Source organism: Pseudomonas sp. Y24-6 (assembly GCF_020295325.1).
Lineage (GTDB): Bacteria > Pseudomonadota > Gammaproteobacteria > Pseudomonadales > Pseudomonadaceae > Aquipseudomonas > Aquipseudomonas gregormendelii.
The window spans coordinates 1-54,971 of sequence record NZ_JACBXG010000013.1 but is presented as its reverse complement, the minus strand read 5'-3'; the positions used below and the strand labels follow the sequence as shown (position 1 = coordinate 54,971).

The 54,971-nt window shown below is 60.3% G+C and carries 57 protein-coding genes, 8 tRNA genes and 1 pseudogene (1 of these 66 running past the window's edge); 45 read left to right on the top strand and 21 right to left on the bottom strand.

The genetic code is table 11. From position 1 onward, the window contains the following. The 19 genes from folC to HYI44_RS22695 form a co-directional block, all read left to right on the top strand. Positions 1–1,011, top strand: partial view of a bifunctional tetrahydrofolate synthase/dihydrofolate synthase gene (gene folC, locus HYI44_RS22785; RefSeq protein WP_225570587.1) — the 3' portion only. The gene continues 297 nt to the left of window position 1, outside the view; 1,011 of the gene's 1,308 nt are visible here — the last part of the coding sequence; its start codon lies beyond the left edge, outside the window; its stop codon occupies positions 1,009–1,011. Continuing rightward, positions 995–1,672: an SPOR domain-containing protein gene (locus HYI44_RS22780; RefSeq protein ID WP_122838215.1), complete on the top strand. Its 678-nt coding sequence runs from the start codon at positions 995–997 to the stop codon at positions 1,670–1,672. The genes folC and HYI44_RS22780 overlap by 17 nt, the downstream gene beginning before the upstream one ends. A 98-nt stretch (positions 1,673–1,770) precedes the next feature. Beyond that, complete coding sequence (locus HYI44_RS22775) at positions 1,771–2,331, top strand: CvpA family protein (protein WP_045057940.1); 561 nt, start codon at positions 1,771–1,773, stop codon at positions 2,329–2,331. Positions 2,332–2,372: 41 nt separating this feature from the next. Beyond that, the gene (purF, locus tag HYI44_RS22770; protein ID WP_045057939.1) at positions 2,373–3,878 is read left to right on the top strand and encodes an amidophosphoribosyltransferase; all 1,506 of its coding nucleotides are present in this window, start codon (positions 2,373–2,375) and stop codon (positions 3,876–3,878) included. A gap of 125 nt (positions 3,879–4,003) precedes the next feature. After that, positions 4,004–5,215 carry an O-succinylhomoserine sulfhydrylase gene (locus HYI44_RS22765; protein WP_225570586.1) on the top strand — a complete coding sequence of 404 codons (1,212 nt, stop codon included), beginning with the start codon at positions 4,004–4,006 and terminating at the stop codon, positions 5,213–5,215. After that, positions 5,212–5,988 carry an SDR family oxidoreductase gene (locus HYI44_RS22760; RefSeq protein WP_122838218.1) on the top strand — a complete coding sequence of 259 codons (777 nt, stop codon included), beginning with the start codon at positions 5,212–5,214 and terminating at the stop codon, positions 5,986–5,988. Before HYI44_RS22765 ends, HYI44_RS22760 begins: the two co-directional genes overlap by 4 nt. A 250-nt stretch (positions 5,989–6,238) precedes the next feature. After that, positions 6,239–6,314: transfer RNA gene (locus HYI44_RS22755), tRNA-Val, on the top strand. A gap of 54 nt (positions 6,315–6,368) precedes the next feature. Further along, positions 6,369–6,445, top strand: a tRNA-Asp gene (locus HYI44_RS22750). A gap of 102 nt (positions 6,446–6,547) precedes the next feature. Then, positions 6,548–6,624, top strand: a tRNA-Asp gene (locus tag HYI44_RS22745). Between the two features lie 102 nt (positions 6,625–6,726). After that, positions 6,727–6,803: transfer RNA gene (locus tag HYI44_RS22740), tRNA-Asp, on the top strand. A gap of 102 nt (positions 6,804–6,905) precedes the next feature. Beyond that, positions 6,906–6,982 (top strand) — tRNA-Asp (locus HYI44_RS22735). A gap of 102 nt (positions 6,983–7,084) precedes the next feature. Further along, a tRNA-Asp gene (locus HYI44_RS22730) sits at positions 7,085–7,161 on the top strand. Positions 7,162–7,428: 267 nt separating this feature from the next. Continuing rightward, positions 7,429–7,938, top strand: coding sequence for a sigma-70 family RNA polymerase sigma factor (locus HYI44_RS22725; protein WP_122838219.1), 510 nt, complete (start codon positions 7,429–7,431; stop codon positions 7,936–7,938). Then, on the top strand, positions 7,935–8,879 hold the full coding sequence (locus HYI44_RS22720; protein WP_225570585.1) for a FecR domain-containing protein: 945 nt from the start codon (positions 7,935–7,937) through the stop codon (positions 8,877–8,879). Before HYI44_RS22725 ends, HYI44_RS22720 begins: the two co-directional genes overlap by 4 nt. 67 nt (positions 8,880–8,946) lie before the next feature. Then, complete coding sequence (locus HYI44_RS22715) at positions 8,947–11,349, top strand: TonB-dependent receptor (RefSeq protein WP_122838221.1); 2,403 nt, start codon at positions 8,947–8,949, stop codon at positions 11,347–11,349. Positions 11,350–11,778: 429 nt separating this feature from the next. Further along, positions 11,779–14,610 carry a xanthine dehydrogenase family protein molybdopterin-binding subunit gene (locus HYI44_RS22710; RefSeq protein ID WP_225570584.1) on the top strand — a complete coding sequence of 944 codons (2,832 nt, stop codon included), beginning with the start codon at positions 11,779–11,781 and terminating at the stop codon, positions 14,608–14,610. Continuing rightward, the gene (locus tag HYI44_RS22705) at positions 14,603–15,142 is read left to right on the top strand and encodes a (2Fe-2S)-binding protein (RefSeq protein WP_225570583.1); all 540 of its coding nucleotides are present in this window, start codon (positions 14,603–14,605) and stop codon (positions 15,140–15,142) included. The genes HYI44_RS22710 and HYI44_RS22705 overlap by 8 nt, the downstream gene beginning before the upstream one ends. A 1-nt stretch (position 15,143) precedes the next feature. Further along, the gene (locus HYI44_RS22700) at positions 15,144–16,379 is read left to right on the top strand and encodes a c-type cytochrome (RefSeq protein ID WP_225570582.1); all 1,236 of its coding nucleotides are present in this window, start codon (positions 15,144–15,146) and stop codon (positions 16,377–16,379) included. 1 nt (position 16,380) lies between these two features. After that, positions 16,381–17,352 (top strand): XdhC family protein, encoded by a 972-nt coding sequence (locus HYI44_RS22695; RefSeq protein WP_225570581.1) that lies wholly within the window; start codon positions 16,381–16,383, stop codon positions 17,350–17,352. Between the two features lie 46 nt (positions 17,353–17,398). Here the strand turns inward: HYI44_RS22695 and HYI44_RS22690 are convergent, their stop codons facing one another. Continuing rightward, a complete protein-coding gene (locus HYI44_RS22690) occupies positions 17,399–18,682 on the bottom strand; it encodes an NAD(P)/FAD-dependent oxidoreductase (RefSeq protein ID WP_122838225.1) in 1,284 nt (427 codons plus the stop codon). Positions 18,683–18,865: 183 nt separating this feature from the next. On the opposite strand from HYI44_RS22690, the gene HYI44_RS22685 reads away from it, so the two are divergent. The 3 genes from HYI44_RS22685 (at position 18,866) to HYI44_RS22675 (ending at position 20,326) form a co-directional block, all read left to right on the top strand. Then, positions 18,866–18,942 (top strand) — tRNA-Val (locus HYI44_RS22685). A 228-nt stretch (positions 18,943–19,170) separates the two neighbouring features. Next, positions 19,171–19,626, top strand: coding sequence for a hypothetical protein (locus tag HYI44_RS22680; protein WP_225570580.1), 456 nt, complete (start codon positions 19,171–19,173; stop codon positions 19,624–19,626). Positions 19,627–19,858: 232 nt separating this feature from the next. After that, positions 19,859–20,326 carry an anti-virulence regulator CigR family protein gene (locus HYI44_RS22675; protein WP_225570579.1) on the top strand — a complete coding sequence of 156 codons (468 nt, stop codon included), beginning with the start codon at positions 19,859–19,861 and terminating at the stop codon, positions 20,324–20,326. Between the two features lie 373 nt (positions 20,327–20,699). On the opposite strand, the gene HYI44_RS22670 is transcribed toward HYI44_RS22675, so the two are convergent. Genes HYI44_RS22670 through HYI44_RS22660 form a run of 3 tightly spaced genes read right to left on the bottom strand, consistent with a single transcriptional unit; the run spans position 20,700 to position 25,835 of the window. Beyond that, positions 20,700–23,081 (bottom strand): hybrid sensor histidine kinase/response regulator, encoded by a 2,382-nt coding sequence (locus tag HYI44_RS22670; RefSeq protein ID WP_225570578.1) that lies wholly within the window; start codon positions 23,079–23,081, stop codon positions 20,700–20,702. A 30-nt stretch (positions 23,082–23,111) separates the two neighbouring features. Continuing rightward, positions 23,112–23,573 carry a response regulator gene (locus tag HYI44_RS22665; RefSeq protein ID WP_122838290.1) on the bottom strand — a complete coding sequence of 154 codons (462 nt, stop codon included), beginning with the start codon at positions 23,571–23,573 and terminating at the stop codon, positions 23,112–23,114. A gap of 15 nt (positions 23,574–23,588) precedes the next feature. After that, positions 23,589–25,835, bottom strand: coding sequence for an ATP-binding protein (locus tag HYI44_RS22660; protein ID WP_374091355.1), 2,247 nt, complete (start codon positions 25,833–25,835; stop codon positions 23,589–23,591). A 209-nt stretch (positions 25,836–26,044) separates the two neighbouring features. Here HYI44_RS22660 and HYI44_RS22655 point away from each other — a divergent pair, with 209 nt between their 5' ends. After that, on the top strand, positions 26,045–26,329 hold the full coding sequence (locus tag HYI44_RS22655; protein ID WP_412548507.1) for a biliverdin-producing heme oxygenase: 285 nt from the start codon (positions 26,045–26,047) through the stop codon (positions 26,327–26,329). Between the two features lie 34 nt (positions 26,330–26,363). Beyond that, on the top strand, positions 26,364–26,819 hold the full coding sequence (locus tag HYI44_RS22650; RefSeq protein ID WP_225570577.1) for a DUF2214 family protein: 456 nt from the start codon (positions 26,364–26,366) through the stop codon (positions 26,817–26,819). Positions 26,820–26,904: 85 nt separating this feature from the next. Here HYI44_RS22650 and csrA read toward each other — a convergent pair whose 3' ends face one another. Further along, positions 26,905–27,096, bottom strand: coding sequence for a carbon storage regulator CsrA (csrA, locus tag HYI44_RS22645; RefSeq protein ID WP_045057924.1), 192 nt, complete (start codon positions 27,094–27,096; stop codon positions 26,905–26,907). A gap of 250 nt (positions 27,097–27,346) precedes the next feature. Here csrA and HYI44_RS22640 point away from each other — a divergent pair, with 250 nt between their 5' ends. Next, positions 27,347–27,712, top strand: a complete 366-nt coding sequence (locus tag HYI44_RS22640) for a hypothetical protein (protein WP_045057923.1) — start codon at positions 27,347–27,349, stop codon at positions 27,710–27,712. Positions 27,713–27,855: 143 nt separating this feature from the next. Here HYI44_RS22640 and HYI44_RS22635 read toward each other — a convergent pair whose 3' ends face one another. The 3 genes from HYI44_RS22635 to HYI44_RS22625 all read right to left on the bottom strand — a co-directional run bounded on the left by HYI44_RS22635 (position 27,856) and on the right by HYI44_RS22625 (position 30,081). Beyond that, on the bottom strand, positions 27,856–28,545 hold the full coding sequence (locus HYI44_RS22635) for an endonuclease (RefSeq protein WP_225570576.1): 690 nt from the start codon (positions 28,543–28,545) through the stop codon (positions 27,856–27,858). 4 nt (positions 28,546–28,549) lie between these two features. Beyond that, a complete protein-coding gene (locus HYI44_RS22630; RefSeq protein WP_122838295.1) occupies positions 28,550–28,819 on the bottom strand; it encodes a DUF1654 domain-containing protein in 270 nt (89 codons plus the stop codon). A gap of 167 nt (positions 28,820–28,986) precedes the next feature. After that, positions 28,987–30,081, bottom strand: coding sequence for an asparaginase (locus tag HYI44_RS22625; RefSeq protein ID WP_045057920.1), 1,095 nt, complete (start codon positions 30,079–30,081; stop codon positions 28,987–28,989). A gap of 351 nt (positions 30,082–30,432) precedes the next feature. Here HYI44_RS22625 and HYI44_RS22620 point away from each other — a divergent pair, with 351 nt between their 5' ends. From HYI44_RS22620 to HYI44_RS22585, 8 genes are all read left to right on the top strand, one after another. Beyond that, positions 30,433–30,870 (top strand): hypothetical protein, encoded by a 438-nt coding sequence (locus tag HYI44_RS22620; protein ID WP_122838296.1) that lies wholly within the window; start codon positions 30,433–30,435, stop codon positions 30,868–30,870. Between the two features lie 176 nt (positions 30,871–31,046). Further along, positions 31,047–32,003 carry a sugar ABC transporter substrate-binding protein gene (locus HYI44_RS22615; protein ID WP_122838297.1) on the top strand — a complete coding sequence of 319 codons (957 nt, stop codon included), beginning with the start codon at positions 31,047–31,049 and terminating at the stop codon, positions 32,001–32,003. Between the two features lie 56 nt (positions 32,004–32,059). After that, the gene (locus HYI44_RS22610; RefSeq protein ID WP_225570575.1) at positions 32,060–33,613 is read left to right on the top strand and encodes a sugar ABC transporter ATP-binding protein; all 1,554 of its coding nucleotides are present in this window, start codon (positions 32,060–32,062) and stop codon (positions 33,611–33,613) included. Continuing rightward, positions 33,610–34,587 (top strand): ABC transporter permease, encoded by a 978-nt coding sequence (locus HYI44_RS22605; protein WP_122838299.1) that lies wholly within the window; start codon positions 33,610–33,612, stop codon positions 34,585–34,587. Before HYI44_RS22610 ends, HYI44_RS22605 begins: the two co-directional genes overlap by 4 nt. Before the next feature lie 3 nt (positions 34,588–34,590). Beyond that, positions 34,591–35,610 (top strand): LacI family DNA-binding transcriptional regulator, encoded by a 1,020-nt coding sequence (locus HYI44_RS22600; RefSeq protein WP_225570574.1) that lies wholly within the window; start codon positions 34,591–34,593, stop codon positions 35,608–35,610. 41 nt (positions 35,611–35,651) lie between these two features. Further along, a complete protein-coding gene (gene rbsK, locus HYI44_RS22595; protein ID WP_225570573.1) occupies positions 35,652–36,569 on the top strand; it encodes a ribokinase in 918 nt (305 codons plus the stop codon). Continuing rightward, the gene (gene rbsD / locus HYI44_RS22590) at positions 36,566–36,970 is read left to right on the top strand and encodes a D-ribose pyranase (protein ID WP_225570572.1); all 405 of its coding nucleotides are present in this window, start codon (positions 36,566–36,568) and stop codon (positions 36,968–36,970) included. Before rbsK ends, rbsD begins: the two co-directional genes overlap by 4 nt. A gap of 41 nt (positions 36,971–37,011) precedes the next feature. Then, positions 37,012–38,040 carry a nucleoside hydrolase gene (locus HYI44_RS22585; RefSeq protein ID WP_045057912.1) on the top strand — a complete coding sequence of 343 codons (1,029 nt, stop codon included), beginning with the start codon at positions 37,012–37,014 and terminating at the stop codon, positions 38,038–38,040. A 37-nt stretch (positions 38,041–38,077) separates the two neighbouring features. Here HYI44_RS22585 and HYI44_RS22580 read toward each other — a convergent pair whose 3' ends face one another. Continuing rightward, complete coding sequence (locus tag HYI44_RS22580) at positions 38,078–38,290, bottom strand: hypothetical protein (RefSeq protein WP_045057911.1); 213 nt, start codon at positions 38,288–38,290, stop codon at positions 38,078–38,080. Between the two features lie 133 nt (positions 38,291–38,423). Between HYI44_RS22580 and HYI44_RS22575 the strand changes: the two genes are divergently transcribed. Then, positions 38,424–38,729, top strand: a complete 306-nt coding sequence (locus tag HYI44_RS22575) for a hypothetical protein (RefSeq protein WP_045057961.1) — start codon at positions 38,424–38,426, stop codon at positions 38,727–38,729. Between the two features lie 166 nt (positions 38,730–38,895). Continuing rightward, the gene (locus tag HYI44_RS22570) at positions 38,896–39,216 is read left to right on the top strand and encodes an I78 family peptidase inhibitor (RefSeq protein WP_122838302.1); all 321 of its coding nucleotides are present in this window, start codon (positions 38,896–38,898) and stop codon (positions 39,214–39,216) included. A gap of 72 nt (positions 39,217–39,288) precedes the next feature. Here the strand turns inward: HYI44_RS22570 and HYI44_RS22565 are convergent, their stop codons facing one another. Together HYI44_RS22565 and HYI44_RS22560 are read right to left on the bottom strand one after the other, a co-directional pair. Further along, positions 39,289–39,501, bottom strand: a complete 213-nt coding sequence (locus HYI44_RS22565) for a cold-shock protein (RefSeq protein WP_003179963.1) — start codon at positions 39,499–39,501, stop codon at positions 39,289–39,291. Positions 39,502–39,792: 291 nt separating this feature from the next. After that, a complete protein-coding gene (locus HYI44_RS22560; protein WP_122838303.1) occupies positions 39,793–40,095 on the bottom strand; it encodes a hypothetical protein in 303 nt (100 codons plus the stop codon). Positions 40,096–40,468: 373 nt separating this feature from the next. Between HYI44_RS22560 and thrS the strand changes: the two genes are divergently transcribed. The 9 genes from thrS to HYI44_RS22515 all read left to right on the top strand — a co-directional run bounded on the left by thrS (position 40,469) and on the right by HYI44_RS22515 (position 47,924). After that, positions 40,469–42,391 (top strand): threonine--tRNA ligase, encoded by a 1,923-nt coding sequence (gene thrS / locus HYI44_RS22555; RefSeq protein WP_225570571.1) that lies wholly within the window; start codon positions 40,469–40,471, stop codon positions 42,389–42,391. Next, the gene (infC, locus tag HYI44_RS22550; RefSeq protein ID WP_176469887.1) at positions 42,391–42,942 is read left to right on the top strand and encodes a translation initiation factor IF-3; all 552 of its coding nucleotides are present in this window, start codon (positions 42,391–42,393) and stop codon (positions 42,940–42,942) included. Before thrS ends, infC begins: the two co-directional genes overlap by 1 nt. A gap of 60 nt (positions 42,943–43,002) precedes the next feature. Beyond that, entirely contained in the window at positions 43,003–43,197 is a 195-nt protein-coding gene (gene rpmI, locus HYI44_RS22545) for a 50S ribosomal protein L35 (protein WP_008145659.1), read from the top strand. Between the two features lie 27 nt (positions 43,198–43,224). Beyond that, a complete protein-coding gene (rplT, locus tag HYI44_RS22540; protein ID WP_007905879.1) occupies positions 43,225–43,581 on the top strand; it encodes a 50S ribosomal protein L20 in 357 nt (118 codons plus the stop codon). A gap of 109 nt (positions 43,582–43,690) precedes the next feature. Continuing rightward, positions 43,691–44,707, top strand: coding sequence for a phenylalanine--tRNA ligase subunit alpha (gene pheS / locus HYI44_RS22535; protein ID WP_007905876.1), 1,017 nt, complete (start codon positions 43,691–43,693; stop codon positions 44,705–44,707). 26 nt (positions 44,708–44,733) lie between these two features. Then, the gene (pheT, locus tag HYI44_RS22530; protein ID WP_225570570.1) at positions 44,734–47,115 is read left to right on the top strand and encodes a phenylalanine--tRNA ligase subunit beta; all 2,382 of its coding nucleotides are present in this window, start codon (positions 44,734–44,736) and stop codon (positions 47,113–47,115) included. A gap of 3 nt (positions 47,116–47,118) precedes the next feature. Further along, positions 47,119–47,421: an integration host factor subunit alpha gene (gene ihfA, locus HYI44_RS22525; RefSeq protein WP_002553164.1), complete on the top strand. Its 303-nt coding sequence runs from the start codon at positions 47,119–47,121 to the stop codon at positions 47,419–47,421. Next, positions 47,402–47,758: a MerR family transcriptional regulator gene (locus tag HYI44_RS22520; RefSeq protein ID WP_003179985.1), complete on the top strand. Its 357-nt coding sequence runs from the start codon at positions 47,402–47,404 to the stop codon at positions 47,756–47,758. Before ihfA ends, HYI44_RS22520 begins: the two co-directional genes overlap by 20 nt. Positions 47,759–47,847: 89 nt before the next feature. Continuing rightward, positions 47,848–47,924, top strand: a tRNA-Pro gene (locus HYI44_RS22515). 78 nt (positions 47,925–48,002) lie between these two features. Here the strand turns inward: HYI44_RS22515 and HYI44_RS22510 are convergent. The 8 genes from HYI44_RS22510 to HYI44_RS22475 form a co-directional block, all read right to left on the bottom strand. Continuing rightward, positions 48,003–49,166 (bottom strand): tyrosine-type recombinase/integrase, encoded by a 1,164-nt coding sequence (locus HYI44_RS22510; protein WP_225570620.1) that lies wholly within the window; start codon positions 49,164–49,166, stop codon positions 48,003–48,005. Continuing rightward, positions 49,052–49,471 carry a hypothetical protein gene (locus HYI44_RS29450; protein WP_225570569.1) on the bottom strand — a complete coding sequence of 140 codons (420 nt, stop codon included), beginning with the start codon at positions 49,469–49,471 and terminating at the stop codon, positions 49,052–49,054. Before HYI44_RS29450 ends, HYI44_RS22510 begins: the two co-directional genes overlap by 115 nt. A gap of 43 nt (positions 49,472–49,514) precedes the next feature. Further along, positions 49,515–49,946 (bottom strand): hypothetical protein, encoded by a 432-nt coding sequence (locus tag HYI44_RS22500; RefSeq protein WP_225570568.1) that lies wholly within the window; start codon positions 49,944–49,946, stop codon positions 49,515–49,517. 196 nt (positions 49,947–50,142) lie between these two features. Next, positions 50,143–50,475 carry a hypothetical protein gene (locus HYI44_RS22495; RefSeq protein ID WP_225570567.1) on the bottom strand — a complete coding sequence of 111 codons (333 nt, stop codon included), beginning with the start codon at positions 50,473–50,475 and terminating at the stop codon, positions 50,143–50,145. A gap of 46 nt (positions 50,476–50,521) precedes the next feature. After that, on the bottom strand, positions 50,522–50,920 hold the full coding sequence (locus HYI44_RS22490; RefSeq protein WP_225570566.1) for a hypothetical protein: 399 nt from the start codon (positions 50,918–50,920) through the stop codon (positions 50,522–50,524). Beyond that, positions 50,920–51,351 (bottom strand): hypothetical protein, encoded by a 432-nt coding sequence (locus tag HYI44_RS22485; RefSeq protein WP_225570565.1) that lies wholly within the window; start codon positions 51,349–51,351, stop codon positions 50,920–50,922. Before HYI44_RS22485 ends, HYI44_RS22490 begins: the two co-directional genes overlap by 1 nt. A 137-nt stretch (positions 51,352–51,488) precedes the next feature. After that, positions 51,489–51,785: a hypothetical protein gene (locus HYI44_RS22480; RefSeq protein WP_225570564.1), complete on the bottom strand. Its 297-nt coding sequence runs from the start codon at positions 51,783–51,785 to the stop codon at positions 51,489–51,491. 251 nt (positions 51,786–52,036) lie between these two features. Further along, a complete protein-coding gene (locus HYI44_RS22475) occupies positions 52,037–53,842 on the bottom strand; it encodes a DNA cytosine methyltransferase (RefSeq protein ID WP_225570563.1) in 1,806 nt (601 codons plus the stop codon). An 83-nt stretch (positions 53,843–53,925) separates the two neighbouring features. On the opposite strand from HYI44_RS22475, the gene HYI44_RS22470 reads away from it, so the two are divergent. Next, a complete protein-coding gene (locus tag HYI44_RS22470) occupies positions 53,926–54,135 on the top strand; it encodes a hypothetical protein (RefSeq protein ID WP_225570562.1) in 210 nt (69 codons plus the stop codon). Here the strand turns inward: HYI44_RS22470 and HYI44_RS22465 are convergent. Continuing rightward, a complete protein-coding gene (locus HYI44_RS22465; protein WP_318653942.1) occupies positions 54,122–54,364 on the bottom strand; it encodes a hypothetical protein in 243 nt (80 codons plus the stop codon). The two genes, HYI44_RS22470 and HYI44_RS22465, sit on opposite strands and share 14 nt — an antisense overlap. Before the next feature lie 175 nt (positions 54,365–54,539). Beyond that, positions 54,540–54,971: pseudogene (locus tag HYI44_RS22460) on the bottom strand (hypothetical protein); the annotation flags it as partial.

The window sequence follows — 54,971 nt, the reverse complement described above, 5'->3', positions numbered from 1 at the left end:
CAGGCCTTCGCGGCAGTCGAGGCAGGCCGTGGCGATACCTCCCTGACTTATTTCGAAATGGGCACCCTGGCGGCGTTCTGGCTGTTCCAGCAGTCGGGGCTGGATGCCGTAGTGCTCGAGGTCGGCCTGGGCGGGCGCCTGGATACGGTCAACGTGGTGGACGCGGACATGGCGCTGGTCACCAGCATCGGCGTCGACCACGCCGATTACCTGGGTGATACCCGCGAGTCCGTGGCCTACGAAAAAGCCGGCATCTTCCGCCAGGGCGCCCCCGCGCTCTGTGGCGATCTGAATCCTCCGCAACCTCTGCTGGACAAAGCCCGCGAGCTGGCCTGCCCGTTTTTCCTGCGTGGGCGTGACTTCGACCTGGGTGTCACCGATCACCACTGGCAATGGCGCGGTCTTGACAGCCAGGGTCGGGTAGTCGAACTGCGGGACCTGCCCCTGCTGGACCTGCCGATGGAGAACGCCGCGCTGGCCTTGCAGGCTTATCTACTGCTGGGGCTGCCTTGGGTAGAGGCAAAGATCATTGAAGCCTTGAAGGCGACTCGTGTGGTGGGGCGCCTCGACCGTCGCGAGTTCGACTGGCAGGGCAAACGTCTGCACCTGTTGCTCGACGTGGGGCATAATCCTCATGCGGCCGAATACCTGGCTCGCCGTCTGTCCAGTCGTCCGCCAGTCGGCAAGCGTCTGGCAGTGTTCGGCTTGCTCGCGGACAAGGATCTGGACGGTGTCGTTGGCCAGTTGAATGCCAGTGTCGAGCATTGGGCGGTTGCACCGCTGGATTCGCCCCGGGCGCGCCCGGTGGCTGATTTAAAAGAGGTGCTGCAGAACCTTGGCGCTTCAGTAACGTCCTATGCCAGCGTGGCCGCCGCCCTGGAAGGGCAGTGCGCACGAGCGACGAGCGACGACGAAATTCTGTTGTTCGGATCATTTTATTGTGTCGCCGAGGCCCTTGAGTGGTTGGCCCGGCGCTCCACGGAGGAAGCGGCAAATGGCATTGCTGGATAAGGCTTACAAACAACGCATGGTCGGCGCCCTGGTGCTGGTCGCGCTGGCAGTGATTTTCCTGCCGATGCTGTTTTCCCGTCAGGATGAGCAGCGCCAGGTGACTGTCGAGGCGCCTGCTGCCCCGCAAGCGCCTTCGGTGCCCCAGGTGCAGATCGAGCCGGTGGTCGTACCTGAGCCTCAGGTGCTGCCGCAGGAGCCGGTGCCGAGCGACGAAGAAATCGCCGAGCAGCAAGCGCCGTCGACGCCAATCGCCCCCGCGGTGCCCGTCGCCCCTGCGCCGGCCTCGGCAGCCAAGCCGGTCGCGCCAGCCCCGGCACCCGTCCCGGCATTGGCCGCCAAGCCAAGCACGCCACCGGCCCAGCCAATCACGGCGACGCCCGGCAAGCCGGACACCAGCCAAAGCCGCGTCGATGCCAATGGCCTGTCGGTCAGCTGGTCGGTGCAACTGGCCAGCCTGTCGAACCGTGCCAGTGCCGAAAGCCTGCAGAAATCCCTGCGAGCCCAGGGCTACAACGCCTACATTCGCACCGCTGATGGCAAGAATCGGGTATTTGTCGGGCCGCTGATCGAGCGCGCCGAGGCCGACCGTTTGCGCGATTTGTTGAGCCGCCAGCAGAACCTCAAGGGGTTTGTGGTGCGTTTCCAGCCCGAGCGCGGATAAAAACTATCGCTGCGATTGAAATGCACTGCTAATCGCAGCTTACCGACAGGCATGCGCTCTGCTAAAATGCGCCGCCTTATCCGTCTGTAGGCTGCACTGTGCCATTTACCTGGGTTGATTGGGCGATCGTTGCAATTGTCGCCATCTCCGCATTGATCAGTCTTAGCCGCGGCTTCGTCAAGGAAGCATTATCGCTGGTGACCTGGATCATCGCAGGAGTCGTCGCCTGGATGTTCGGTGGTTCATTGTCCGAGTACCTCGCCGGATACATCGAAACGCCATCGGCTCGCGTGATCGCGGGCTGTGCCATCATGTTTGTCGCCACTTTGATAGTAGGCGCAATGATCAATTATCTTATCGGCGAGTTGGTACGTGTCACCGGGTTATCCGGGACCGATCGATTCCTCGGCATGGCCTTCGGCGCTGCGCGTGGCGTGTTGCTGGTGGTCGTGGCGGTCGGGCTGTTGAGCCTGGGGCCGGTACAGCAGGACGGGTGGTGGAAAGAATCACAGCTCGTACCAAAGTTTCTATTGGTCGCAGACTGGTCCAAGAACCTGATTCTCGGGTGGAGCAGTCAGTGGCTTGCCAGCGGTATCAGCGTACCCGCTGAGATACCGTTCAAGGAGCAACTCTTGCCGACGGCCAAAACGCCGCAGTGAGTGTTGCTCAGTTCAGATCCATTAAGTAGGGGTTGCGTCGCATGTGTGGCATCGTCGGTATCGTCGGTAAGTCGAACGTCAATCAGGCGCTGTATGACGCGCTAACCGTCCTCCAGCACCGCGGCCAGGACGCTGCCGGTATCGTGACCAGCCATGATGGCCGGTTATTCCTGCGCAAGGACAATGGCCTGGTGCGTGACGTGTTCCATCAGCGTCACATGCAGCGTCTGGTCGGTCACATGGGTATCGGCCATGTCCGTTACCCGACCGCTGGCAGCTCGACTTCGGCCGAAGCTCAACCGTTCTACGTCAACTCGCCTTATGGCATTACCTTGGCGCACAACGGTAACCTGACCAACGTTGAACAACTGGCCAAGGAGATTTACGAATCTGACCTGCGCCACGTCAATACCAATTCCGATTCGGAAGTGCTGCTTAACGTGTTCGCTCACGAACTGGCCCAGCGCGGCAAGTTGCAGCCAACCGAAGAAGACGTGTTCGCCGCTGTCACAGACGTGCACAACCGTTGCGTCGGTGGCTATGCGGTCGTGGCGATGGTGACCGGCTACGGCATCGTCGGTTTCCGTGACCCGCACGGTATCCGTCCGATCGTCTTCGGCCAGCGTCACACCGACGAGGGCGTCGAATACATGATCGCCTCCGAAAGCGTGTCCCTGGACGTGCTCGGTTTCACCCTGATTCGCGACCTGGCACCCGGCGAAGCGGTCTACATCACTGAAGACGGCAAGCTGCACACCCGCCAGTGCGCAAACAATCCGTCCCTGACCCCGTGCATCTTCGAACACGTCTACCTGGCGCGTCCGGACTCGATCATCGACGGTGTATCGGTCTACAAGGCCCGCCTGCGCATGGGCGAGAAGCTGGCCGAGAAGATCCTGCGCGAGCGTCCGGATCACGACATCGACGTGGTCATCCCGATTCCGGACACCAGCCGCACCGCGGCCCTGGAACTGGCGAACCACCTGGGCGTGAAATTCCGCGAAGGCTTCGTGAAGAACCGCTACATCGGCCGGACCTTCATCATGCCGGGCCAGGCAGCGCGGAAAAAATCCGTACGCCAGAAGCTTAACGCCATCGAACTGGAATTCCGCGGCAAGAACGTCATGCTGGTGGACGACTCGATCGTTCGCGGCACGACCTGCAAGCAGATCATCCAGATGGCTCGTGAAGCCGGCGCCAAGAACGTCTACTTCTGCTCCGCGGCACCGGCCGTTCGTTACCCGAACGTGTATGGCATCGACATGCCGAGCGCGCACGAACTGATCGCCCACAACCGTTCGACCCAGGACGTGGCTGACCTGATCGGCGCTGACTGGCTGATCTACCAGGACCTGCCTGACTTGATCGAAGCGGTCGGTGGCGGCAAGATCAAGATCGACAAGTTCGATTGCGCGGTGTTCGACGGCCAGTACGTCACAGGCGATGTCGACGAGGCTTACCTGAACAAGATCGAGCAGGCACGCAACGATGCCTCCAAGGTCAAGACCCAGGCAGTCAGCGCGATCATTGATCTGTACAACAACTGAGTAACTGGCCGGCCTGTGGGGCAAGGCTTGCCGGCGATGGCGTCTGCAAAGACGCCATCGCCGGCGAGCCTTGCTCCCACAGGCCGGTTTAGTATCCATTACCGAGTAAGGCAAGGAGTGACAGCATGAGTCAGGATTGGGATGCCGGTCGGCTGGACAGCGACCTTGAAGGCGTAGCGTTCGATACCCTGGCCGTACGCGCCGGCCAGCACCGCACGCCGGAAGGCGAACACGGTGATCCGATGTTCTTCACTTCCAGCTACGTATTCCGCACCGCTGCCGATGCCGCGGCGCGTTTTGCCGGGGAAGTGCCGGGCAACGTTTACTCGCGCTACACCAACCCGACCGTGCGTGCGTTCGAAGAGCGCATTGCCGCGCTTGAAGGCGCCGAGCAAGCCGTGGCCACTGCCACCGGCATGGCGGCGATCATGGCCGTGGTCATGAGCCTGTGCAGCGCCGGTGATCATGTGCTGGTGTCGCGCAGCGTTTTCGGTTCGACCATCAGCCTGTTTGAAAAATACTTCAAGCGTTTCGGCGTAGAAGTCGATTACGTGCCCCTGGCGGACTTGTCCGGCTGGGATGCGGCCATCAAGGCCAATACCAAATTACTGTTCGTCGAGTCGCCGTCCAACCCGCTGGCAGAGCTGGTGGACATCGCCGAACTGGCGAAAATCGCCCATGCCAAGGGCGCGATGCTGGTCGTGGACAACTGTTTCTGCACCCCTGCGTTGCAGCAGCCGCTGAAGATGGGCGCGGACATCGTCGTGCACTCGGCGACCAAGTTCATCGATGGCCAGGGGCGTTGCATGGGCGGCGTGGTTGCCGGTCGTGGCGAGCACATGAAAGAAGTCGTCGGCTTCCTGCGCACCGCCGGGCCAACCCTGAGCCCGTTCAACGCCTGGATTTTCCTCAAGGGCCTGGAAACCCTCGGCCTGCGCATGAAGGCGCACTGCGCCAACGCCCAGCAACTGGCCGAATGGCTGGAGCAGCAGGACGGTATCGAGAAAGTCCATTACGCCGGTCTCAAGAGCCATCCACAGCATGAGTTGGCCTTGCGCCAGCAGAAGGGCTTTGGCGCGGTGGTGAGTTTTGAGGTCAAGGGTGGCAAAGAGGGCGCGTGGCGCTTTATCGATGCGACTCGCCTGATCTCGATCACCGCCAACCTGGGGGACAGCAAGACCACCATTACCCACCCGAGCACCACTTCCCACGGTCGCCTGGCGCCGCAGGAGCGTGAAGCCGCCGGGATCCGCGACAGCCTGATCCGCGTCGCGGTGGGCCTGGAAGACGTGGCGGACCTGCAAGCCGATCTGACGCGCGGCCTGGCTGCGCTGTGATCGAGTTGTCCGCGCCCGGCACGGGCACCAATGGCCGCGTCGCGCTGGTCACGGGTGCTGCGCGTGGCATCGGCCTGGGCATTTCGGCTTGGTTGATCAGTGAAGGCTGGCAAGTCGTGCTGACCGACCTGGATCGGGTCCGTGGTTCGAAAGTGGCGAAGGTGCTGGGTGATAACGCCTGGTTCATCGCCATGGACGTCTCGAACGAGGGGCAGGTAGCGTTGGGGGTGGCCGAGGTGCTGGGGCAGTTCGGGCGGCTCGATGCGCTCGTGTGCAACGCGGCAGTAGCCGAGCCGCACAACATTACCCTCGAAAGCCTCGATCTGGCCTACTGGAATCGGGTGCTGGCGGTCAATCTCAGTGGCCCTATGTTGCTGGCCAAGCACTGCGCGCCGTACCTGCGTGCTCACAGCGGCGCGATCGTCAACCTGGCCTCGACCCGCGCCAGCCAGTCGGAACCCGACAGTGAAGCCTACGCGGCGAGCAAGGGCGGCTTGTTGGCCCTGACTCATGCGCTGGCCATCAGCCTGGGGCCGGAGATTCGGGTCAATGCCGTCAGCCCGGGCTGGATCGATGCACGCGACCCTTCAGCCCGCCGCGCCGAGCCGTTGTCCGACGCCGACCATGCCCAGCATCCGGCGGGCAGGGTAGGGACGGTGGAGGATGTCGCGGCAATGGTGGCCTGGTTGCTGTCCAGGAACGCCGGTTTTGTCACGGGGCAGGAGTTTGTGGTGGACGGCGGCATGACCAAGAAGATGATTTACAGCGAGTGACCGGCAGCCGTATTGATGCTGGATGCTCTGCAGATTTGGCGAGCAAGCCCGCTCCCGCAGTGGCGTTGTGTGGGACCCATAGCCTGTGTTCACTCACAATCCGCTGTGGGAGCGGGCTTGCTCGCGAAAGCGGTCTGGCGGCAGAACCATTCGCCACTGACACGATTTAGTCTTTTTCAGAAAAACTTCAATCCTGCTATTGACTTAGGTTCGCTACCTGCGTAAATTTCGCGGCCTCGGAGATGCAAACGGGTGATTAGCTCAGCTGGGAGAGCGTCTGCCTTACAAGCAGAATGTCGGCGGTTCGATCCCGTCATCACCCACCACTTCCGAGAGTCTTGCGAAAGCAAGATGGAAGCCTTAAAAGCCTCCACCGACGCGCAGCGGTAGTTCAGTCGGTTAGAATACCGGCCTGTCACGCCGGGGGTCGCGGGTTCGAGTCCCGTCCGCTGCGCCATATTTTCCGAGTCAGGTCTGACCTGATTCGAGATCAAAAGAGAGATTGAAAAATCTCGGAGCTTTTGATCAGACGAGTTAGGACGCAAGTCCAAAGCGACGCGCAGCGGTAGTTCAGTCGGTTAGAATACCGGCCTGTCACGCCGGGGGTCGCGGGTTCGAGTCCCGTCCGCTGCGCCATATTTTCCGAGTCAGGTCTGACCTGATTCGAGATCAAAAGAGAGATTGAAAAATCTCGGAGCTTTTGATCAGACGAGTTAGGACGCAAGTCCAAAGCGACGCGCAGCGGTAGTTCAGTCGGTTAGAATACCGGCCTGTCACGCCGGGGGTCGCGGGTTCGAGTCCCGTCCGCTGCGCCATATTTTCCGAGTCAGGTCTGACCTGATTCGAGATCAAAAGAGAGATTGAAAAATCTCGGAGCTTTTGATCAGACGAGTTAGGACGCAAGTCCAAAGCGACGCGCAGCGGTAGTTCAGTCGGTTAGAATACCGGCCTGTCACGCCGGGGGTCGCGGGTTCGAGTCCCGTCCGCTGCGCCATATTTTCCGAGTCAGGTCTGACCTGATTCGAGATCAAAAGAGAGATTGAAAAATCTCGGAGCTTTTGATCAGACGAGTTAGGACGCAAGTCCAAAGCGATACGCAGCGGTAGTTCAGTCGGTTAGAATACCGGCCTGTCACGCCGGGGGTCGCGGGTTCGAGTCCCGTCCGCTGCGCCATATCTGCTACAAGGCCCACTGAACGCCTTGGAGCTACGAAGAAGCCGTTGGTGACTTCGAGTCGATAGCAAAAACCCTGGTCGAAAGACCGGGGTTTTTTGTGTCTGCGATTTGCTTCTTTCCTGAACCGCTATCCCCCGTCCTGCAGGAGCGAGCTCCCACAGGACGGTCTTTATGCGCGCTCAATGCATAAAGAGCTTCCTTCCCGGCACTGACATTAATTAGAATCACTCTCATTTACGATAACTCCTGGCACAGGGCTTCTAGATGAGTGATGCAGTGGTGCCGAAGGAGCCAACCCTTCACGACCTGTACCGCGATCACCGTGGCTGGCTTGAAACCTGGTTGGGGAGGCGCTTGGGCAACGGCTGTGATGCGGCTGATCTGAGCCAGGACACTTTCCTGCGGGTGCTTGCCAGTTCGCAGCGGATCGCCGACCTGCAAGAGCCCCGTGCCTATTTGCTGACTGTGGGCAAACGCCTGCTAAGCAACTTCTATCAGCGCCGCAGCCTGGAACAGGCCTATCTCGCCGCGTTGGCGGCGATGCCAGAGGACTGTGCGCCATCCCCCGAGCAACGCTGGCTGCTGCTGGAAACCCTGCAAGCGCTGGATGAGCTGCTCGACGGCTTGCCGCGGGCGGTGCGCCGGGCGTTTTTGTGGAGCCAGCTCGAAGGCCTGACCTACGGGCAAATCGCGGAACGCCTGCAAGTGTCCGAACGTACCATCAAGCGTTACATGGCTCAGGCTTATGAACATTGCCTGCTGGTGGACCTGTGAACACTCAGGCGTCCGACTCGCGCCAGGCCGTTCGCGCCGCCGCGCAATGGCTTGCGCTGCTGGAATCCGGCGGTGCCAACGAGCAGGACCGGGCGAACTTGCAGCGCTGGCGTGACACCTGCGCCACCCACGAGCAGGCCTGGCAGAAAGCCCAGGCGCTGCGCCAGCGTTTTGCCGACCTGCCATCGGGGCTGGCGCTGAGCAGCCTGGATCGTCCGGATGCGGCGAGGCGCAAAGTGCTCAAGCGCGCCCTGGGCGCGGTGGCCCTGTTGCCGGCGGCGTGGCTGATCAGTCGGCAACTGCCGCTGGATGCCTGGCGTGCCGATCTGCACACCGCCACCGGCGAGCGCCAACAGATCCGGCTTGCCGACGGCAGCGCGCTGCAGCTCAACACGGCCAGCGCGGTCGATGTGGACCTGCAGGCACGCCGCGTCAAGCTGATCGAGGGCGAAATGTCCCTGACAGTGCCAGGTGATTCGCCGCTGACCATCCAGACCCGTTTTGGCAATGTCATCGTCAGCCGCAGTGAAGTCTGCGTTCGCCAGGACGCACGCGGCTGTCGGGTTTTGGTCTACAACGGCGCCGTCCAGTTACAGCCTTTGCATGGGGCGGGCCTGGCCTTGCGCGCGGGCCAGCAGGTCAGCCTGCAGGCCGCCGGTGCCGGATCCATCAGCGCATTCGACACCTTGGCGCCGGGTTGGCGCGAGGGCGTGCTGATGGCGAAAGACCAGCCGCTGGGGGACTTCCTGCGCGAACTGAGCACCTATCGACCAGGTGTCCTGCGCTGGGAGCCGGAGCTGGAAGCCCTGCGAGTTACCGGCAGCTTCCGTCTGGACGACACTGACCGGGTGCTCGCGCTGCTCGCCGCCAGTCTGCCCCTGGAGGTGCATTCCCGGACTCGCTATTGGGTCACGTTGCTGCCGCGCAAAAATAGTGTGTAAACCCTGGCCCCTTTTTTCGACTCGCCTGTCATTGAAGGCATGTGAACGATCAAGAGAGCCTATTCAAATGCCTAACGCTTCTTCCCCGCGCCTGCGACCGTTGTTGCACCTCAGCCTGCTGCTGGGCCTGAGTGCCAGTCCATGGTTGATCTCCCCAACCTGGGCCGAGGACGGTAACCGGCGCACCTATCAGGTGCCGGCCGGCAGCCTGAGCGATGCATTGACCCGGTTTGCCGGTCTGTCCGGGGTCAATCTGTCGGTGGACCCGGCACTGGTCAGCGGCCGCAGCAGTGGCGGGCTGTCCGGTGAGTTCGCCGTCGAGGAGGGCTTTGCCCGGTTGCTGCAGGGTTCCGGTCTGCAACTGCAGGCGGTAGGTGAGCAAGCGTATATTCTCACCCCGGCCCCGGAAAACAGCAGCTTGCAGCTGGCCCCCACCTCGATTCTCGGCGCCACCGGCGGGGAGGGCAGCGAGGTGTTCGCCGGCGGCCAGGTTGCGCGTCGCGGCTCCCAAGGCTTGCTCGGCTCGAAAGACTTCATGGAAACGCCATTCAGCATGACCACCTACACCAGCGAGGTGATCGAGAACCAGCAAGCCCGGACCTTGGGTGACCTGATCGCCAACGACCCATCGGTTCGCGCCACCAACCCTGCCGGCGGTCGTTACGAGCAATTCACCATTCGCGGGCTGAGCCTGTTCAACAGTGACGTCGCCTACAACGGCCTCTATGGCGTATTGCCGACTTACACCATCGACATGGAAATGGCTGATCGCGTGGACATCCTCAAGGGCCCCAGCCAGCTCATCAACGGCATCTCGCCGCGGGGCAGCGTGGGTGGCGGGATCAACGTGGTACCCAAGCGTGCCACCGACAAGCCGATCACTTCATTCACCGGCAGCTACGCCTCCAACAACCAGCTCGGCGGCGCCGTGGACGTCGGTCGACGCTTTGGTGAAGACGACAAGTTCGGCTTGCGCTTCAACGGCGTGAAACAGTCCGGTGACACCGAGTGGGATCACCAGAGCGTCGACCGCGAGATGGCCGTACTCGGCCTGGACTTTCGCGGAGAGCGCCTGCGGCTCTCGACAGACATCGGCCACACCGAGCGCAATACCGACGCGCCCCAGGAACGGGTGCAGGTGGGCGTCAATGCCCAGGTCCCGCATGCTGGCGATGTCCGCCACAACTACGCGCAGGCCTGGAGCAAGGCGCGCACCGAAGACACGTTCGGCACCGTCAATGGTGAGTTCGACGTCAACGATTCGGTCATGCTGTATGGCGGCGTCGGCGCGCGCAAAAGTAATCATGACTTCCTCCGGCATGCGGTCTCGGTCACCAACGACGCTGGCGACTTCAGCGTTCAACCCCGCGACTTCACCCGCGACGAGAATGTGCGCACGGCCACGGCCGGAGTGCGTAACTGGTTTAAAACCGGCCCGGTCAGCCACGAGGTCAATCTCGCGGCCAGCTACTTCTACATGGATTTCGAAAACGGCGGCGCCCGTTATGCTGCCGCGCCCAGCAATCTCTACGATCCGGTGCAAACCCCCACCCCGGCCAGGCCAACCCGCCAGGATGCCAAGGTCTACACCGAGAACCGCTTCAGCGGTGTGGCCTTGTCCGACACCCTGGGGTTCTTCGAGGACCGCTTGCTGCTGACCCTTGGCGCCCGGTGGCAGCGGGTGAAGGTCGATGACTGGTCCGACAACATCAAGGGCGCCACTGCCTATGACGAAGAAAAAGTTTCGCCGTCGGGCGGTATCCTGTTCAAGGCCACTGACAAGTTGTCGCTGTACGCCAACTACATGGAGGGCCTGAGCCAAGGCAAGATCGCCCCGTCGACCTCGGTCAACGAAGATGAAATCTTCCCGCCTTTCGTCAGCCGCCAGGTCGAGGTCGGCGCCAAATACGACGCCGGCCCATTTGCGGTTACTGCGGCGGTCTTCCGCATCAAGCAGCCGGCATATGAAACCAACGCGACCACACGGGTCTTCGGCCCGAACGGCAAACGCGAGAACACAGGTGTGGAGCTGAGTGTGTTCGGCGAACCCCTGGATGGCTTTCGCCTGCTCGGTGGGGTGATGTACATCGACAGCGAATTGACCCACACCACCAACGGCACTTTCGACGGCAACCGCGCGCCCGCAACGCCCAAATACAACGTCAACCTCGGCGCCGAGTGGGACGTGCCCACCGTCCAGGGCCTGACCCTGACCACGCGTGGCATCTACTCCAGCTCGCAGTACCTGGACCAGTCCAACAACAAGGAAATCGACTCCTGGGAACGCTTCGACGTGGGCGCCCGCTACGCGTTCAAGGTCGACGACAAGACCATCACCCTGCGCGGCAACGTCGAGAACGTCGCGGACAAACGCTACTGGAGCTCCGCAGGCGCCTCGGATGACAGCGAGCCTGGCTTGACACTGTCTACGCCACGCACTTACCTGCTTTCGGCGACAGTGGATTTCTAGGGTCGCTCGCGCGCCTTGCCTGCGATGACCCCGGTTCAGGTGTCATCGGCAGGCTGACCTCAAGCCATCGCCAGCAGGCGGACTCCCACAGTTATTGGTTGTGAACTCCCCTATGTGTTCACTGAAAATCCCTGTGGGAGCCGGGCTTGCCCGCGAAGGCGATGGTGCATCCGATAGACATCTGACTGGCTTGGCGCCATCGCGCTCACTGCCCAGCGCCCCCCAAAAAAACCAAAAATTTTTGATCATCCGGTCAGTTTTTTGTAACTGGTTGTTTGCCCCGAGCGCATAAACCTTTAAAGTTAACCTTTCGGTCAGCTTTGCACTGTCAACACAGCCCTTTGCTCGTCCTAAAAGGGTTCCTGCAAGACTCGAGATTCCCAGAACATAACCAGAAGGGCGGGCCCATAACCGCTCAGAGGATGATCCATGTCCAACCGTGATATATCCCGGCGCTCGTTCCTACAGGGCGGGCTGGTGGCGGGGGTGAGCGTGACGCTTACGCCGCTCAGCTCCCAGGCCCTGGCCGCCTTGATGGAGAACAGCGTGACCGTGCCGTCCGAGCAATGGCTCGGCAACAACGGCAAGGCGCGCTCGCGTAACGATGCCCTGTCCAAGGTGTGCGGCAGCAAGGTTTTTGCTCGCGACATCCGCGCCAAGGACATGCCGGGCTGGCCCGAACAGCAAGGCCACGCCATGCTGCTGAAAATCACCAAGGCCGACCGCCTCTACGCCGGTTATGACCTGGCGTGGCTCGGTGCCGACTTGCAGCCGGACCGTATCGTCACCGCAGAAGACCTGGAGAAAGACGGCATCGTCTTCCCCGAAGAGCATGCCCCCGACCCGCTGCTGCCGGTCGGCAAGGTGCCGATGTTCATCGGTCATCCGGTGGCGATCCTGATCTGGAATGACTTCGAGCGCTTCCGCCAGGCCAAGGCCAAACTCAAGTTCAACGACAAGGCCATTCGCTACGGTGCCCAGGTGCCGTTCTACGAGGGTGATCCCTACGGCAGCTTCCGCTACGTGCGGGTCGGTGGTGCGACTTCGGCGGACGAAGACGAATTCGCCAGCCTCAAGGATTCGATCCTGTTCCCGATGCTGCGCAACCGCCGTCCGGTCTGGGATTCGCAGCCCAACCTGCACGGCAACCTGACCGAGCGCGGGCTGTTCTATGCCGATCGCATGAAGCAGCAGATCGACACCCCGCCGGACAACTGGCTGGTGTTCGACGAGCGCTACAAGACGCCGTCCATCGAGCCTGCAGCCATGGAGCCGGACAACGGCAACGGCTGGTACGACCCTGCGACCAAGACCCTGCATTTCGTAGTCGCCACCCAGTGCCCGCTGGAGACCGCCACCGAGACCGCGAAGATGATCGCGCCGTCGCGTTTCGGCCTGGCCAACCTCAACATGCACCCTGGCTACACCGTAGGTTACGGTTCCAAAGACCACAATATCTTTGTCTATTACGCAGCCCTGGCCGCCCTGTACGGGGCCGGTGTGCCGGTGCGCCTGGCCAACGACCGCTACGAGCAGTTCCAGAGCGGCATCAAGCGCCACCCGTTCGATATCCGCTATCAACTGGCGGTGGACAAGACCGATCACAGCTTCAAGATTTTCCTCGCCGAAATGAGCGTCGACGGCGGCGGACGCGTCAACTACAGCCCGTCGGTAGCGGCGGTTGGCGCCACGGCGGCGCAGTCGATCTACTACATGCCGCAGAACGATCTGCAGGTCACGGCCTACCATTCCCGCGCTGTGGAAGCCGGCTCGATGCGTGGCTACGGCACCCTGCAGAGCATGGCGTCGACCGAGATGATGGTTGACGAAATTGCCGGTCGCCTGGGCATCGACGCCATCGACCTGCGCAAGAAAAACGCCATGGTTTCGGGCATGAAAAATACCCAGGGTGCGGTGCCGGCGGGTGCCTTGCGCCTGCACGAGATTCTCGACAAAGCGGCTGTGCACGAGGTCTGGAAAAACCGCGACAAGCTCAAGCAGCAACGCGAAGCCCAGGACCCGGACCACTGGTACGGCGTTGGCTTCGCCATTTGCCAGAAGGACTTCGGCACCGGTTCCGAAGCGCCGATGGCGAGCATCGAATTCAGCGCCGAAGGGCGCATTCACCTGCGCCATATCGGGATTGAAATCGGCACCGGCATGTCCACCTCCCAAGCCATGGTCGTGGCCGATTTCCTCGGCAGCCCGGCTCACGAAGTGAAGACCGGCGAGACTGAATGGCAAGAGCTGCAACTGATCACCGGCGGCAACCCGTACATCATGAGCCAGGCCGAGCAGGACACCTTGCTGCGCAACCCGCGCTGGGTCGGCAAGCTGGCCTCGGCCTCGTCGGCCACCAACTCGGCCTACTACTTCAGCCACGCCACCCGCGAAGCGGCACGCGTGCTGTTCAACCACGGCCTGTGGCCGGCGGCGCTGCAGATCTGGCGCCAGGGACCTTATGGCGGCCAGGCCAACCCCTACGTGGTGCGCCGCGAAGACGCGCACTGGGTCGACGGCAAACTCACCGCCAACGGCATGCAACCGCTGAGCTTCGAACAGCTGGCCAGACACGCTCACGAAAAAGGCCTGGTCACCGGCGCCACCGTGCACGGTTTTAACCGCTGGAGCTGGGCCGAGGCCGAGTTCAGCATCGATGGCGTGCGCGAGCGCCTGCCGCTCGACAGCCTGGCGGTGAAGTACGGCGACGGCGCCCCGAGCGCGAAGAAGGCGCAGATGAACAGCGCCGGTTTCCATCTGCTCGATCGGCAGAACGTGCACTACCCGGACACCCAATTGAACAACGCCGCAGTGACTTACTACAGCCCGGTGGCAACCCTGGTTGAGTTGAAAGTGAACAAGGGCTCGGCCGAAGTGCAGGTGCTCAACCATCACTCGTGGGTCGAGTGCGGTCGGGTATTGGTGGAAGAACTGGTCAGGGGCCAGCTCGAAGGTGGCATCGCCATGGGCATCGGCCATGCGCTGCTGGAAGAAATGCCGCTGTACGAAGGCGGACCGGGGGAGGGTGACTGGAACTTCAACCGCTATCGCCTGCCCATGGCGCGCCACGTCGCGGTCTGGAAGCAGACGGCGGAAATCCTGCCGCCGCTGTCCCCGAGCGACCCCTCCAAAGGCATCGCCGAAGTGGTGATGATCCCGGTCGTGGGTGCCATCGGTAACGCCGTGGCCCACGCCATTGGCAAGCGCGTTCGCGACCTGCCTATCACTTCTGCCCGCATCAAGGAGGCCCTCAATGGCTAACCGTCCGCTTCAACTGACCCTCAACGGTCAAACCGTCGGCCCGGTGGACATCCCTGATGACCTGCCGATGATCGACTACCTGCACGAGTACAAGAACCTCACCGGTTCCCGCCTGGGCTGCGGCCAGGGCATCTGCCATGCCTGCGTGGTGATCGTCGACAACCCCGACGGCACCAGCGAGGAAGTGCGCACCTGTATCACCGGGGCGCACTATTTCGAAGGCAAGAAAGTACGGACCATCGAAGGCCATGCCACCCGCGATGAGCAGGGCAAAGTCATTGAGCTCAACCCGATCCAGCAACGCTTCGTCGATGAGTTCGCGTTCCAGTGCAGCTACTGCGCGCCCGGTTTCGTCAATGCCGCGACCGTGCTGGTAGAAAAGCTGCAGCGCCAGCCGATCGTGAAGAGCCAGCTGGAACAGGTCATCGAGGACAGCCTCGGTCACCACGTCTGCCGCTGCACCGGCTACGTGCGGTATTACAGCGCCACGCGCAATGTGCTGACCGATCTCGGCCTGGTCAAGGAGGGCTAACATGAAGCATCTATTTTCCCGCCTGGCATTGGCGGTCGGCCTGGCTGCGCCGGTCGTGATGGCGCACGCCGACGAGCAGGTCAAGCGCGGCGAATACCTCGCCCGCGCTGCCGACTGCATGGCCTGCCACACCGCTCCGGGTGGCGCTCCATACGCCGGTGGCCTGCCGATCGTTTCGCCATTCGGCACCATCTACGGCACCAACATCACCCCGAGCAAGGAGCACGGCATCGGTCAATACAGCGATGAGGAATTCTTCGCTGCGCTCACCGAAGGCAAGCGTCGCGACGGGTCTAACCTGTACCCGGCGATGCCGTACACCTCCTATCACCTGATGCCCCGGGCCGACTCCGACGCGATTCACGCTTACCTGAAAACCGTCGAGCCGATCGAGCGCGCGGCGCCGGTGACCAGCCTGACTTTTCCGTTCAACGTACGACTGGGCCTGACGGGCTGGAACATGCTGTACGGGAAAGACGTCAAGCTATCGTCCACCAAGGGCAAGAGCGAGGCGTTCAAGCGCGGCCAGTACATGGTTGACGTGCTCGGCCATTGCGGCGAATGCCACACCCCGCGCGGCTTGCCCGGTGCGATGCAGCAGGACAAGCGCATGACCGGTGGCGTCCTCAATGGCTACCTGGCACCCAGCCTGCTGGCCGACGACCTGGCCAGCCGTGGCTGGAATCACCATGACCTGAGTTCGTTCCTCAAGCACGGCATGAGCGCCCAGGGCACCATGTTCAACGAGATGTTCCCGGTGTTCCACAACAGCACCCAGGGCCTAACTGATCCGGATCTGGCAGCGATGGCCACCTACCTGCTTGGCGATCAACCGCCTGCGGCGAAAGTGCTGAGCGAAGTGCCCCTGGAGCAGTTGAGTGCCAGCGCCCGGCGCGGTCGCCAGGAATACCTCAACGTCTGCGCCGGTTGTCATGCGGTAGAGGGCGAGGGCAAGCCGCACATCGCAGTGGCCATGCGGGGCAACACCACGTTGCGCCTGGACGATGCGCGCAACCTGCTACGGGTGATCGAGGACGGCATCGGCGAGCAGCAGTTTGTCGGCTTCGAACGCATGCAACCGATGCTGGGCTTTGCCGACAAACTCAGCCCTGGCCAGCTGACCGACCTGCTCAATTACCTGCGTCAAGGGTGGGGTGGTCAGCCGGGAGAACTGACAATCGGCGACGTGCAGAAGCTACAAGCGGACGCCCCTCCAACCGAACACAAGGTGCATTGATATGCAGCATCTGGATCTGCAAGTGGTACGGCGCGCGCTGCAATGGTCAACGGCCGGCCAGCAGGTCTGGCTGTGTACGGTGCTCGCCACCTACGGCTCGGCGCCTCGCGCGCCGGGCTCGCTGCTGGCGGTGAACGGCGGAGGGCAGTGGATAGGTTCGCTGTCGGGAGGTTGCGTAGAGGAAGACTTTCTCGAGCGCGTCGCCGAAGGCGCATTCGAGCAAGCCGTGTGCGTGGTTCGGTACGGCGAAGGAGATGACCCGCGCTCGCGCATCAGCCTGCCGTGTGGCGGGATTCTTGACGTGCTGGTGGAGACGCTTGAGCCGACGTGCGAGGTTCAGGCGCATCTGCGGGAGCTGGAATCGGCGTTGCTGGGCCAGCGGCGCCTGATCCGCGAAATTGATCTGGCCAGCGGTGCCCGTGACGTGTTCGTGGACCGGGAGCAGGGCGCGCGTATCGAGCGCGAAGTCGATCGGGTTCGTGTGCGCATCGGCGCTGCCCAGCGCTTGTTGCTGGCGGGTTACTCCAGCGTCGCCCAGGCCTGTGCGGAGTTTGCGGTGGGCCTTGGGTTCGAAGTCATCCTCTGCGACCCCCGGGATGAAGTGCTCGAAGGCGTGGTGCTGAACAACGTCGAGATCCGCCGGCAGCTGCCTTCGGTCTTCATCGCCGACGGAGGCTGCCATAGCGATACGGCAGTCGTTGCATTGACCCACGACCCGCGCATCGATGACCTGGCGATGATGGAGGCGGTGCGTACGGACGCGTTCTACATTGGCGTCATGGGCTCGGTGCGAACCTCGCAAAAACGCTTCGAACGCTTGCGCCGCATTGGTGGGCTGGGCGAAGCCGAACTGGCACGGATTCACGCGCCCATCGGCCTCAACCTCGGCAGCAAAACCCCCGCAGAAATCGCCCTGGCGGTACTCGCCGACATCCTGCGAATCCGCAGCGGCATCGCCCGGGATCAGCTCTAAACGCCCTGTGGGACCACACCAGTGGGAGCGGGCTTGCTCGCGTCAGTCAGTACCCGAATTTGTCCCGCAACCCATAATACCAGGCCCCCAGCGCCGCAAACGGCGTGCGCAACAGCTGCCCACCCGGAAACGGATAATGGGGCAGGTCGGCAAACGCATCAAAACGCTCAGCCTGGCCGCGCAACGCCTCGGCCAGCACCTTGCCCGCCAGATGCGTATACGTCACCCCATGGCCGCTGCAGCCCTGGGAGTAGTAGATGTTGTCCCCAAGTCGCCCCACCTGTGGCAATCGCGACAAGGTCAGCAGGAAATTCCCGGTCCAGGCGTAATCGATCTTCACATCCTTGAGCTGGGGAAACGCCTTGAGCATCTTCGGCCGAATGATCGCCTCGATGTTCGCCGGATCCCGCGCCCCGTACACCACGCCACCGCCGAAAACCAGGCGCTTGTCGGCGGTCAGGCGGTAGTAATCGAGCAGGTAATTACAGTCCTCCACGCAGTAGTCCTGCGGCAACAAAGTGCTGGCCAGCGCATCGCCCAATGGCGCAGTGGTAATGACCTGAGTCCCGCAAGGCATCGACTTGGCCGCCAGTTCCGGCACCAGGTTGCCCAGATAGGCATTGCCGGCGACGATAATGAACTTGGCCCTGACCTTGCCCTGCGGCGTGTGCACCACCGGGCTGGCGCCGCGCTCGATCCGCACCGCCGGCGATTGCTCATAAATAGTCCCGCCCAGAGACTCCACCGCAGCGGCTTCACCCAAGGCCAGGTTTAACGGATGAATGTGCCCGCCGCTCATGTCGAGCATGCCGCCGACATACTGATCGCAAGCCACCACCTGGCGAATACGCGCCTGATCCATCAGCTCCAGCTGCGTATGCCCAAAGCGCTCCCACAAACGCTTCTGCGCCTCCAGATGGCCCATCTGCTTGGCCGTGATGGCAGCGAACACGCCGCCGTCCTTCAGGTCGCACTGGATATTATATTTGGCCACCCGCTCGCGAATGATCCGTCCGCCCTCGAACGCCATCTGCCCCAGCAGTTGAGCCTGCTTGGGCCCGACGGTGCGTTCGATCACATCGATATCGCGGCTGTAACTGTTAACGATCTGCCCACCGTTGCGCCCGGAAGCACCAAAACCTACCTTGGCGGCCTCCAGCACCGTGACCTTAAAACCGTTCTCCAGCAGGAACAGGGCAGAGGACAAGCCGGTATACCCGGCGCCGATCACACAGACATCAGTCTCTACTTCCTCCTGCAAAGCCGGGCGCGGCGGAGCCGCATTGGCCGATGCGGCGTAATAGGACTCTGGGTAAGGAGTGTTCGCCATCCTGCTGCCTCTGTTTAATATATTTTACGAGTCCCCCGATCCTACCCGAGTTGAAAAACCCTCGCCAGCCACCGGAAAATCTTCCTCGCAGCAGCAAAATTAAATATTTTGCATATTCATAGGGTTAGCGCGAAAAAAGGTGTTGACACCCCTCCGGAATTCCGTAGAATGCCGCCTCACAGCAGGCACGTAGCTCAGTTGGTTAGAGCACCACCTTGACATGGTGGGGGTCGTTGGTTCGAGTCCAATCGCGCCTACCAAACAAAATCCGCTCTGCTGGGCGGTCTAGAAAGGCTCACCGAAAGGTGGGCCTTTTTTTGTTGCCTGGGATTTGCGAAACTTTTGCAAATCCCACCTCAGAACGCCAGTTCAGAGAGTGGGTTGCCGATGGTAGCGCACACGGTCTTGAACCGACCGCGGGCAACGGGCTGGAAAGATGCGGTGCGACCAGTCGACCCGACTGCACCTGACGAGAGGGCGGGAGCTACATGGACGAGCTAAGCGTTTTCAAGAATCCCCACTGGGCGGTGACTCATCGCAGAGATGCCCGTTACGACGGCTACTTGATCATTTCATCTGAAGAGACGGCATCAGGGCTCAGCGGTTTGAGTCATGCAGCCCTGGCGTCTTTAGGTTCGGTAATGAAAGCGGTCGAGCTTCTATTGACCAAGGCGTACGCACCCTACAAAGTAGTGTTCTACAAGCTAGGGTTCTCACCGGGTTTCAACGTCCACTTTCATGTCGCTCCAGTCTCGCAAGCGTTGCTGGCAGAGATATCAAATCACCCCGGGTATTCCGACAACCCTGACGGTAATGACGCCATTGTTTTTCTTAGTCGGGAATACTGCGAACGGTCACTGAGCGCTGACGAAATAGAAAAGCAGCTTTCGGCAGTTTGTCTGCTTAAAGGGCTTTTTGACCAAGACCCAACAGGGTCAGAATAATCTTAAGGCCCGCGATAGGTGGCCCAGTTTACCGAATCTGCGATTTTCATCCCCTCAACTTGATTCAACTGGGTGAATGAATCTGTCATCTTGAACAGCTGGCATAGCTGGCATAGCTGGCGCTGCGGTCACCGCCCTCTGGAGCGGGCGACTGGCGATCAGGCGGCGAGGCAACCACATCCTCAAAACGTCTAAGTTCATGGAACATCCCGCACCTTTGAAGGAGCAACTCATGTCCAAATCTCGCTCATTGATTGCCGCTTTAACCTGTTTTGCACTGGTCTGCGGCCCGGCGACTACGTGGGCCGACCCTGGTAATGGGAAAGGTCAGGGAAAGGGGCAAGGAAATTCGCCAAACGGCCAGGTCCATGGGAACCAGCAAGGGCTTGGGGACAAAGGTAAAAATACCGGGGGTGATTGGAGTAATGGCCCAAGCATTGATCGCGGTAGCGTGCTCGGTATTTTGGGTGGCAATCGGGGCTACTGGAGCCCCGGCCCGACTTTACCACCCGGTATTCAAAAGAACCTCGCCAGGGGCAAACCCCTGCCACCCGGCATTGCGAAAAAACTCGATGGTCGATTGGTCGGCAGACTGCCGCATTACGATGGATATGAATGGCAGCAAGCGGGCACTGACCTGATATTGGTCGCGCTGGCCACCGGAGTCATCTTCGAAATTCTCAACGGGGCATTTGATTAGTGCCGGAATGTCGAGTGGGAGCGTAAGAAACGGAGCCCCTGCAACCTTGCGCCTGGTGGATGTTCCGGGGGAGGTACAGGCGACATTGATGACGACCTGCAAGTGGGCCGGGAAGATGGACCGTCAGTCTTGGTTAACTGAGAATCAAGGCCAGCCATTGATCCCACCAGAACACCATGGAAATTAATGCCAGGCCACAGGCGCCCGCAAACGCGAGGCAAACCCAATCTGAAACCACCATGCGCAGAATCATTGTTACCACTCCTCTTGGCGGGACCTGGACTCAGGTTAGTTGAACTTCTGCGCATTGAGGCTGTCCGAGCAGACCATTTCGGTATCCTCAGAGGCGTGGGCGACGAAAGGGCGACACGCCTCAGTCGATTCGGGCCTGGCTCAACGCATGGTGCAGCTTGTCCCGCAGCACGTGCTCACTGAAGGGCTTCTGCAACACGGCTGAGGCTTCCAGCCCCAGTACGTCCACGTCCGCGTAGCCGGTGACGAACAGCACGGGCACTTCGGGGGTCCGCTCCCTGATCAGTTGCGCCAGCTCGCCGCCGGTCATGCCCGGCATCGCGAAGTCGGTCACCACCACGTCGATCCCCGGCCCGAGCTTTTCCAGTGCCTGTATCCCGTCCTGTGCCTCTTCAACGCTGTAGCCCAGTGATTCAAGCATCTGCACGGTGACCGCGCGGACTGCAGGGTCATCGTCGACCAGGAGTACGGTGCGACCCTCAGCCACAGCCTGGGGCACCATTTCCGGCGGAGCTTCTACCGCAGCTGCGGCGGTTTTTTCCACGCAGGGCAGGTACACCATGACTTTGGTGCCCACTCCCAGTTGTGTCTCGATTCTCACGCCGCCGCCGGACTGCTTGGCAAAACCGAACACCTGCGCCAGGCCAAGGCCTGAGCCCTTGCCGACTTCCTTGGTGGTGAAGAACGGTTCGAAGGCCTTGAGCAAGGTGTCGTCGCTCATGCCGCTGCCCGAGTCCTGGATGGACAGGACTGCGTAGCGGCCTGGCTCCGGGTCTTCAGGGCGAACCGCAGGCTCGGTGATTTCGGCGTTAAAAGTCGAAAAGCACAGGGTGCCACCCATTGCCATGGCATCCCGGGCATTGATGGCGAGGTTGAGGATGATCATTTCCGTCTGGGTCGGGTCGCCCATGGCGTGCCACAGCTCTGGGCACAGTTCGCTCTTGATCCAGATGCTGCCGCCCAGTGCTCGCGCCAGCAGGCTGCCCATGCCGCGGATGGTGTCGTTGAGGCTCAGAACCACAGGTTCCAGGCGTTGCCGGCGCGAAAACGAGAGCAGTTGTGCGGTCAGCCGGGCGCCACGCTCGCCGGCCTCGATGACGTTTTGCAGGCGGCGGGTGGTCTTGTCCAGCGTGCCTTTCTCGACGTCGCGGATGGCAAAAGCGGTGCTGGTCAGGATCACCGTCAGCAAGTTGTTGAAGTCGTGCGCCACGCCAGCGGTGAGTTGCCCGACAACCTCCAGGCGCTGCATCTGTTGCAGTGCAGCCTCAACCCGCTCGCGTTCCTGGATCTGGTCGCGCAGCCGCTGGTTGGCTGAGGCCAGTTCGTCGACGACAGCGCGCTCTTCGGTGATGTCGCGCACGGCGGCATACATCAGTCCGTTTTCCGGCACGATGGTCCAAGACAGCCAGCGGTAGTCGCCGCACAAGTGGCGCATGCGATTGACGAAGCGGGTGGAGACGTTACCGCGGGCGATGCTTTCGGTTTCGCGTACGGTCGCCTCGAGGTCCTCGGGGTGGATCAGTTCCCACAAGCGCATCTGGCTGATCTGTTCATGGGACCAGCCCAGCGCGGCTTTCCAGGCCGGGTTGAAGGCAATGGGGGTCATGTCCAGGCGCAACACGGCCAGCAGCTCCCGGGACAGTTCCCAGGTGCGGTCGCGTTCGCGGGTGCGCTGCTCGACCCGCTGCCCGAGTGCCTCATTGAGCTCCACCAGCTCTTCAGTCGCGCGTTTGCGTTCGCTGATGTCTTGCATGACCCCGGTGAAACGCACGCATTGACCGTTCTCGAACACCGAGCGGCCATTGGAAAAAATCCAGCGCTGGCGACCGCCCTGCAGGATGACCCGGTACTCGACCTGATAATCCGCCTGGGCGGTCATGGCTTCCTGGACTTTGCCTTCAACCAGCAAGCGGTCGTCGGGGTGACAGCGGTCCAGCAGATAAGCCAGGTCAATCGTCGCAGTCGGCGGCAGCTCGTACAGCGCTTTGCAGCGCTCGTCCCAGAGCAATCGACCGGTGCTGGGTTCAAGCTCCCACACGCCCATTTCCGCCGCCTCGATCGCCAGCCGCGCACGGGCCTCGACCTCCTGCAGGGCGGCTTCGGCCACCAGCCGCTGCTTGCGCTCGCGCACTTCCGAAACGGCACGGCGCACGGCCTTGGGCAGCATCTTGAGGTTTTGCTTGAGGACGTAATCCACCGCTCCCAGGCGAATCATCTCCACGGCCTGGTGTTCACCGAACATGCCGGAGAGAAAGATGAAGGGAGTCTGTGGGGCGATTTGCTGGGCGATCTGCAGCACATCTGCGCCGGAAGACCCCGGCAGCAGGTAGTCGCACAGCACTACATCGTAGCTGCCCTGGTCGAGGGCCTGTTTGGCCCCTTTATGGTTGTGAACCAGGGTCGAATCGACCTCGATGCCACTTGCCTCCAGGGTCAGCACAATCAACTCGGCGTCGTGAGGGCTGTCTTCGATCAGGAGGATTTTCAGCGTGTTCAGTGGCATGTAGTTCAGCTGTGCATGTTCATCGAATGATCAGGAATTAGAGCGGCGCACGGTTCTGACAGAGCCCGGTGGCGGTTCGTTCAGCACCGCCCAGAAAATTCCCAGGTCGGAAATGGCGCCCACGAATTCCTTGAATTCCACGGGCTTGACCACGTAGGCGTTGACGCCCAACTGGTAGGCGCGCGACAGGTCCGGCTCTTCCCGGGAGGACGTCAGCATGACCACCGGGATGCTGCGCAGTTCTTCAGCCGAGCGAATCGCCTCCAGCACCTGCAGGCCATCGACTTTCGGCAACTTCAGGTCCAGCAGCAGCACGGCCGGGTTACCGTCGGCACGACCGGAGTGGGCGTTGCGGCGGAACAGATAGTCCAGCGCCTCGGCGCCATCCCTGACGACCACTACGTCGTTGGCCAGTTGGCTGCGCTCAAGGGCGACCAGTGTCAGCTCGAGGTCGTTGGGATCGTCTTCTACTAGCAGGATCGGTTTAAGCATGGCGGTTTCTCTGTGTCATCGAGCGACTGGGCTCAGGTGTTTTTTTGGAAGGGTGATCGAGAACGTGGCGCCCTGGTCGAGGACACCCTCGGCCTTGACGGTTCCGCCGTGGCGCTCGACGATCCGCCTGACGTTGGCCAGGCCGATGCCGGTTCCCTCGAACTCATCCATGCGGTGCAAGCGCTGGAATACGCCGAACAGTTTGCCGGCGTACTGCATGTCGAAGCCCACTCCGTTATCCCTGATGCTTACAGTCACGGTGTCGGCTGTCTCGGCCGCCGTGATTTCAATCACGGCGACTGCTTCATTGCGGGTGTACTTGATGGCGTTGGCGACCAGGTTGCGCATGGCCAGGTGCAGGAACGCGGGGTCGGCCACGATGATCGGCAGCTCGCCGGTGATCCATTCGATCGTCCGGCCTTGGTACTCCGGCTCCATTTCCCGCTTGATCGACTCGATCATCGCGGCGAGGTTGACTTCGGAAAGGCGCATGGCCGAGCGACCCATCTGCGAGAAACTCAGCAGGTTGTCGACCAGTGTCCCGGCAAATTTTGCCGACTCGCCAATGGTGCCGAGGAAGCGTTGGCCGCGCTCGGTCAGGTTGGCCTGTTCCATGTCCGTGAGCAGCTCGGCGTAACCGGCGATATGCCGCAGCGGGGCGCGCAGGTCATGGGAGACGCTGTAGGAGAACGCCTCGAGCTCCTTGTTGGAGCGCTTCAATTCGGTGGCCATCTGCGCCAGCTCTTCCGCCTTGCGCAGGACGATGCCCAGCACCGCCAGGCGCAACTCGGCGACGCCTTCGATCTCGGTTTCGTCCCACGGCGTGGAATAGCCCTCTACTGTCTGGTGCCACTTGGCAAAACTCTGGCGCGGCGAGAGTGAGCCGCTGACATCCACCACTTTCTCCGGCTTGCCCGCCCAGTGCACCACATGGGTCTGCTCGGGCTTGAACCACAGGATGTAGTTGGAGTGCACTTCGGAAATCGATACCGCCAGCACACCGCCGATGGATTTGGCGAGGCCAGGCAGGTTCGGGATGTCACGGCCGACATTGTCGCTGTGAAATACGTCCGAGCCCTGGCGATTGTTCAGCCAGGTGGCGAGCGCATGTACCTGATTTTGCGGTGGAGTGAGACCGTACAGGTCGCACTCGGTATCGGACACCACCGCCGCACCGCTGGCGCCGACGAAACCCAGAAATACGTCGGGCAAGGATTTCAGGCCGTTGAGCACGCTGTCGTGATCGGCCATGGCCCCGAGCATCTGCACGATCTGCTTTCTCAGGCTGAGCATTTTCTGGCTGCGCAGGTGGGCGCCCTTGGTCTCGACCTGCAGCGACAACACCCGGCCCAGCAGTTCGCACGCGGTACGGGTCTGGAAGCTCACATCCCGTGGCGCATGGTTGTGGCAGGAAATCAGCCCCCACAGTTGGCCATTCATGACAATGGAAATGGACATCGAGGCACCGGTGCCCATGTTGCGCATGTAATGCAGGTGCACCGGGGAAACGCTGCGCAGCGTGGCAAAGCTCAAGTCCAGCGGTTGCCCGGTGGCGGGGTTGTGCGCGGGGATGATCGGCGAGGGTGCGTAGTCGACGTCAGCGATGATGCGAATGCGGTTGGCGCAGTAAAGTTCGCGGGCCTGCTGCGGAATGTCGGAGGCCGGAAAGCATAGCCCCAGGTATTTGTCGTAGCCATCGTCAGCCAGTTCGGCGTTGACCACGCCATTGCCTTCCTTATCGAACCGGTACGCGTTCACCCGGCCATAGCCGGTGATGCGCTTGATGAACCCGACGGAGCGCAGGCACAACTCATCCACGCTTTCGTCTTCGCGCATCTGGCTGATGAACGAACGAATCAGCGGGTACAACCGGCCATGGGCGCTTGAGGCATCACTGGCGGGCTCGAACTCGGCAATCAGCACGCCGTCGTTACGATGCAGCATCATCGCGAACAACTGACCGGCCCGTTCACCTTGGATCAGCGTGGTGTCGCCGACATGAAACGCTTGCAGCTGATCTTCGTCCAGGTCGCTCAACTGATCGACGAAGGCCGAACCGCTCTTTACCAGGTCATCGAGGTGCATGCCCAGCAGTTGCGAAGGGGCTATTTCGATCCAGTCAGTCACGTTCTCGCTGACCTGCACCACCGTCATGCTGGCCTCGTCGATCACCAGCAGAAAACCTTGGGGCTGAATGCTGCCCGGGGTCCTGATGGGTTCGCGGGCGCAGTTTTCGATAGCGGCCTGGAGGTCGGCAGCGATTGCGGTTGTGGTCAAAATCTTCCCCTTTAAGGCGTTAAAAGCGGTTGGCGTTTGCCTGGCTGAGCTTTAGGTCGCCAAATCCATTCGCTTTAAAAAGTGCACGACACATTAGCAAAAAAAACCGGGCAGCAGGGGTGCCGGGCTGTCCTGATCTAAACATTACGACCAGCCGCCTGCGCGTTTGTTCGCCTGGTTGCGCTCGTGCCATTTTGCCAAGCGGGGCTTTTACGCGCAGGCGCGAGATCGCGAGCCGGCTGGGCCTCGACGCCAGCAAGGGGGCAGCATTCCTCCAAGTCTATGGCGCCGCCACCGGCCGCCGCTGGCGGGAGTTCATTGGCCACCTGGGTGCTGCAACCCTTGAGGCACCCGCACGTGACCGCGCAGTGACGGCAGCCCGGCATACCTTTGCCTGCTTCGAACGCTGGCTGGACAGCGCCTGGGTATTGTTCCCCGCCGGGGAGGAGGCACGCCAGGCCGCGATGGGCTACTACTGACAGACCGATCATTGGTGCTGACAGGGGTATTTCGATGCTGACTCACTGGTTGCTGGCTGCGATTCATCTATTAGCGTATGCGCTTGGCTTTTGGGCCGTATTGTCCCGGGGGACGGCGTTTCGGCGACTGGCGGCGGGCACGGGAGAGGCACGCAGCGTGCTGATTGCCGATAATCTTTGGGGGCTCAGCGCTCTGGTGCTGCTGGTGACGGGTGTTATGCGCGCCTTTGCAGGCTTCGAGAAGGGCACTGACTACTATCTGCACCAGCCGTTGTTTCACCTGAAGATGACGCTCTTCGTGCTGATCCTGCTATTGGAGCTGGCGCCGATGATCACGTTGATCAAATGGCGAATTGCACGAGGAAGGGGCGGGGCAGTAGACACTGGGCGTGCAAAGCTGTTCGCACGAATCAGTCATGTGGAGGCGTTGCTGGTATTGCTGATGGTGGTGGCGGCCACAGGGATGGCGCGAGGGGTGACCTTTGCGTAGCCAGCTTTGGGTCAGGTGCGTTGCACTGGAATTCTAGCCAGCCGAAGCTCAGGGGCGAACGGGCTGGCTACTGGGTGCCGCAAGATCAGTTTTGTGGCTTGTCCGGTGCGGTCAGGCCAGCCTGAATGCGCTGGTAGATCTCTTCGCGATGAACCGCGACGTCCTTTGGGGCGTTGATGCCAATCCTGACTTGTTGGCCGCTGACGCCGAGGATGGTGATCGTAATGTCATCACCAATGTTTATGCTTTCACCGACTTTGCGGGTGAGTATCAGCATGGTCTTCTCCTTGATTGCTTTGTAGGGCACCTGATTCGAACAGTGCAGAGGTCGGTGGTACGTATAGATTAGTGCGAAGTCTCACAGTTTGGGTGCCTCTTTCTGACGCGCAGATGCAGCATTAATTCCCAAGGCGTAACTATACAGAGGCCGCACCCATCATTCTCGTTGTTTTATCTCGATTTTTCGGCCCTAAAGAACTATTCATGAATGCTAAAATGCGTGCTTTAGGCATTCAGAGGGACAACTCGTGCGCAAATGGGTCTGGGTAGTGGCAATACTGGCGTTGGCAGGGTGCGATCAAGGCAAGCGCGGCGACGTGCCACCGCCGAAGCCGACAGTCGCCACGACGCCGGCCGCAGCTGCCGCGCCACAGTGGGATCTGGAAGTTCGGGGCGAGATCACCCAGGCCGTCAGCGACCTGAGCGGCTGGTTGATCGAGCACAGTTTTGTTTCCAGCGTGGTCAGGGAAAACGGCAAGACCCGTATCCTGATGGGCCCCTATGGTTCCGAGGCTGAGGCCAAGGCCAAGCAAGCCGAAGTGCAGGCCGCGCTGGTGCGGGCGAAAAAACAGAACATCGAATTGCTGGTGATCGAGCGTCCGCTGAGTCAGTAAGACACCCATGCACTTTGCAGGAGCGAGCTTGCCGCAGGCGGCGTGCCGACGAAGAACCAACGGGCACCGCGTTTTCCAGGCTTCACGCGTTATCGTTGAGGTTCTTCGCGAGCGAGCTCGCTCCTACAAAGTTCGGTGTTCAATCAGCCGCAGGCTTTCAGGTCGACCGGGCCGACGAACTCATTGCCGCGTCCCATCACACACGCCACCGTCTGGTTGCGCTGGCTTTCCCAGGCCTGTACCGGGTAGGTCTTGTTCCAGGCTTCGTAGAGCTGCCGATCCTGCCTGGACAGGCGCAACCCGTACTGTTTGCTCATGTAGAAGTAAGTGCGTGCGATCATTCCGCGAATAGACGGGCGCGGCATGACTTTTTTCGCCTTGAAGTCGACCTGGGTCAGGCACGAGCCGTATTGCCCCGATTGCACCGGCAGCCAGCCGAAACTGAAGTTGCTGCGGTCGCCGTTCACTTCGCCGATGCTTGGCACCAGATTGTGCAGGTCGGCCTCGGCCTTCTGGTACACCGCGTCGTATCGGGTGCAGTTCTTGCGCCCACCTTCCTGCCAGCACTGGCGCTGATGACCGATCTCCCAGGCCGGCACGATATGCTCCCACTCGATGCGCGCGGCACGCTTGGCATTCTTGCGCGGCACGTAACCACAGGCGGACAGGTTGACCTTGTTGCCCGTGTACTTGCAGCCGCAATAGAACTCGGTCGATTGCGGTGCGTAGAGTTTCCAGGCGACTTTTTTGGCTTCGGAAAAGGTTCGCGGGGCGGCTGCCTGGGCGCCCATGGCGCACAACAGCAGCAGTAACGCTAAACAACGGACACTCATTGACTCAGTCTTCCTTCGGCACAACCCAAAAAATCTGCACGCCGCCATCGTCGCGGTAGGCGAGGGTGACGTTATCGTTTTCGTCGATTTCTTCGAGCAACTGCTCCCACTCGTCCACGGGTTCGTCGGGCAGGCGGAAGATCAGCGCGGCTTTGGCTTTCTGCGCGGTGGGGGAATTAATGATTTTCTGAACGCGCATGCCCATGCGTGCGTAGGAATCTGGAGCGGAGGAGGCGGTGGTCACGGAATTATCCTTATTAAGCTGTACGAACATACAGTATTAAACTGTAGGAATTATCGCAACTGCTTAAAATTCAAGAAATTCCTCTGACAGCGGTTTTCGCCTTTTGGTGTAGGAAGGGGACAGGTTTTTTATCAGGCCCCTGACCCCTTGAGGAGAAGCCAGGGCTGCCCGACCGGAATCGGTCGGGCGACTAGGGATCAATACTCCCAGAACATCCGCTGCAGTTCTTTGCTGTCATTGGTCTTGGTCAGCGCGACCATGGCCAGGATGCGGGCTTTCTGCGGGTTCAGGTCGTGGGCCACCACCCAGTCGTTCTTGTCATCCGGTTGTTCAGCGTTACGCAATACGAAACCACCGGCATTGACGTGGGAAGAACGGATGATTTGCACGCCGTCCTTGCGCAGCGCCTGCAGGGCTGGAACGACGCGCGAAGACACCGAGCCATTGCCGGTACCGGCGTGGATGATGGCTTTGGCGCCAGATTGCGCCAGGGCCTTGTACGCGGTGTCGCTGACATTGCCGTAGGAATAGGCGATTTCAACGGCAGGCAAGCTCTTGATGTCCTTGATGTCAAATTCCGAATCCATGGTGTGACGCTTGGCCGGCAGGCGGAACCAGTAGGATTTGCCTTCGACTACCATGCCCAGCGGACCCCAGGCGCTCTTGAATGCTTCAGTCTTGATGTTGATCATTTTGCTGACGTCACGACCCGACTGGATCTCGTCGTTCATGGTCACCAGCACGCCTTTGCCTCGTGCGTCCTTGCTGCTGGCGACGGCCACGGCGTTGTACAGGTTGAGCATGCCATCAGCGGACATCGCAGTGCCCGGGCGCATGGAGCCGACGACGATAATCGGCTTGTCGGTTTTTTCCACCAGGTTGAGGAAGTAAGCGGTTTCTTCCAGGGTGTCGGTGCCGTGGGTGATGACGATGCCATCGACGTCGCTGCTGTCGGCCAGTTCCGCCACGCGGCGGCCCAGTTGCAGCAGGTTGTCGTTGGTGATGCTTTCGGAGGCGATTTGCATGACTTGTTCGCCACGCACATTGGCCAGCTGGCTCAGTTCCGGAACGCCGGCGATCAATTGCTCGATGCCGACTTTCGCCGCCTGGTAGGTGGCACTGTTGGCCGCGCTGGCGCCTGCGCCGGCGATGGTGCCGCCGGTGGCGAGGATCACCACGTTGGCCAGTTTCTGTTCGGTCTGGGTCTGGGCTTCTTTAGCCTGGAGCGCGGTAGGCAGGAGGAGGAGCAGGGCCAAAGTGCCCGGAACGAACGACTTAAGAGCAGATGTCATTATTTTTTTCTCTCTTGTGGTGAGACGGTGCTGATTGCAGGTCTTCCAAATGGCCTCGGCACACCTGAATGCCGGGGTGGGAGTGAGAGAGCAGGATCCATACCAGCTGTAATGTGTAACGAAATTATTTGTAACCTAATGATATGTAAAGAATATTTGTGTCATGAGCGCAAGCGTCTCAAACCAGCTCGTCCGGGCTTCCGAACAGGGATGGTTTTTTTGTTCGGTCTGCCGAAAGTCCCTGCACATCCTGTTGAAATAAGGGTTCAGCGCTCAATTCCTGCTCGCCCCCTAAAGAAACCGCTATCCCGGTCGATGCCCCTGTAATGGATCGTTTAAGAGGGATTGGAAATGTCGTTGACCGTCGCTTTGTCGAATGCGCGTGTGATCAATATTGGCAACAAGCCTGCGGACGCCGCTGTTAAAACAACAGCCGAAGCCACCGCGCAGGCTGCGACCCCAGAAGAGGGCGATAACAAACCCTTGAGCGTGGCACCTGCCCAGCAAGACGCCAAAGCCGAGAGCAGTAGCAGCAGCCAAAGTATTACGGTGCAGATGTTGCTCAAGCGCATGAAGGAGCTGCAGCAACAGTTGCGCGAACAACAGCAGCAATTGGCAGCGACCCAGGCCACCAAATTTGCCAACGAAGAAGCCAAGGCCACCGCGGTCATGGCGGTGCAACAGCGCATTGCCGACACCGCCGGGGCAATCGCCCAGGTGGCGGGCGCGCTGGCCAAGGCGCTGACTGAGGGTTCCACTACTGGCAGTATGGTCAGCACCTCGGTCTGACTTACGTCCTTTATGCGATCAGCATTGCCGGGCGTTGACAAATCTTTGCAGGGTTCGCATAGTTCGGTCTTCGCAAACGTTTGCGCAGTGTTCTGATAGCCTGTTCCTACAGAACGCTGTATAGCCTACGCCAGCGCAAGCGTTGCTCAGAATAATCATAAGATCGGAGTGAACCCATGAAGCTGCCATTCGCTGGACGCCTTCTCGCTGTCGCCATGCTGGCTGCCGCATCCGCCGCATTGCCCATCTCCTCGGCCTTCGCCGAAACCCCGGAAAAACCTAAAGTCGCGCTGGTCATGAAATCCCTGGCCAACGAATTCTTCCTGACCATGGAAGACGGCGCCAAGGCTTACCAGAAAGAACACTCCGCCGATTTCGACCTGATCTCCAACGGCATCAAGGACGAAACCGACACCGCCGGGCAAACCCGTATCGTCGAGCAAATGATCTTGGCAAAGGTCAATGCCCTGGTGATCGCGCCGTCGGATTCCAAGGCCATGGTGCCGGTGATCAAGAAAGCCATCGATGCCGGTATCACCGTGATCAACATCGATAACCAGCTGGACCCGGCCGTGGTCAAGAGCAAGAACATCAGCGTGCCCTTCGTGGGGCCGGACAACCGCAAAGGCGCACGCCTGGTCGGTGAGTACCTGGCCAAGCAGCTCAAGGCCGGTGACGAAGTCGGCATCATCGAAGGCGTGTCCACCACGACCAACGCCCAGGCCCGCACCGCAGGCTTCAAGGATGCAATGGAGGCGGCGCAAATCAAGGTGGTGTCCCTGCAGTCCGGCGACTGGGAAATTGACAAGGGCAACAAGGTAGCCGCTTCGATTCTCAGCGAGTATCCGCAGGTCAAGGCGCTGCTGGCCGGTAACGACAGCATGGCCGTTGGCGCGGTGTCTGCGGTACGTGCCGCGGGCAAGGCGGGCAAGGTCCAAGTGGTGGGTTACGACAACATCAACGCCATCCAGCCAATGCTCAAGGATGGTCGCGTCCTGGCCACCGCTGACCAGTTTGCCGCCAAGCAGGCGGTGTTCGGCATCGAGACTGCTTTGAAGATCATCAAGGGCGAGAAAGTCGACAGCGGCGCCAATGGCGTGATCGAAACCCCGGTCGAGCTGGTGACCAAGTAGTCCTTCTGGTGACGCAAGGTGCTCGCTCCTCGTGAGCGAGCGCATGGAGAGTTTTTATGTCAGTTTCCGCTGCGAACGCTGTCCTTTCGGTCAGCGGTATCGGCAAGACCTACGCCCAGCCTGTCCTCACCGGCATCGACCTGACGCTGATGCGCGGCGAAGTGCTGGCGCTGACCGGTGAAAACGGCGCAGGTAAAAGCACGCTGTCGAAGATCATCGGCGGGCTGGTGACGCCGACCACCGGGCAGATGCAGTTCCAGGGCCAGGATTACCGTCCCGGCAGCCGCACCCAGGCCGAAGAACTGGGCATCCGCATGGTGATGCAGGAACTCAATCTGCTGCCGACCCTGTCGGTGGCGGAAAACCTGTTCCTGCACAAGCTGCCGAGCACCGGTGGCTGGATCAGTCGCAAGCAATTACGCAAGGCGGCGATCGAGGCCATGGCGCAGGTCGGGCTCGACGCGATCGACCCGGACACCCTGGTCGGCGAGCTCGGCATCGGCCACCAGCAAATGGTCGAGATCGCGCGCAACCTGATCGGCGACTGCCACGTGCTGATTCTTGACGAACCGACGGCCATGCTCACGGCGCGGGAAGTCGAAATGCTCTTTGAACAGATCACCCGCCTGCAGGCACGCGGGGTGTCGATCATCTATATCTCGCACCGACTCGAAGAGCTGGCCCGTGTGGCGCAGCGCATCGCGGTGCTGCGCGACGGCAACCTGGTGTGCGTCGAGCCCATGGCCAACTACAACAGCGAGCAACTGGTCACGTTGATGGTCGGTCGCGAGCTGGGCGAACACATGGACATGGGCCCGCGCAAAATCGGCGCACCGGCGTTGACGGTCCGCAGCCTGACCCGTTCCGACAAGGTTCGCGACGTGTCCTTTGAAGTGCGCGCTGGCGAAATCTACGGCATTTCCGGGCTGATCGGGGCAGGGCGCACCGAACTGCTGCGGCTGATCTTCGGTGCCGATATTGCCGACAGCGGCACGGTGGCCCTGGGTTCGCCGGCGCAGGTGGTGAGTATCCGTTCGCCGGCCGACGCGGTCGGTCATGGCATTGCGCTGATCACCGAGGACCGCAAAGGCGAAGGCCTGCTGCTGACCCAGTCGATCAGCGCGAACATCGCCCTGGGCAACATGCCGGTGATTTCCCGCGGCGGCTTCGTCAACAACGGCGACGAGATGTCCCTGGCCCAGCGCCAGATCGACGCGATGCGTATCCGCAGCTCCAGCCCGACGCAACTGGTGTCGCAACTGTCCGGGGGCAACCAGCAAAAGGTCGTGATCGGCCGCTGGCTCGAGCGCGATTGCTCGGTGATGCTGTTCGACGAGCCAACCCGGGGCATCGACGTCGGCGCCAAGTTCGACATCTATGCCTTGCTGGGAGAATTGACCCGTCAGGGCAAGGCGCTGGTGGTGGTTTCCAGCGACCTGCGCGAATTGATGCTGATCTGCGACCGCATCGGCGTGCTGTCCGCCGGGCGCCTGATCGAGACGTTCGAACGCGATACCTGGACCCAGGATGATTTGCTTGCTGCCGCCTTTGCCGGCTACCAAAAACGTGATGCGTTGCTCAATGAAGCAGCGCCTAGGGACCCTCAATGAAAACTGCAACGTCTGTTGGCAAGCGAAGTGGCAACTTCTATGGCCTCGGTACTTATCTGGGCCTGGCCGGTGCCCTGTTGGCAATGATCGCGCTGTTCTCGGTGCTCAGCAGCCACTTCCTGTCTTATGACACCTTCAGCACCCTGGCCAACCAGATCCCCGACCTGATGGTGCTGGCGGTCGGCATGACGTTCGTGTTGATCATCGGCGGCATCGACCTGTCGGTAGGTTCGGTACTGGCACTGGCCGCATCGGCGGTCAGCGTGGCGATCCTCGGCTGGGGCTGGAGCGTACTGCCGGCGGCCTTGCTCGGCATGGCCATTGCTGCACTGGCCGGGACCATTACCGGCTCGATCACGGTAGCCTGGCGCATTCCGTCGTTCATCGTGTCCCTGGGCGTGCTGGAGATGGCGCGGGGTGTGGCGTATCAGATGACCGGTTCGCGCACCGCCTACATCGGCGACGCCTTTGCCTGGCTGTCCAACCCGATCGCCTTCGGCATCTCGCCCTCGTTCATCATCGCCTTGCTGATCATTATCATCGCCCAGGCCGTGCTGACCCGTACCGTGTTCGGTCGTTACCTGATTGGCATCGGCACCAACGAAGAAGCCGTGCGCCTGGCCGGGATCAATCCCAAGCCTTACAAGATCCTGGTGTTCAGCCTGATGGGGTTGCTGGCCGGGATTGCCGCGCTGTTCCAGATCTCGCGCCTGGAAGCGGCGGACCCGAATGCCGGTTCCGGCCTTGAGCTGCAGGTGATCGCGGCCGTGGTGATCGGCGGTACCAGCCTGATGGGCGGCCGGGGTTCGGTGATCAGTACCTTCTTTGGCGTGTTGATCATTTCCGTACTGGCCGCCGGGCTGGCGCAGATCGGCGCCACCGAGCCAACCAAGCGCATCATCACCGGTGCGGTCATCGTGATCGCGGTGGTGCTCGATACTTATCGCAGTCAGCGCGCAAGCCGGCGGACCTGAGTCATGGCAACCATCAAGGATGTCGCTGCCCTGGCGGGCATCTCCTACACCACGGTGTCCCACGTGGTGAACAAGAGCCGCCCGGTCAGCGAAGAAGTACGGATAAAGGTCGAGGCCGCCATCAAGACCCTCGACTATGTGCCGAGCGCGGTGGCGCGGTCGCTCAAGGCCAAGACCACGGCGACCATCGGCTTGCTGGTGCCCAACAGCCTCAACCCGTACTTCGCCGAGCTGGCGCGGGGGATCGAGGATTACTGCGAGCGCAATGGCTACTGCGTGATCCTGTGCAACTCCGACGATAACCCGGACAAGCAGCGCAGCTACCTGCGGGTACTTCTGGAAAAACGCATCGACGGCCTGATCGTGGCTTCGGCCGGCGGTGATGCCGGGCTGGCGGAAGGTCTTGCCGTCGTGCGCACGCCGATGGTGATCGTTGACCGTGGCCTGGAAGGCGTGAACGCCGACATGGTGCGCATCGATCACGAGTACGGCGCCTACCTGGCCACCCGGCACCTGCTGGAACTCGGGCATCGGGACATCGCCACGATTGGCGGCCCGGCGAGTACCAGCGTGGCGCAGATGCGCCTGGCCGGTTTCTGCAGGGCCCTGCGCGAGGCAGGCATTGAGGTGCCGGGCGAGCGCATGCTCGAAAGCGATTTTACCAGCACCGGCGGTTACGCTGCGGCGGCGCTGTTGCTGGAAACCAATCCACCCAGCGCCATCTTCGCCGGCAACGACATGATCGGCATCGGCGTACTGCGCGCGGCGGCAGAGCGCAACATTCGCGTACCGAGCGAGCTGTCGGTGATTGGCTTTGACGACATCCAGATGAGTCGTTACGTGTACCCGGCATTGACCACCGTCGGCCAGTCGATCCTGCAACTGGGCGAAATGGCAGCCGAAGTGCTGCTGCGCCGGATCGCCAGCCCGGCCATGGCCACCGACCAGCGGATCGTGACCCCCAGTATTGTCCTGCGAGAATCGACAGCGCCATTGGCGGGAGTCTTTGTCGAGTACCGCTGAACCCACCGCATCACTGAAATAGAATTGACGAGTAGTGACGAATGCCAGCAAAAGTAGCGGTAATAGGCAGCCTGAACATGGACCTGGTCACCCGGGCGCCACGGCTGCCCCGTGGCGGTGAAACCCTGATCGGTCAATCGTTCGCCACGGTGTCCGGTGGCAAGGGCGCCAATCAGGCAGTCGCCGCCGCCCGGCTGGGCGCCCAGGTGTCCATGGTCGGTTGTGTCGGCAACGACGCTTACGGCACGGCGCTGCGCGACGCACTGGTGGCCGAGCAGATCGACTGCCAGGCGGTCAGCACCGTCGAAGGCTCCAGCGGTGTGGCCTTGATCGTGGTCGACGACAACAGCCAGAACGCCATCGTGATTGTCGCCGGGGCCAACGGTGCGCTGACCCCGGCCGTCATCGGCTGCTTCGATGCGGTCCTGCAGGCGGCCGATGTGATCATCTGCCAGCTGGAAATACCCGATGCATCGGTCGGTCATGCGCTCAAGCGTGCCCGCGAGCTGGGCAAGACCGTGATCCTCAATCCGGCGCCGGCCAGTCGTCCGCTGCCGGCAGACTGGTACGCCAACATCGATTACCTGATCCCCAATGAGAGCGAGGCCACGGCCCTGAGCGGTGTGCCCGTGGATTCCCTGGACTCCGCCAAGGTGGCTGCCGCCAGGTTGATCACCCTGGGCGCCGGCAAAGTCATCATTACCCTGGGAGCCCAGGGCTCACTCTTCGCCAGTAACAGCCGCCTGGAGCATTTTCCCGCACCGGCTGTGAAGGCGATTGATACCACGGCAGCCGGCGACACCTTCGTCGGCGGCTTTGCGGCGGCCCTGGCCAACGGTCAGGACGAAGCCGCAGCGATCCGTTTTGGCCAGGTGGCTGCGGCGCTGTCGGTGACCCGTGCCGGCGCGCAACCTTCGATTCCCACCTTGTCTGACGTGCAGGCGTTCAAACCATCATGAAAAAGACTCCGTTACTCAACGTCGCCTTGTCGCGATTGATCGCCTCCCTGGGGCATGGCGACATGGTGGTGATCGGCGATGCCGGCTTGCCGGTGCCCGCCGGCGTCGAACTGATCGACCTGGCCCTGACCCATGGCGTGCCGGATTTCATCAGCACCCTCAAGGTGGTGCTCAGCGAGATGCAGGTTGAAAGCCATGTGCTCGCCCAGGAGATCCTCGACAAACAACCGACGGCGCTGGCCACCCTGGACGAGCTTGATGCGGCCGGCGAGCTGGGTCGGCGCGAGCTGATCAGCCACGACCAGTTCAAGGTACTCAGCCGCCAGGCGCGAGCGGTGGTTCGTACGGGCGAGTGCCAGCCGTACTGCAACATCGTGCTGATCGCCGGAGTGACCTTCTAGACATTCGACATCACTGTTTCCTCACGCACAAGGAGTGCGCCATGCACCGCTATGCTCAGAAACTGCACCAACTGATCCGGAGTTTGCTGCTTTTGTCCTTGATTACTGCAACAGGCGCCCAGGCGGCGGAAAAGATCGACCTGATCATTGACACAGACCCCGGTGCCGACGACGTGGTTGCTTTGCTGTTTGCCCTGGCTTCCCCTGAAGAATTGAACATTCGTGCGCTGACCACCGTGGCCGGTAACGTGCGCCTGGACAAGACTTCGCGCAATGCCCGCCTGGCCCGCGAGTGGGCAGGGCGCGAGGAAGTGCCGGTGTACGCCGGTGCCGCCCGACCGATGATGCGCACGCCGATCTACGCCGAGAACATCCATGGCAAGGAAGGCCTGTCGGGTGTCACCGTGCACGAGCCGAAAGCAGGCCTGGCCGAAGGCAACGCGGTCAACTACCTGATCGACACCTTGAAAGCCGCCAAGCCCCACAGCATCACGATCGCCATGCTCGGCCCACAGACCAACCTGGCGCTGGCATTGATCCAGGAGCCCGAGATCGTCCAGGGCATCAAGGAAGTGGTGATCATGGGCGGCGCGCACTTCAACGGTGGCAACATTACCCCGGTGGCAGAGTTCAACCTGTTCGCCGATCCCCAGGCGGCAGAAGTGGTGCTCAAGAGCGGCGTGAAGCTGACTTATCTGCCACTGGATGTGACCCACAAGATCCTCACCAGCGAATCGCGCCTGAAGCAGATCGCTGCCCTGAACAACAATGCCAGCAAGCTGGTGGGCGATATTCTGAATGAATACGTCAAGGGCGACATGGAACACTACGGCATGACCGGTGGCCCGGTGCATGACGCCACCGTCATCGCCTACCTGCTCAAGCCCGAGTTGTTCAGCGGTCGTGCGGTCAATGTGGTGGTCGACAGCCGCGAAGGCCCGACCTTCGGCCAGACCATCGTCGACTGGTACGACGGCCTGAAGGCGCCGAAAAACGCGTTCTGGGTAGAAAACGGCGACGCCCAGGGGTTCTTTGACCTGCTGACCCAGCGTCTGGCGCGTTTGAAGTAAGCAGCAGTCGCTTCCCGCAGGTGCCAGCCTGCGGGAGTTACTTGGCCGCCGTGTACGCGGCGCCCATGTAGTTCACCGGGTACTTTTCAAATACCTGGGTAATGAACGACTGGGCCGCTTCTGTGCCCAGTTCCTTGACCAGAAGATCTATGCCGATGATTGCCAATTCTTCAGGGCTGCCGGGGCTGTAGGAACTGTGGCCCTGCGGCCACTTGGCCTTGATGTCGGCATCGATACTTACGGTGGTCATGAATAGCGCTCGTGAATGGGTAGAAGTCTGTTTGCGAAGTTAACCATTTTGCGCGGCGTTTGGCACTCCGACTTAGGCATGAGGGGAGGGCTATGCGACACTTGGTCTTTGAACAATGTCCAAGGACCACCCCGTGCAGATTGATTTGAACACGCCCGACGGCTTGACCCTGGATGCCGTTCGCCATTTGCTGGCCTCAGCCAGTGACGATGAGCACACCCAGTTGCGGGTGACTAAAGCCGGCATTGCCTATATATCCTCAGGTGTCGTCGGCGGTACCGACATCGGCGACCTGCTGTTTCGCCTGGAGACCTGGGCCAAGGGTTCCGGTTATGTCGGGCGCGTCGCCGCCAGCGATGAGGTGTGGGTGATGCAGATCTACAACGCGCTGAAAGAGAATTGGCCGAACCCGCCGTTCGACTACATCGACGTCTACTAAGACCTGTTCATATTCAGTCACGATTGAACGATGATCAGCCGGCTGGTGCTCAGGCAAACTTGGCAATTATCCTGTCTGGGGGCAGGGTGCTATCAGCCACGGTGAAACCAATCACCGGAATGGCGGTCGCACGATCTCAGCTTAACTATTGAAAAGAGGAGGCTTCATGCCTTGGAAGCTCGCGTCATTGGGTACTTTGTTGGCCGCCACGTTGCTGGCTGGCTGCAGCAGTACGTCCTCCGAGTCGGCAACAGACCCTGTAGCGTCGACCGATACGGGTCACAGCCGCTGTGAAGCGAAGGCTGCCGAATTCGCCATCGGCAAGAAGGCTTCATCTGAATTGCTGGAACAGGCCCGCACTCGCGCAGGTGCGCAGAATGCCCGGTTCCTGATGCCCGATGACATGGTCACCCTGGAATATCGCTCCGACCGCCTGAACCTCAATACCGATGCGGCTCGAGTGGTCACCCGCGTCAACTGCGGCTGACAGCGTCCGGCGTTTGTTGCACGCATAAAAAACCCCGTCACATGGACGGGGTTTTTTTAGTGCGCCAGAAACTTACTCTGGGCGAACCTGTGCAGCTTGCATACCCTTTTGGCCTTTCTCAGCCACGAAGGAAACGGTCTGGCCTTCTTTCAGGCTTTTGAAACCGTCGCTTTCGATAGCTTTGAAGTGTACGAACAGGTCGTCACCGCCACCTTGAGGAGTGATGAAGCCGAAGCCTTTTTCATCGTTGAACCACTTAACGGTGCCGGTTTGGCGATTAGACATGGTGTATCTCCAAGAAACATATATTTTTTCAGTACTGTGCTGCTCAGGCCAACTGGGCACACCGGGGTATCATAGTCGAAATGTTCGCTTTGGGAGCCCCCCGCAGGTGCTGTTTGCCTAGCTGTCACGCTTGCTTTGCTGCTCATATTGGCTGAAAGCCCCGATTTAAAAGGCTTTCAGCCGAAAGTAAAGACGATAAAAAAAGCGTAAAAACCTGAAAAATTTGTAGTAAAAGGCGGTTTTCAGGGGCTTTTTTGCGATCGTCCAGGCTGAAAACGAGCTCAGATGGGCTTATTTTTTCGCCTTCGGATCGGCTTTGCAGGAGGCGATCTGGGTCAGCGCTTTCTGTTTCAGCGCGTCGCTCGCCTTGTTGTCCATCAATGCCTGGATGTCGCTGGCCGGATACGACTTGATCGCATCGGCGCCACAGGCGCAGTGGGACTTGGCAGCAGCGGCGCCGATCTGCGGCGTGGCCGCCTGGGTGCACTGAGCCATGTATTTCTCGCGCTCGCCCTTCGGCCAGTCCGCGTGGGCGGCCAGTGGCAGCAGCAGGACGACGGGGGCGACGATGGCGAATAAACGATTCAGACGCATGCGGGGATGCTCCTTGTGGGTCAATGTCTTGTTATCTGAGGGGTAAAACCCGGTTCAAGTTCAGCACTCTGGCATAAAAAGCCCTGATTTGCCCGAGCGGCGCGCTGCATGGCGTCGACGACCGTTCATCTGTGCTAGCATGCCTCGCTCGGGCGTTTGCAGGCTCCGGATGACCTTCAGTCCCGGTGGCGGCACAGGCCCGAATAACCCTGATTTGAATCCCAGTCACTCTGGTTCGGTTTCCGGTTGGCCGCAAGGCTCCTGCCGCTGTAAGGCAGGCGTTCGTCATTGAATGGCCTGGACCGGATCTTGTACTGGCTCATCCCAACCCACGTGACCTTTGGTAGGGGTCACCACTAGGAGAGGAGGCGCCATGCCAACTATTACTCTTCCCGACGGCAGTCAACGTTCATTCGATCACCCGGTTTCCGTAGCCGAGGTCGCCGCATCCATTGGTGCTGGCCTGGCCAAAGCCACCGTGGCCGGCAAGGTCAATGGCCAGCTGGTCGACGCCAGCGACATCATCAGCAGCGATTCCACGCTGCAAATCATCACGCCAAAGGATGAAGAGGGGCTGGAGATCATTCGCCACTCTTGCGCCCACCTGGTTGGCCATGCGGTCAAGCAGCTGTATCCGACCGCCAAGATGGTGATCGGTCCGGTCATCGACGAAGGCTTCTATTACGACATCGCCTTCGAGCGTCCTTTCACCCCGGACGACCTGGCCGCGATCGAACAGCGCATGCAGCAGCTGATCGAGAAAGATTACGACGTGATCAAGAAAGTCACTCCGCGCGCCGAAGTGATCGAAGTGTTCAAGGCCCGTGGCGAAGACTACAAGTTGCGCCTGGTCGAGGACATGCCGAACGAACAGGCCATGGGCCTGTACTATCACGAAGAATACGTCGACATGTGCCGCGGCCCGCACGTGCCGAACACCCGTTTCCTCAAATCCTTCAAGCTGACCAAGTTGTCCGGCGCCTACTGGCGCGGCGATGCCAAGAACGAGCAATTGCAGCGCGTCTACGGCACCGCCTGGGCTGACAAGAAGCAGCTGGCGGCTTACATCCAGCGCATCGAAGAAGCGGAAAAACGCGATCACCGCAAGATCGGCAAGCGCCTGGGCCTGTTCCACACCCAGGAAGAGTCGCCGGGCATGGTGTTCTGGCACCCGAACGGCTGGACCCTGTACCAGGTGCTGGAGCAGTACATGCGCAAGGTTCAGCGCGACAACGGCTACCTGGAGATCAAGACTCCGCAAGTCGTTGACCGCAGCCTGTGGGAGAAATCCGGGCACTGGGCCAACTACGCCGACAACATGTTCACCACCCAGTCGGAAAACCGCGACTACGCCATCAAGCCGATGAACTGCCCGTGCCACGTGCAGGTGTTCAACCAGGGCCTGAAAAGCTACCGCGAGTTGCCGATGCGCCTGGCCGAGTTCGGTGCCTGCCACCGTAACGAGCCATCGGGTGCGCTGCACGGCATCATGCGCGTGCGTGCCTTCACGCAGGACGACGCCCACATCTTCTGCACCGAAGAGCAGATGCAGGCCGAATCCGCCGCATTCATCAAGCTGACCATGGACGTCTACGCCGATTTCGGCTTTAAAGACGTCGAGATGAAGTTGTCCACTCGTCCGGAAAAACGCGTAGGTTCCGACGAACTGTGGGATCGCGCCGAGGCTGCCCTGGCTGCAGCCCTTGATAGCGCGGGCCTGCCGTACGATCTGCAACCGGGCGAAGGCGCTTTCTACGGTCCGAAGATCGAGTTCTCGCTGAAAGATTGCCTTGGCCGCGTCTGGCAGTGTGGTACCCTGCAGCTCGATTTTAACCTGCCTGTCCGTCTGGGAGCCGAATACGTCTCCGAAGACAACAGTCGCAAGCACCCGGTCATGTTGCACCGGGCGATCCTTGGATCCTTCGAACGTTTCGTCGGAATCCTGATCGAGCACTACGAGGGCGCGTTCCCTGCGTGGCTGGCTCCGACCCAGGCAGTGATCATGAATATCACTGACAAGCAGGCTGAATTCGCCGCTGAAGTTGAAAAAACTCTCAACGAAAGCGGATTTCGTGCCAAGTCTGACTTGAGAAATGAAAAGATCGGCTTTAAAATCCGCGAGCATACTTTGCTCAAGGTTCCTTATCTCTTGGTTATCGGAGATCGGGAAGTCGAGATGCAGACTGTCGCTGTGCGTACTCGTGAAGGTGCTGACCTGGGCTCGATGCCCGTCGCCCAGTTCGCTGAGTTTCTCGCGCAAGCGGTTTCCCGGCGTGGTCGCCCAGATTCGGAGTAATTACTATTAAGCGTGAAATGAGACAAGATAAACGAGCTGCACCGAAAGCCCCGATCAACGAGAATATCTCGGCACGCGAGGTTCGGTTAATTGGGGCTGAAGGCGAGCAGCTTGGGATTGTGTCAATTGAAGACGCGCTTCTTAAGGCTGAAGAAGCCAAGCTCGATTTGGTGGAAATTTCCGCCGATGCTGTACCTCCTGTCTGCAAGCTGATGGACTACGGCAAATCGATCTTCGAAAAGAAGAAGCAGGTTGCCGCAGCCAAGAAGAACCAGAAGCAGATCCAGGTTAAAGAAATCAAGTTTCGTCCAGGGACGGAGGAAGGGGATTACCAGGTAAAACTGCGCAACCTGGTACGTTTCCTGAGTGATGGGGACAGGGCCAAGGTATCCTTGCGATTCCGCGGCCGTGAGATGGCCCACCAGGAGCTGGGGATGGAACTCCTCAAGCGAGTTGAAGGTGACTTGCTCGAGTACGGTTCGGTCGAACAGCATCCTAAGATGGAAGGACGCCAACTGATCATGGTCATCGCCCCGAAAAAGAAGAAGTAATCATTTGGGCACGGCAGGCCTACTGATTATGTTTATCAACTGAATGCGGAGTATCCGAACATGCCAAAAATGAAAACTAAAAGTGGTGCTGCTAAGCGGTTTCTGAAAACTGCTAACGGTATCAAGCACAAGCACGCTTTCAAGAGCCACATCCTGACTAAAATGTCGACCAAGCGTAAGCGTCAACTGCGCGGTAGCAGCTTGCTGGCACCGTGTGACGTGGCAAAAGTCGAGCGCATGCTGCGCCTTCGTTAATTTAGTCAAGAATAGAGGAAGTAACTCATGGCTCGTGTAAAGCGTGGCGTCATTGCCCGTAAACGTCACAAAAAAATTCTGAAACTTGCTAAAGGCTACTACGGCGCTCGTTCGCGCGTATTCCGTGTTGCCAAGCAAGCGGTAATCAAGGCAGGCCAATACGCCTACCGTGACCGTCGTCAGAAAAAACGTCAGTTCCGCGCTCTGTGGATCGCTCGTATCAACGCTGGTGCACGTATCAACGGTCTGTCCTACAGCCGTTTCATCGCCGGCCTGAAAAAAGCGTCCATCGAGATCGACCGTAAGGTTCTGGCTGATCTGGCAGTGAACGAAAAAGCGGCGTTTGCTGCGATTGTCGAGAAAGCTAAAGCCACCTTGGCTTAAGTACCCCCGACAGTCACCCTGCCTCACCTTTGTGGGGCCAGGTGTTAAACGTCATAAATAGGGGAAGAGCCTTCAAGCTCTTCCCCTATTTTGTATCTGGAGTCTGTACATGGAAAACCTGGATGCGCTCGTCTCTCAAGCACTAGAGGCTGTGCAAAGCGCTGAAGATATCAATGCCCTGGAGCAAATCCGGGTTCACTACCTTGGCAAGAAGGGCGAATTGACTCAGGTGATGAAGACCCTGGGGAATCTGCCGGCAGAAGAGCGTCCGCAAGTCGGCGCCCTGATCAACGTTGCCAAGGAGCGTGTCACAGAGGTTCTCAATGCCCGCAAGGCACTGTTTGAAGAGGCCGACCTGGCCGCCAAACTGTCTGCCGAGTCCATTGACGTGACCCTGCCTGGCCGCGGCCAGACCTCGGGTGGTCTGCATCCGGTTACGCGTACTCTGGAACGAATCGAACAGTTCTTCACCCATATCGGCTACGGCATCGCCGAAGGCCCTGAGGTCGAAGACGACTACCACAACTTCGAAGCGCTCAACATCCCAGGCCACCACCCGGCCCGGTCGATGCATGACACCTTCTATTTTAATGCCAACATGTTGCTGCGCACCCATACCTCGCCGGTACAGGTCCGCACCATGGAATCGAAACAGCCGCCGATCCGCATCGTCTGCCCAGGCCGTGTGTACCGCAGCGACTCCGATATCACCCACTCGCCGATGTTCCACCAGGTCGAAGGCCTGCTGGTCGATCGCGACATCAATTTCGCCGACCTCAAGGGCACCATCGAGGAATTCCTGCGGGTGTTCTTCGAGAAGGAACTCGCGGTGCGCTTCCGTCCTTCGTACTTCCCGTTCACCGAGCCATCCGCTGAAGTCGACATGGAATGCGTGATGTGCAGCGGTAAAGGCTGCCGTGTCTGCAAACAGACTGGCTGGCTGGAAGTCATGGGCTGCGGCATGGTTCACCCGAACGTGCTGCGCATGTCCGGGATCGACCCGGAAGAGTTTTCGGGCTTTGCCTTCGGCATGGGCGTCGAGCGTCTGGCCATGCTGCGTTACGGCGTGAACGACTTGCGTCTGTTCTTCGACAACGACTTGCGGTTCCTCGCGCAATTTCGCTAGTCGTAACGAATTCTTAGGAGAGCAGGATGAAATTCAGTGAACAATGGCTGCGCGGCTGGGTAAGCCCGCAGGTAAGTCGCGACGAGCTGGTTGCTCGTCTGTCGATGGCCGGTCTTGAGGTCGACAGCGTCACGCTGGCCGCCGGTGAATTCAGTGGTGTGGTCGTGGGCGAGGTGCTGAGCACCGAGCAGCACCCGGACGCCGACAAGCTGCGTGTGTGCCAGGTCAGCAATGGCGCCGAAACCTTCCAGGTCGTGTGCGGTGCGCCTAACGTGCGCCCGGGCCTGAAGATCCCGTTCGCCATGATCGGCGCCGAGCTGCCAGGCGACTTCAAGATCAAGAAAGCCAAGCTGCGTGGCGTTGAGTCCAACGGCATGCTGTGCTCGCAAGCCGAACTGCAGGTTGGCGAAGGCAACGATGGCTTGATGGAATTGCCGGTCGATGCACCGGTTGGCCAGGACATCCGTGAATACCTGGGCCTGGACGACGCCAGCATCGAGGTCGACCTGACCCCGAACCGCGGCGATTGCCTGTCCGTAGCCGGCCTGGCCCGTGAAGTCGGTGCGCTGTACGCCGCCCAGGTCACCCGTCCGGTCGTGGCCACTGTGCCCGCCGTGCACGACGAAGTGCGCTCGGTGGAAGTCCTGGCGCCGGCCGCTTGCCCGCGCTACCTGGGCCGCGTGATCCGTAACGTCGACCTGTCCAAGCCAACGCCACTGTGGATGGTCGAGCGCCTGCGTCGTTCCGACGTCCGGAGCATCGATGCTGCCGTCGACATCACCAACTACGTGATGCTGGAACTGGGTCAACCGCTGCACGCCTTCGATCTCGCCGAAATCAATGGCGGCATCCGCGTGCGCATGGCCGAAGAAGGCGAAAAACTGGTACTGCTCGACGGTCAGGAAGTCAGCCTGCGTAGCGATACCCTGGTCATCGCCGACCACACCCGCGCCCTGGCGATTGCCGGCGTCATGGGTGGCGAGCACAGCGGCGTCAACACCGCGACCACTCGCGACGTCTTCCTCGAAAGCGCGTTCTTCGACCAGATCGCCGTCGCTGGCAAGGCCCGTTCCTATGGCCTGCACACCGACGCCTCGCACCGCTACGAGCGTGGCGTGGACTGGCAGTTGGCCCGTGAAGCCATGGAGCGCGCCACCGGCCTGCTGCTGGAAATCACCGGCGGCGAAGCCGGCCCGATCATCGAAACCGTCAGCGAACAGCACCTGCCGTCGATCGCACCGGTCACCCTGCGTGCCCAGCGCATAAGCCAGATGCTCGGCATGGAAATGGAACCGGCCGAAGTCGAGCGCCTGCTCAACGGCCTGGGCCTGAAAATTTCCGCCGACGGGGCAGGGCAGTGGCGCGTAGAAGTGCCGAGCCATCGCTTCGACATCAGCCTGGAAGTCGACCTGATCGAAGAACTGGCTCGCCTGTACGGCTACAACCGCCTGCCGGTCCGCTACCCGCAAGCCCGCCTGGCGCCACAAGCCAAGGCCGAAGCCCGCAGTGACCTGCCAGAACTGCGCCGCCTGCTGGTCGCCCGTGGTTACCAGGAAGCGATCACCTACAGCTTCATCGATCCGAAACAGTTCGAGTTGTTTAACCCAGGCGTTGAACCACTGCTCCTGGCCAACCCGATCTCCAACGACATGGCCGCCATGCGTTCGTCGCTGTGGCCGGGCCTGGTCAAGGCGCTTCAGCACAACCTGAACCGCCAGCAGGATCGCGTCCGCCTGTTCGAAAGCGGCCTGCGCTTCGTCGGTCAACTCGACGGCCTCAAGCAAGAGCCGATGATCGCCGGTGTCGTCTGTGGCAGCCGCCTGCCGGAAGGCTGGGCGCAAGGTCGCGACGTCGTCGACTTCTTCGACGTCAAGGCCGACGTGGAAGCCGTATTGGGCTTCGCCGGTGCACTGGATTCGTTCACGTTCGTGCCGGGCAAACACCCCGCGCTGCACCCGGGTCAAACCGCGCGCATCGAACGCGAAGGCCGCCTGGTCGGCTTCGTCGGCGCCATCCACCCGGAATTATCGAAAACCCTCGGTCTCGACCGTCCGGTGTTCGTATTCGAGCTGGTTCTGGCGGAAGTGGCACTGGGTAAAATGCCTAAATTCCAGGAGTTATCGCGCTTTCCTGAAGTGCGACGTGACCTGGCCCTGATCGCGGAAAAAGACGTCGCAGCCAGCGCCGTTCTCGACGTAATCCGTGAAAATGCAGGCGAATGGCTGACAGACCTCAGGCTATTTGACGTGTATCAGGGTAAAGGCATTGATCCTGATAGAAAAAGCCTTGCAGTCGGCTTGACCTGGCAGCATCCATCGCGCACTCTTAATGACGATGAGGTGAATACCACGACGCAAAATATCCTCACCTCGCTCGAACAAAGGTTGAACGCCACGTTAAGGAAGTGACGTATGGGGGCTCTGACGAAAGCTGAGATGGCGGAACGTCTGTATGAGGAGTTGGGCCTGAATAAACGGGAGGCCAAGGAATTGGTCGAACTGTTTTTTGAAGAAATCAGGCACGCTCTGGAAGACAACGAACAAGTCAAATTGTCCGGTTTCGGCAATTTCGACCTTCGGGACAAACGCCAGCGGCCTGGCCGCAATCCGAAAACGGGAGAAGAAATCCCGATCACGGCTCGCCGTGTGGTCACCTTTCGTCCAGGGCAGAAGTTGAAGGCCCGAGTTGAGGCTTATGCTGGAACCAAGTCATAACGACGAGCTACCCGTCATCCCAGGCAAACGCTACTTCACCATTGGTGAAGTCAGCGAGCTGTGTGCGGTAAAACCGCACGTGCTGCGCTATTGGGAGCAGGAGTTTCCTCAACTCAATCCCGTCAAACGCCGCGGAAACCGCCGGTATTATCAGCGACAAGACGTGCTGATGATCCGGCAGATCCGCGCGCTTCTGTACGATCAGGGCTTCACCATCGGTGGCGCACGCTTGCGTTTGTCCGGCGACGAAGCCAAAGATGACACCACCCAGTACAAACAGATGATCCGGCAGATGATTGCCGAGTTGGAAGATGTGCTGGTCGTACTCAAGAAATGATTTTTTGCTTTTAAATACTTCCAGTTTTCAAAAGCTTGCGATATATTCTTGAGCGTCCTTCGAGGTGAAGGATGAGTTTCACGCCTAGTCGGGGCGTAGCGCAGTCCGGTAGCGCACTAGCATGGGGTGCTAGGGGTCGAGTGTTCGAATCACTCCGTCCCGACCATATAATTCAATGACTTAGCCCAACTTTCGCGAGTTGGGCTTTTTCATGTGCGTGACTTTTGCGTGACTTCTCGATTTTTCACGCCTGCTTCCTCTTCAAGATTGTCAGGACCGGTCCACGCGAATCGGTTGCTGATACCATGTTCGCAGCTTCGATCAAATGCCCGAGCTCAGCGCCCGAGTAGTGACTGGTGATGCTGCCGTTCTTGTGGCCCAGAAGTGCCTTGCGGTCTTCCTCGGTGACGCCTGCTGCGCGTAACCGCCGGCCAAATGTGTGTTTGAGGTCGTGAATCCTTATGGATGCATAACCTGGGTGAGCGGGGCGAAGGTTTTCCTCCTGCCAGAGTTTCGCCGCTCTCACCCGCGCCTTCTTCCAGGCTGAGTCGTTCATCCGGTGCATTGCGTTGCCGTTGTAAGGGAAAACCCATTCCTTGCTCAGGCCCCGCTGCTGCTCGATGATCGACCTGGCCACGCTGTTGAGCACGACGAGTCGCTCGTCACCGTTTTTCACACCTGACCGTTCGTGACGCCCGCCGAAGTCCGCAGGTATCAGAAAGACGCTGGTACCAAGTTCCGGTACCGAAATCTCCCAATCCCAGCGCAACTTGCAGACCTCTTGCTCCCGCGTGCCGGTGTTCACTTTGAACAGCGCCATCGTCTGCAGGTGCGCCGGCAACTCTCCAAAAAGAATCGACTGCTCCGGCCATGACATCGGGTACGGCTTGCGGCTCGACTTCTTCTCTTCCAGCTTCGTGAGCATCGGCACGCTATCCAGCCATGGCCTTCGCTCATCGTCTCGCCACTTCCTGGCACACAACGACAAAACTCGAACCACACGCTCGATCGAGATATTCACCGTCCTGTTACTGACGCCTTTTTTTACCTTGCCGCCTTCAAGCTTCTTGGTCGACAACCTGTCCTTGATGAACGGCACCAGGGCCTGGTCATCAATGTGGGTCAGCGGCATGTCGCCTATGAACGGGTCCAGCTGGGAAAGGTGGTGCGCCGAAAGCTTGATTGATGGCTGGTTTTTGAACTCCAGCAGGAAGCGAGTTGCCGCCTCCCGCCAGATCCGCACTTTCTTTACGCCGTACACCTTCTGTTGCCGGATCTGCTCCAGCCGGTAGATCAGGTAGCGTTCCGCTTCTTCCCGGTCACCAGTTCCAGTGCTTTCGTAAAGTCGTTCTCCGTTGATTTTCTTGTCGATATGCCAGATGCCTTTCCTCTCGGAGAGGCCGGTAATCGATTTTCGCGCCATGATTTATCTCCTTTCAGGCGCTCGCTGCGGGGCAATTGTTGCTCCGGGGCGCGTTTTTTATCAATTGCTTTGGCCTCGACGTACGCCGTTGCCCAGTCATCCAGCTCCTGCCGGTCGAAGCCGACACCGCGCTCGCCTATGGGAAACTCGCTGACATAGGGGCGCACGGTTTTATCGAATTCAGCGCGGCACATGCCCAGGTAGATGGGCGCAGCGCCGGCACGGATGAAGCGGGGAAGGATGCTTTCGCGCCGGGGCCGAGAGGGCGCCTGCGCCAGTTCTGCAGACATAGGTGCTCCATGCCGCGCGTGGCGGCAGAAGGTGGGGAGGGGATTATTCGTCGTCGGATTCGGGGTCTTCGTCACCGTCATGGCTGACGCTAATTGGGAGTTTGCCAAGGCGCTCCAATGCCAGTACGAGACCGATACGTAAACCCTTGGCCATATCTTTCGTGAGCATGATCTCGACCGGGTCATCGGTACCGAGCTGAAGGGTCACGCCTTCTTTGGCGTTGTCGGTGATGATTTGCAGCTGATCGGCCTGCCGTTTATGCCAGGCAAGCAGCGCTTCGATCATCTCGCCGACCTCTTGCGGTGCGCCGACCGTACCTTCCAGCGCACCGGCGACCAGCTTCTCCAGCTCTAATTTTTCATCTTCGGCCCTCTCCAGCTGGTCGGCGGCGGCGAAGGGGCTTCCCACCATTGACCAGCTGCTGGCGAATACCTGGGCTTGTTCCATGATGGCTTTGAGGGTTTTCTCAGACATGCGAATTCCTCGCCCGCCGTTCACCGGCAGGCTGGTAGGTGGAAGAGGGGTTACTTGCGGCGCTGGAATTCAGTGCAGCGGACAATCACGGTCTGGGCGTCACGGGCGAGCGCCGGCATAGTGCTGAATGGCAGGTGGCTGCAATTTCGGAGGGCGTGGACGCAGGCGCGACACATGCCGCCTTTCGGTTGGTGGATCATGGCTTCCACCTCTTGCCCACGCGGAACACCATCATCATGTTGTGATGGCGTGGCACTTTTAGGACGTCGTCGAAAAACTCGCCCTTTCCAGAGATGAATCCAGTAGGCACCTTGCTTCCTGCGATTCCGAATTCTCTCCAGCATTCTTCGCCGCCGTTCTCGTCCCAGTAAGCGCGTTCGCGTTTAGGGATCTCATCGTAGGTTTTCGTGAACACTGAGTGATCCGGAATATCGCAGATCCGGCGCCATGCGGGATGGCGCTTGCACCAGTCGGCGGCATGCTGAAAGGCTTGCTCGGCAGAATAAAATTCTTTGGTGTTTTCTGTCATCACCGTGGCCCCGAGTAGATGAGCCAGGCCATGTAGGCGAGGGCGATCATAGAAGGTGTGCTCCCGCTTCGAGTAGGCCGTCGCGGTCTTCTCGCAGGTTGTCTCGCTCTGCCTTCAGTTGGTCGCGCTCTACAATCGTGCCCTTCCAGTTTTCGTACCAACCCTTGGAGAGGGCTTTTTCTTTATCCAGTTCAGCCTTCAAGTCCACGACCATCGACAACAGCTCTTCACCGTCGCTATTCATGTCGGCGTTCAGGGCACTGCCAATCGCGCCCATGTCCATGCAAGCCGCAAGAAGCATGCGCTGGTTGCGCTCCAGATCCGCGATCAACTCAAGTACCACGGCTGGCGGCACCGCCATCCCGTAATCATTCAACGCAACGTAGTCGCCACAGTCGTTCTTGGCGGCTTCGGCCAGGCGCTTCAGTTCGGTGTAGTCGGTCATCAGCATTCACTCCAGTTCATTGCCTGGATGTATTCGCACGGAACCACCAGCCTGTCGGGTGGCAGGGTGCTTTCGGTCTTGGTGTCGCCGAAATACGCAATGGCTGCCTGGGCACGCTCAAGCGAAAGCTGGGCATGACGCATCTGCCAGGACTTTCTCTGTTTGTACGACCGCAGCGCTAGAGCCTTGTCGATGTAGGCGAATCGCCGACCGTGCTCGCCGCCCTCCTTAAGGACGCGCTTGCGATACTGCTTCAGCAGGGACTCACGCTGCGAGCCACCGAAGAGGTTGTTGTGGAATTCATCCACGATGTACCAGAACTGCTCGGTCTCACCGATAACCACGAACTTTTTACAGGTTACTTCCAGGCCTTTCGGGTCCATCTCGTCGACGTATCGATAATGGGCCGGGCCGAGCTTTTTATTTTCCATGGGCGTACTCGTCCTTGCCGCTATAGCGGCTGACTTTTAGTTGGTTAACGAAATTGGGGGGAGGGCGCCGGAAATTAAGATTTTCGCGGCTGGGTTAAGATTTTCTCGGGTGGAGTACAAATGTACTCCTGTCGGAATCAGACGCCCGGGCGGCCCTTAAAGGCGAGCCAAATATAGTGCCGGCCTTTGGCGGTGATTTTGATCTTGCTGGTCTGCCTGTTCCAGCTGATCACCCGGAGCTCTTCCAGGATGGTGGTCAGCGTGTGCCCCTGATGCCAGGCAGCCAGCGCCTTGATGCAGCCTTGGGCCAGCAGGCCACGGTAATCGGTGTGACCGAAGTTGGTGCCTTGGAACACGCTCTGCATCTGCTCGTCGGTCACCAGGTCGGTGACGGTGTTAACGTCCGGATCGCGCCGGCAGCACTTGTGGGTCATGGTTATGGCGTCCTATGCCGGGTCATGCCCGGACGGTTGATAAGTTTAAAAAGTAAGAAAAAAGCCGCTTTTGTAGGGTTTGAAAATGTCGTGACGCCAGGATCTGGGCTTTGAACAAGCCCAGGACCTATCCATGAAACGATTTTTTGAAGACCTGTTGTTCCAGATGCTGATCGACCAGGTGTTAAAGCAGATTTACCACCTGATCGAATGGCTCAACTCGATGCCATGGCAGTTGTGGTTTGCTTGAGTCAGGCGGCGAGACGCTGGTAGAGATCGATGATGTCGGCGGCATTGGCCCTGAACAAGGCTTCGGCCTCGTCCGGGCACACGCTGTTTCCGATCAGCCGCACCTGGTCCGTCTTGTTAATGTCGCGCCACTCTTCGGAGCCGGTGACCGGATCGACGAAAAGCCCGCGGTCGATGATGTAGTCCTTGTCGAAGCCTTGCGCCGCCTTCAGCTCCGGCGGTTGCAGCATGCGCAAGGTGATGTCGACCAGCACATAACCTCCGACCATGACCATTTCGGCCGGGTCCGTGAATTGCTCAGGCAGGTATTCGTGCATGAAAGCGGCGCAGCGGCGGGCACCTTCCATCTGCTCAGGCGTCAGGGTGTCCGGCACCTGAACAACCTCGACCAGCGCAACACGATCCTTCGTTGGCAGGGTGTGCATCGGCTCGGCCAGCGAAATACCGTCCTTCTCGTTGCCGTAATACTTCACCAGGTACGCGTTCACCAGTCGCTGGTTGGCGCCGGATTGGCAGATGGTCGACATCGGGTCATAAGCCGCTCGGCCGTCGCCCTTGTAATAACCGCCATTCGCTTGTTCGAAGAATGCTGCGACAACACCGTGCCGTGCAGCTCCAGCTAGCACGGTCTGTGTTGGGTCGTCGGGTGAGCTGCCGACTGCGTTCTGACCGAACGCCGTCATGTGTGTGGCAACCATCGCGAAGTGGCCGCCTTTGACTTGGGCGACCTGCGTGCGCAGCGGCTCTTGGGCATCGAAGTTGCGTTGCGACGAGCCGTTAGCGCATTCGGTGAGGAATGGCGCGGCAACCGGCTGCACAAGTGCGTGGTGGGTGCCGCCGGCGCTGATGGTCGACAACGCCTCATTCGTGCCGTGGGTGCTGGTGTGCGCCGATGACGTTCCGCGCATTGGGACGATAAAGGGCTTGGCACTGGTCAGGACGTGTCGCCAGCAGCCCTTGGCCACTCGGCGCATGGTGTTAACTGCCATAGGCTTGTCGCGGAATATGGTGCGCCCGAGGTTGCTCCAATCGATGCATTCCGACGCCGCACGCCATGGAAGCTGTTTGGCCGCTGGCTTCTTGTGGCGTACCGGTTCAGGCCAGACGATCGGAAGTCCGTCACTCCGTGCCACCAGGTAGAGACGCTTGCGAATGGTCGGGGCGCCGGCGTTGGCCGCGATTCGCTCCCGCCATTCGACGTTGTAGCCAAGTCCGCGAACGAGGCATTCAGCCGGGACGAACTCGCCGATGGATTGGAGTATCTCCGACATATCAGGGTGATCAGCTGGCAGGCCGGTGCTCAGCGCGGCAATGAATGAGCGGAAGGTGCGACCACGCTCTGCCTTGATCGGCTGGCCATCGTCGTCAATCGGCCCCCAATCGCAGAACTCTTCGACGTTTTCCAGAAACATCAGGCGCGGCCGGGTGGCGAATGCCCAGCGGACGACGACCCAGGCTAGCCCTCGCACCTTGCGGTCGCGGGGTGCGCCGCCCTTAGCCTTACTGTGGTGGCGGCAGTCCGGTGATGCCCAAAGGATGCCGACCGGCTGGCCGCCTGTGGCATGAACCGGATCGACCTCGAACACATCAGCGACATAGTGCGCGGTGGCCGGGTGGTTGGCGCGGTGCACAGCTAGGGCGATAGGGTTGTGGTTTACCGCCACATCCGGCTCCCGGTAGGCCCGGGCGATACCGGTGCTCGCGCCGCCGCCGCCGGCGAACAGATCCACCACCAGTTCTTTCTGGAAGGGCAGACCCATGCTCGGCTGACCATGGATGAACTGATGTTTTTTCTGGAGTGCGGACATAGAGGATCCTCGCCGGCTGGCGTGATTCGTTAAAAAGGGGTATTTGTGTTCGGCCGGCATAGGGCCGGATTAAGGAGCGACGAATGACTGAAGAGTACAAGGCAAAACTTGGCGTTCCGGCTGAACACACGCTGGTAGAAATATCTGCTAAGCGTGAGCAACGGCATGGCCAAGACGCGGATATTTACGAATTAGAAGAACGCAACGCTGCTGGTGAGGTGGTAGGTGTTCACCACATTCGCGACACCATGTCCATTTATCCGCCCCATACGCGGCAAATCATTGTGGAGTGAGAATCTCATCCCCCGGATCCTGCTGAATCATCAGCAGGCTCTTCCGGTGAAAAGCCAGCGACACGCTTTGGGATACCTCAATAACGTGTCGCGGCGGATCAAGCATCGGCAGGCACTTTTGAGGCCCTAACTCATGTAACCGGTGAATCATCAGCGTGATGGCCTCGCCCTGTTCCTCGATTCCGCTCCAGGCCATCAGCTCAGCGAGTGCTTGGCGTGTGCCGGCCATGCAATGCAGCCTGATTTCTTCCTCGCCGCGAGTCTTTCGCCTCGCCGCGAGTCTTTCGCCTCGCCGCAGTCTTTGCCGATCGTTCTTTCTGCGCGGCTGCCATGGTTTACCTCTTCTATTCCGCTGGCTGGGATCGCCATCCAGGCCTGTCGTTTGCGTTGCTGGACTCGGTGCTTCATCGAAAGGCGGGCTTCATCTTCGGATAGTCGATGTCGTAGTCCTTGATCAGCCTGAGGAGCAGCGTGGTGCTGATGCTCAAGGCTTTCGCGCACTGGCTCCGGTTGATGCCCTTCGCCATGCATTCCTTCACTCGAATGACGAGCAAGGCCTCTGACTCAGGCTTTGCCTTGTTCGGCGCGAAGGCCTTCTTCGGCCCGACCTTGAATTCGATGTTGTAGCGCCGGCCGATCCCGCGCAGCACGCCGAGCGTTATGCCTTCCTTCTCGCAAATCTCGCTACGATTTAGGGTCTTGGCCAGCGCTCGAATGCGCACGACCTGCTCGCCGGAAGCGACCTTTGCTGGCTCGCCCTGGAAATTCGGCGTCATGCTTCGGTTGTAGTTCGGCGGGCGGTGGATGATTCCGCAACTGGGAAGCTCCTCAATAGT

What these genes read in the sequence shown, in the direction of transcription:
- HYI44_RS22780 (WP_122838215.1), top strand. Translation starts at nt 995, where the DNA reads ATGGCATTGCTGGATAAGGCTTACAAACAACGCATGGTCGGCGCCCTG.
- purF (WP_045057939.1), top strand. Translation starts at nt 2,373, where the DNA reads ATGTGTGGCATCGTCGGTATCGTCGGTAAGTCGAACGTCAATCAGGCG.
- HYI44_RS22765 (WP_225570586.1), top strand. Translation starts at nt 4,004, where the DNA reads ATGAGTCAGGATTGGGATGCCGGTCGGCTGGACAGCGACCTTGAAGGC.
- HYI44_RS22725 (WP_122838219.1), top strand. Translation starts at nt 7,429, where the DNA reads ATGAGTGATGCAGTGGTGCCGAAGGAGCCAACCCTTCACGACCTGTAC.
- HYI44_RS22715 (WP_122838221.1), top strand. Translation starts at nt 8,947, where the DNA reads ATGCCTAACGCTTCTTCCCCGCGCCTGCGACCGTTGTTGCACCTCAGC.
- HYI44_RS22710 (WP_225570584.1), top strand. Translation starts at nt 11,779, where the DNA reads ATGTCCAACCGTGATATATCCCGGCGCTCGTTCCTACAGGGCGGGCTG.
- HYI44_RS22705 (WP_225570583.1), top strand. Translation starts at nt 14,603, where the DNA reads ATGGCTAACCGTCCGCTTCAACTGACCCTCAACGGTCAAACCGTCGGC.
- HYI44_RS22700 (WP_225570582.1), top strand. Translation starts at nt 15,144, where the DNA reads ATGAAGCATCTATTTTCCCGCCTGGCATTGGCGGTCGGCCTGGCTGCG.
- HYI44_RS22695 (WP_225570581.1), top strand. Translation starts at nt 16,381, where the DNA reads ATGCAGCATCTGGATCTGCAAGTGGTACGGCGCGCGCTGCAATGGTCA.
- HYI44_RS22690 (WP_122838225.1), bottom strand. Translation starts at nt 18,682, where the DNA reads ATGGCGAACACTCCTTACCCAGAGTCCTATTACGCCGCATCGGCCAAT.
- HYI44_RS22680 (WP_225570580.1), top strand. Translation starts at nt 19,171, where the DNA reads ATGGACGAGCTAAGCGTTTTCAAGAATCCCCACTGGGCGGTGACTCAT.
- HYI44_RS22675 (WP_225570579.1), top strand. Translation starts at nt 19,859, where the DNA reads ATGTCCAAATCTCGCTCATTGATTGCCGCTTTAACCTGTTTTGCACTG.
- HYI44_RS22670 (WP_225570578.1), bottom strand. Translation starts at nt 23,081, where the DNA reads ATGCCACTGAACACGCTGAAAATCCTCCTGATCGAAGACAGCCCTCAC.
- HYI44_RS22665 (WP_122838290.1), bottom strand. Translation starts at nt 23,573, where the DNA reads ATGCTTAAACCGATCCTGCTAGTAGAAGACGATCCCAACGACCTCGAG.
- HYI44_RS22650 (WP_225570577.1), top strand. Translation starts at nt 26,364, where the DNA reads ATGCTGACTCACTGGTTGCTGGCTGCGATTCATCTATTAGCGTATGCG.
- csrA (WP_045057924.1), bottom strand. Translation starts at nt 27,096, where the DNA reads ATGCTGATACTCACCCGCAAAGTCGGTGAAAGCATAAACATTGGTGAT.
- HYI44_RS22635 (WP_225570576.1), bottom strand. Translation starts at nt 28,545, where the DNA reads ATGAGTGTCCGTTGTTTAGCGTTACTGCTGCTGTTGTGCGCCATGGGC.
- HYI44_RS22630 (WP_122838295.1), bottom strand. Translation starts at nt 28,819, where the DNA reads ATGTTCGTACAGCTTAATAAGGATAATTCCGTGACCACCGCCTCCTCC.
- HYI44_RS22625 (WP_045057920.1), bottom strand. Translation starts at nt 30,081, where the DNA reads ATGACATCTGCTCTTAAGTCGTTCGTTCCGGGCACTTTGGCCCTGCTC.
- HYI44_RS22620 (WP_122838296.1), top strand. Translation starts at nt 30,433, where the DNA reads ATGTCGTTGACCGTCGCTTTGTCGAATGCGCGTGTGATCAATATTGGC.
- HYI44_RS22615 (WP_122838297.1), top strand. Translation starts at nt 31,047, where the DNA reads ATGAAGCTGCCATTCGCTGGACGCCTTCTCGCTGTCGCCATGCTGGCT.
- HYI44_RS22610 (WP_225570575.1), top strand. Translation starts at nt 32,060, where the DNA reads ATGTCAGTTTCCGCTGCGAACGCTGTCCTTTCGGTCAGCGGTATCGGC.
- HYI44_RS22605 (WP_122838299.1), top strand. Translation starts at nt 33,610, where the DNA reads ATGAAAACTGCAACGTCTGTTGGCAAGCGAAGTGGCAACTTCTATGGC.
- HYI44_RS22600 (WP_225570574.1), top strand. Translation starts at nt 34,591, where the DNA reads ATGGCAACCATCAAGGATGTCGCTGCCCTGGCGGGCATCTCCTACACC.
- rbsK (WP_225570573.1), top strand. Translation starts at nt 35,652, where the DNA reads ATGCCAGCAAAAGTAGCGGTAATAGGCAGCCTGAACATGGACCTGGTC.
- rbsD (WP_225570572.1), top strand. Translation starts at nt 36,566, where the DNA reads ATGAAAAAGACTCCGTTACTCAACGTCGCCTTGTCGCGATTGATCGCC.
- HYI44_RS22585 (WP_045057912.1), top strand. Translation starts at nt 37,012, where the DNA reads ATGCACCGCTATGCTCAGAAACTGCACCAACTGATCCGGAGTTTGCTG.
- HYI44_RS22580 (WP_045057911.1), bottom strand. Translation starts at nt 38,290, where the DNA reads ATGACCACCGTAAGTATCGATGCCGACATCAAGGCCAAGTGGCCGCAG.
- HYI44_RS22570 (WP_122838302.1), top strand. Translation starts at nt 38,896, where the DNA reads ATGCCTTGGAAGCTCGCGTCATTGGGTACTTTGTTGGCCGCCACGTTG.
- HYI44_RS22565 (WP_003179963.1), bottom strand. Translation starts at nt 39,501, where the DNA reads ATGTCTAATCGCCAAACCGGCACCGTTAAGTGGTTCAACGATGAAAAA.
- HYI44_RS22560 (WP_122838303.1), bottom strand. Translation starts at nt 40,095, where the DNA reads ATGCGTCTGAATCGTTTATTCGCCATCGTCGCCCCCGTCGTCCTGCTG.
- thrS (WP_225570571.1), top strand. Translation starts at nt 40,469, where the DNA reads ATGCCAACTATTACTCTTCCCGACGGCAGTCAACGTTCATTCGATCAC.
- rpmI (WP_008145659.1), top strand. Translation starts at nt 43,003, where the DNA reads ATGCCAAAAATGAAAACTAAAAGTGGTGCTGCTAAGCGGTTTCTGAAA.
- rplT (WP_007905879.1), top strand. Translation starts at nt 43,225, where the DNA reads ATGGCTCGTGTAAAGCGTGGCGTCATTGCCCGTAAACGTCACAAAAAA.
- pheS (WP_007905876.1), top strand. Translation starts at nt 43,691, where the DNA reads ATGGAAAACCTGGATGCGCTCGTCTCTCAAGCACTAGAGGCTGTGCAA.
- pheT (WP_225570570.1), top strand. Translation starts at nt 44,734, where the DNA reads ATGAAATTCAGTGAACAATGGCTGCGCGGCTGGGTAAGCCCGCAGGTA.
- ihfA (WP_002553164.1), top strand. Translation starts at nt 47,119, where the DNA reads ATGGGGGCTCTGACGAAAGCTGAGATGGCGGAACGTCTGTATGAGGAG.
- HYI44_RS22520 (WP_003179985.1), top strand. Translation starts at nt 47,402, where the DNA reads ATGCTGGAACCAAGTCATAACGACGAGCTACCCGTCATCCCAGGCAAA.
- HYI44_RS29450 (WP_225570569.1), bottom strand. Translation starts at nt 49,471, where the DNA reads ATGTCTGCAGAACTGGCGCAGGCGCCCTCTCGGCCCCGGCGCGAAAGC.
- HYI44_RS22500 (WP_225570568.1), bottom strand. Translation starts at nt 49,946, where the DNA reads ATGTCTGAGAAAACCCTCAAAGCCATCATGGAACAAGCCCAGGTATTC.
- HYI44_RS22495 (WP_225570567.1), bottom strand. Translation starts at nt 50,475, where the DNA reads ATGACAGAAAACACCAAAGAATTTTATTCTGCCGAGCAAGCCTTTCAG.
- HYI44_RS22490 (WP_225570566.1), bottom strand. Translation starts at nt 50,920, where the DNA reads ATGACCGACTACACCGAACTGAAGCGCCTGGCCGAAGCCGCCAAGAAC.
- HYI44_RS22485 (WP_225570565.1), bottom strand. Translation starts at nt 51,351, where the DNA reads ATGGAAAATAAAAAGCTCGGCCCGGCCCATTATCGATACGTCGACGAG.
- HYI44_RS22480 (WP_225570564.1), bottom strand. Translation starts at nt 51,785, where the DNA reads ATGACCCACAAGTGCTGCCGGCGCGATCCGGACGTTAACACCGTCACC.
- HYI44_RS22475 (WP_225570563.1), bottom strand. Translation starts at nt 53,842, where the DNA reads ATGTCCGCACTCCAGAAAAAACATCAGTTCATCCATGGTCAGCCGAGC.
- HYI44_RS22470 (WP_225570562.1), top strand. Translation starts at nt 53,926, where the DNA reads ATGACTGAAGAGTACAAGGCAAAACTTGGCGTTCCGGCTGAACACACG.
- HYI44_RS22465 (WP_318653942.1), bottom strand. Translation starts at nt 54,364, where the DNA reads ATGGCCGGCACACGCCAAGCACTCGCTGAGCTGATGGCCTGGAGCGGA.